The 57,287-nt window shown below is 57.1% G+C and carries 52 protein-coding genes (1 of these 52 only partly in view); 41 read left to right on the top strand and 11 right to left on the bottom strand.

Features of this window, described 5'->3' with window-relative positions:
* A protein-coding gene (locus tag AC07R1_RS29600; protein WP_011062598.1) for a class II fumarate hydratase crosses the window boundary here: on the bottom strand, positions 1-467 show its 5' portion. The gene continues 928 nt to the left of window position 1, outside the view; the window shows 467 of its 1,395 coding nt (coding positions 1-467); the start codon lies at positions 465-467; its stop codon lies beyond the left edge, outside the window.
* Between the two features lie 193 nt (positions 468-660).
* Here AC07R1_RS29600 and AC07R1_RS29595 point away from each other — a divergent pair, with 193 nt between their 5' ends.
* The 7 genes from AC07R1_RS29595 (at position 661) to AC07R1_RS29565 (ending at position 8,482) form a co-directional block, all read left to right on the top strand.
* Positions 661-1,176 (top strand): DUF2059 domain-containing protein, encoded by a 516-nt coding sequence (locus AC07R1_RS29595; RefSeq protein ID WP_015636579.1) that lies wholly within the window; start codon positions 661-663, stop codon positions 1,174-1,176.
* 12 nt (positions 1,177-1,188) lie between these two features.
* Positions 1,189-1,488 (top strand): BolA family protein, encoded by a 300-nt coding sequence (locus AC07R1_RS29590; RefSeq protein WP_011062596.1) that lies wholly within the window; start codon positions 1,189-1,191, stop codon positions 1,486-1,488.
* A gap of 102 nt (positions 1,489-1,590) precedes the next feature.
* A complete protein-coding gene (gene trhO, locus AC07R1_RS29585) occupies positions 1,591-2,532 on the top strand; it encodes an oxygen-dependent tRNA uridine(34) hydroxylase TrhO (RefSeq protein ID WP_011062595.1) in 942 nt (313 codons plus the stop codon).
* Between the two features lie 36 nt (positions 2,533-2,568).
* A complete protein-coding gene (locus tag AC07R1_RS29580; RefSeq protein ID WP_495111224.1) occupies positions 2,569-3,171 on the top strand; it encodes a DsbA family protein in 603 nt (200 codons plus the stop codon).
* A 31-nt stretch (positions 3,172-3,202) separates the two neighbouring features.
* Entirely contained in the window at positions 3,203-4,984 is a 1,782-nt protein-coding gene (locus AC07R1_RS29575) for an ABC transporter ATP-binding protein (RefSeq protein ID WP_495111223.1), read from the top strand.
* A 208-nt stretch (positions 4,985-5,192) separates the two neighbouring features.
* Complete coding sequence (locus tag AC07R1_RS29570; protein ID WP_011062592.1) at positions 5,193-7,652, top strand: EAL domain-containing protein; 2,460 nt, start codon at positions 5,193-5,195, stop codon at positions 7,650-7,652.
* A gap of 77 nt (positions 7,653-7,729) precedes the next feature.
* Entirely contained in the window at positions 7,730-8,482 is a 753-nt protein-coding gene (locus tag AC07R1_RS29565) for an iron-containing redox enzyme family protein (RefSeq protein WP_220802812.1), read from the top strand.
* A 96-nt stretch (positions 8,483-8,578) separates the two neighbouring features.
* Here the strand turns inward: AC07R1_RS29565 and AC07R1_RS29560 are convergent, their stop codons facing one another.
* The 5 genes from AC07R1_RS29560 to AC07R1_RS29540 all read right to left on the bottom strand — a co-directional run bounded on the left by AC07R1_RS29560 (position 8,579) and on the right by AC07R1_RS29540 (position 13,440).
* Positions 8,579-9,505 carry a GGDEF domain-containing protein gene (locus AC07R1_RS29560; protein WP_011062590.1) on the bottom strand — a complete coding sequence of 309 codons (927 nt, stop codon included), beginning with the start codon at positions 9,503-9,505 and terminating at the stop codon, positions 8,579-8,581.
* 370 nt (positions 9,506-9,875) lie between these two features.
* On the bottom strand, positions 9,876-10,616 hold the full coding sequence (locus tag AC07R1_RS29555) for a YciK family oxidoreductase (protein ID WP_015636577.1): 741 nt from the start codon (positions 10,614-10,616) through the stop codon (positions 9,876-9,878).
* A gap of 56 nt (positions 10,617-10,672) precedes the next feature.
* Positions 10,673-11,344 carry an N-acetylmuramic acid 6-phosphate phosphatase MupP gene (gene mupP / locus AC07R1_RS29550; RefSeq protein ID WP_123431301.1) on the bottom strand — a complete coding sequence of 224 codons (672 nt, stop codon included), beginning with the start codon at positions 11,342-11,344 and terminating at the stop codon, positions 10,673-10,675.
* A gap of 3 nt (positions 11,345-11,347) precedes the next feature.
* Complete coding sequence (ubiG, locus tag AC07R1_RS29545; protein WP_495111213.1) at positions 11,348-12,046, bottom strand: bifunctional 2-polyprenyl-6-hydroxyphenol methylase/3-demethylubiquinol 3-O-methyltransferase UbiG; 699 nt, start codon at positions 12,044-12,046, stop codon at positions 11,348-11,350.
* A 62-nt stretch (positions 12,047-12,108) separates the two neighbouring features.
* Positions 12,109-13,440 (bottom strand): TRZ/ATZ family hydrolase, encoded by a 1,332-nt coding sequence (locus tag AC07R1_RS29540; RefSeq protein WP_065365452.1) that lies wholly within the window; start codon positions 13,438-13,440, stop codon positions 12,109-12,111.
* A gap of 109 nt (positions 13,441-13,549) precedes the next feature.
* Between AC07R1_RS29540 and mtnA the strand changes: the two genes are divergently transcribed.
* The 23 genes from mtnA (at position 13,550) to AC07R1_RS29425 (ending at position 41,127) form a co-directional block, all read left to right on the top strand.
* On the top strand, positions 13,550-14,626 hold the full coding sequence (gene mtnA, locus AC07R1_RS29535) for an S-methyl-5-thioribose-1-phosphate isomerase (protein ID WP_053153156.1): 1,077 nt from the start codon (positions 13,550-13,552) through the stop codon (positions 14,624-14,626).
* A gap of 354 nt (positions 14,627-14,980) precedes the next feature.
* Entirely contained in the window at positions 14,981-17,650 is a 2,670-nt protein-coding gene (gyrA, locus tag AC07R1_RS29530; protein ID WP_011062585.1) for a DNA gyrase subunit A, read from the top strand.
* A gap of 64 nt (positions 17,651-17,714) precedes the next feature.
* Complete coding sequence (gene serC, locus AC07R1_RS29525) at positions 17,715-18,800, top strand: 3-phosphoserine/phosphohydroxythreonine transaminase (RefSeq protein WP_342400476.1); 1,086 nt, start codon at positions 17,715-17,717, stop codon at positions 18,798-18,800.
* On the top strand, positions 18,800-19,894 hold the full coding sequence (gene pheA / locus AC07R1_RS29520) for a prephenate dehydratase (RefSeq protein WP_011062583.1): 1,095 nt from the start codon (positions 18,800-18,802) through the stop codon (positions 19,892-19,894). Before serC ends, pheA begins: the two co-directional genes overlap by 1 nt.
* Before the next feature lie 10 nt (positions 19,895-19,904).
* Entirely contained in the window at positions 19,905-21,017 is a 1,113-nt protein-coding gene (gene hisC / locus AC07R1_RS29515) for a histidinol-phosphate transaminase (RefSeq protein WP_495111212.1), read from the top strand.
* Positions 21,018-21,045: 28 nt separating this feature from the next.
* Positions 21,046-23,253: a bifunctional prephenate dehydrogenase/3-phosphoshikimate 1-carboxyvinyltransferase gene (locus AC07R1_RS29510; protein ID WP_077934602.1), complete on the top strand. Its 2,208-nt coding sequence runs from the start codon at positions 21,046-21,048 to the stop codon at positions 23,251-23,253.
* Positions 23,250-23,939, top strand: coding sequence for a (d)CMP kinase (gene cmk / locus AC07R1_RS29505; RefSeq protein ID WP_495111211.1), 690 nt, complete (start codon positions 23,250-23,252; stop codon positions 23,937-23,939). Before AC07R1_RS29510 ends, cmk begins: the two co-directional genes overlap by 4 nt.
* Before the next feature lie 121 nt (positions 23,940-24,060).
* The gene (gene rpsA, locus AC07R1_RS29500; protein ID WP_007931318.1) at positions 24,061-25,755 is read left to right on the top strand and encodes a 30S ribosomal protein S1; all 1,695 of its coding nucleotides are present in this window, start codon (positions 24,061-24,063) and stop codon (positions 25,753-25,755) included.
* Between the two features lie 199 nt (positions 25,756-25,954).
* On the top strand, positions 25,955-26,236 hold the full coding sequence (locus AC07R1_RS29495) for a hypothetical protein (RefSeq protein ID WP_495111210.1): 282 nt from the start codon (positions 25,955-25,957) through the stop codon (positions 26,234-26,236).
* Between the two features lie 140 nt (positions 26,237-26,376).
* Positions 26,377-26,667, top strand: coding sequence for an integration host factor subunit beta (gene ihfB, locus AC07R1_RS29490; RefSeq protein WP_495111209.1), 291 nt, complete (start codon positions 26,377-26,379; stop codon positions 26,665-26,667).
* Positions 26,668-27,083: 416 nt separating this feature from the next.
* Positions 27,084-28,208, top strand: a complete 1,125-nt coding sequence (gene gmd / locus AC07R1_RS29485) for a GDP-mannose 4,6-dehydratase (protein ID WP_495111208.1) — start codon at positions 27,084-27,086, stop codon at positions 28,206-28,208.
* A gap of 1 nt (position 28,209) precedes the next feature.
* Entirely contained in the window at positions 28,210-29,187 is a 978-nt protein-coding gene (gene fcl / locus AC07R1_RS29480; protein ID WP_495111207.1) for a GDP-L-fucose synthase, read from the top strand.
* Positions 29,188-29,489: 302 nt separating this feature from the next.
* Positions 29,490-29,807 carry a DapH/DapD/GlmU-related protein gene (locus AC07R1_RS29475; RefSeq protein WP_495111206.1) on the top strand — a complete coding sequence of 106 codons (318 nt, stop codon included), beginning with the start codon at positions 29,490-29,492 and terminating at the stop codon, positions 29,805-29,807.
* Positions 29,804-30,991: a glycosyltransferase gene (locus tag AC07R1_RS29470; RefSeq protein ID WP_495111205.1), complete on the top strand. Its 1,188-nt coding sequence runs from the start codon at positions 29,804-29,806 to the stop codon at positions 30,989-30,991. The genes AC07R1_RS29475 and AC07R1_RS29470 overlap by 4 nt, the downstream gene beginning before the upstream one ends.
* The gene (locus AC07R1_RS29465; protein ID WP_495111204.1) at positions 30,988-32,142 is read left to right on the top strand and encodes a glycosyltransferase family 4 protein; all 1,155 of its coding nucleotides are present in this window, start codon (positions 30,988-30,990) and stop codon (positions 32,140-32,142) included. Before AC07R1_RS29470 ends, AC07R1_RS29465 begins: the two co-directional genes overlap by 4 nt.
* 9 nt (positions 32,143-32,151) lie before the next feature.
* Complete coding sequence (locus AC07R1_RS29460) at positions 32,152-33,237, top strand: glycosyltransferase (RefSeq protein ID WP_495111203.1); 1,086 nt, start codon at positions 32,152-32,154, stop codon at positions 33,235-33,237.
* 39 nt (positions 33,238-33,276) lie between these two features.
* Positions 33,277-34,686: a mannose-1-phosphate guanylyltransferase/mannose-6-phosphate isomerase gene (locus tag AC07R1_RS29455; protein WP_495111202.1), complete on the top strand. Its 1,410-nt coding sequence runs from the start codon at positions 33,277-33,279 to the stop codon at positions 34,684-34,686.
* Positions 34,687-34,695: 9 nt separating this feature from the next.
* Positions 34,696-35,466 carry a glycosyltransferase family 2 protein gene (locus tag AC07R1_RS29450; RefSeq protein ID WP_495111201.1) on the top strand — a complete coding sequence of 257 codons (771 nt, stop codon included), beginning with the start codon at positions 34,696-34,698 and terminating at the stop codon, positions 35,464-35,466.
* Complete coding sequence (locus AC07R1_RS29445) at positions 35,463-36,407, top strand: UDP-glucose 4-epimerase family protein (protein WP_495111200.1); 945 nt, start codon at positions 35,463-35,465, stop codon at positions 36,405-36,407. Before AC07R1_RS29450 ends, AC07R1_RS29445 begins: the two co-directional genes overlap by 4 nt.
* A gap of 188 nt (positions 36,408-36,595) precedes the next feature.
* Entirely contained in the window at positions 36,596-37,612 is a 1,017-nt protein-coding gene (locus tag AC07R1_RS29440; protein WP_495111199.1) for an MraY family glycosyltransferase, read from the top strand.
* An 83-nt stretch (positions 37,613-37,695) separates the two neighbouring features.
* Positions 37,696-39,690, top strand: coding sequence for a polysaccharide biosynthesis protein (locus AC07R1_RS29435; protein ID WP_495111198.1), 1,995 nt, complete (start codon positions 37,696-37,698; stop codon positions 39,688-39,690).
* Positions 39,691-39,801: 111 nt separating this feature from the next.
* On the top strand, positions 39,802-40,131 hold the full coding sequence (locus AC07R1_RS29430) for a ComEA family DNA-binding protein (RefSeq protein ID WP_125063004.1): 330 nt from the start codon (positions 39,802-39,804) through the stop codon (positions 40,129-40,131).
* Positions 40,132-40,332: 201 nt separating this feature from the next.
* Complete coding sequence (locus AC07R1_RS29425; protein WP_103289558.1) at positions 40,333-41,127, top strand: SDR family NAD(P)-dependent oxidoreductase; 795 nt, start codon at positions 40,333-40,335, stop codon at positions 41,125-41,127.
* 25 nt (positions 41,128-41,152) lie between these two features.
* On the opposite strand, the gene AC07R1_RS29420 is transcribed toward AC07R1_RS29425, so the two are convergent.
* On the bottom strand, positions 41,153-41,713 hold the full coding sequence (locus tag AC07R1_RS29420) for a TetR/AcrR family transcriptional regulator (RefSeq protein ID WP_072442838.1): 561 nt from the start codon (positions 41,711-41,713) through the stop codon (positions 41,153-41,155).
* Positions 41,714-41,906: 193 nt separating this feature from the next.
* Between AC07R1_RS29420 and AC07R1_RS29415 the strand changes: the two genes are divergently transcribed.
* Both AC07R1_RS29415 and AC07R1_RS29410 read left to right on the top strand, forming a co-directional pair.
* Positions 41,907-42,560, top strand: a complete 654-nt coding sequence (locus AC07R1_RS29415; RefSeq protein ID WP_041119412.1) for a GntR family transcriptional regulator — start codon at positions 41,907-41,909, stop codon at positions 42,558-42,560.
* Between the two features lie 15 nt (positions 42,561-42,575).
* Positions 42,576-43,427 (top strand): urea carboxylase-associated family protein, encoded by an 852-nt coding sequence (locus AC07R1_RS29410; RefSeq protein ID WP_011062572.1) that lies wholly within the window; start codon positions 42,576-42,578, stop codon positions 43,425-43,427.
* A gap of 44 nt (positions 43,428-43,471) precedes the next feature.
* Here the strand turns inward: AC07R1_RS29410 and AC07R1_RS29405 are convergent, their stop codons facing one another.
* Both AC07R1_RS29405 and eat read right to left on the bottom strand, forming a co-directional pair.
* Positions 43,472-43,639 carry a DUF2897 family protein gene (locus AC07R1_RS29405; RefSeq protein WP_011062571.1) on the bottom strand — a complete coding sequence of 56 codons (168 nt, stop codon included), beginning with the start codon at positions 43,637-43,639 and terminating at the stop codon, positions 43,472-43,474.
* A 132-nt stretch (positions 43,640-43,771) separates the two neighbouring features.
* Positions 43,772-45,136 (bottom strand): ethanolamine permease, encoded by a 1,365-nt coding sequence (gene eat, locus AC07R1_RS29400; RefSeq protein WP_011062570.1) that lies wholly within the window; start codon positions 45,134-45,136, stop codon positions 43,772-43,774.
* A 342-nt stretch (positions 45,137-45,478) separates the two neighbouring features.
* Here eat and kdpF point away from each other — a divergent pair, with 342 nt between their 5' ends.
* From kdpF to AC07R1_RS29370, 6 genes are all read left to right on the top strand, one after another.
* Entirely contained in the window at positions 45,479-45,568 is a 90-nt protein-coding gene (kdpF, locus tag AC07R1_RS29395; RefSeq protein ID WP_019092894.1) for a K(+)-transporting ATPase subunit F, read from the top strand.
* An 11-nt stretch (positions 45,569-45,579) separates the two neighbouring features.
* A complete protein-coding gene (gene kdpA, locus AC07R1_RS29390) occupies positions 45,580-47,274 on the top strand; it encodes a potassium-transporting ATPase subunit KdpA (protein ID WP_495111197.1) in 1,695 nt (564 codons plus the stop codon).
* Positions 47,275-47,284: 10 nt separating this feature from the next.
* Positions 47,285-49,369, top strand: coding sequence for a potassium-transporting ATPase subunit KdpB (gene kdpB / locus AC07R1_RS29385; RefSeq protein WP_065365464.1), 2,085 nt, complete (start codon positions 47,285-47,287; stop codon positions 49,367-49,369).
* A gap of 36 nt (positions 49,370-49,405) precedes the next feature.
* Positions 49,406-49,951, top strand: a complete 546-nt coding sequence (kdpC, locus tag AC07R1_RS29380; protein ID WP_011062567.1) for a potassium-transporting ATPase subunit KdpC — start codon at positions 49,406-49,408, stop codon at positions 49,949-49,951.
* A gap of 124 nt (positions 49,952-50,075) precedes the next feature.
* Complete coding sequence (locus AC07R1_RS29375) at positions 50,076-52,727, top strand: DUF4118 domain-containing protein (protein ID WP_065365466.1); 2,652 nt, start codon at positions 50,076-50,078, stop codon at positions 52,725-52,727.
* Between the two features lie 101 nt (positions 52,728-52,828).
* The gene (locus AC07R1_RS29370; RefSeq protein ID WP_011062565.1) at positions 52,829-53,524 is read left to right on the top strand and encodes a response regulator; all 696 of its coding nucleotides are present in this window, start codon (positions 52,829-52,831) and stop codon (positions 53,522-53,524) included.
* Positions 53,525-53,539: 15 nt separating this feature from the next.
* Here AC07R1_RS29370 and AC07R1_RS29365 read toward each other — a convergent pair whose 3' ends face one another.
* Positions 53,540-54,574, bottom strand: coding sequence for a patatin-like phospholipase family protein (locus AC07R1_RS29365; protein WP_011062564.1), 1,035 nt, complete (start codon positions 54,572-54,574; stop codon positions 53,540-53,542).
* A 219-nt stretch (positions 54,575-54,793) separates the two neighbouring features.
* On the opposite strand from AC07R1_RS29365, the gene AC07R1_RS29360 reads away from it, so the two are divergent.
* The 3 genes from AC07R1_RS29360 to AC07R1_RS29350 all read left to right on the top strand — a co-directional run bounded on the left by AC07R1_RS29360 (position 54,794) and on the right by AC07R1_RS29350 (position 56,890).
* Positions 54,794-55,072, top strand: coding sequence for a hypothetical protein (locus tag AC07R1_RS29360; protein WP_011062563.1), 279 nt, complete (start codon positions 54,794-54,796; stop codon positions 55,070-55,072).
* A 143-nt stretch (positions 55,073-55,215) separates the two neighbouring features.
* Positions 55,216-55,983, top strand: a complete 768-nt coding sequence (locus AC07R1_RS29355) for a CHAD domain-containing protein (RefSeq protein WP_011062562.1) — start codon at positions 55,216-55,218, stop codon at positions 55,981-55,983.
* Positions 55,984-56,092: 109 nt separating this feature from the next.
* Positions 56,093-56,890 (top strand): acyl-CoA thioesterase, encoded by a 798-nt coding sequence (locus tag AC07R1_RS29350; RefSeq protein ID WP_011062561.1) that lies wholly within the window; start codon positions 56,093-56,095, stop codon positions 56,888-56,890.
* Positions 56,891-56,894: 4 nt separating this feature from the next.
* On the opposite strand, the gene AC07R1_RS29345 is transcribed toward AC07R1_RS29350, so the two are convergent.
* Positions 56,895-57,257, bottom strand: a complete 363-nt coding sequence (locus tag AC07R1_RS29345; protein ID WP_026019949.1) for a terminase — start codon at positions 57,255-57,257, stop codon at positions 56,895-56,897.
* Positions 57,258-57,287: the final 30 nt, after the last annotated feature.

Here is a 57,287-nt window from a genome sequence, read left to right as displayed (position 1 = left end):
AACTGCACCGCCTGGGCCGCCGCAATGTGCATGGCAGTGGGGAAGCAGTCGTTGGAGCTCTGCGAGCGATTGACGTGGTCATTGGGGTGCACCGGCGTCTTGCCGCCCCGAGGGTTGCCCGCCAGCTCGTTAGCCCGTCCAGCCAGCACTTCGTTGACGTTCATGTTGCTTTGGGTACCGCTGCCGGTCTGCCACACCACCAGAGGGAACTGGTCGTCATGCTCGCCCGCGAGCACTTCGTCGGCGGCCTGTTCGATCAGGCGGGCGATATCGGCAGGGATGTCGCCGTTGCGGTCGTTGACCCGCGCCGCGGCTTTCTTGATCAGGGCCAGGGCATGCAGCACCGCCAAGGGCATGCGTTCGTTGCCGATGGCGAAGTTGACCAGCGAACGTTGGGTCTGCGCGCCCCAGTAGGCTTCTTGCGGGACTTCAACCTGGCCCAGGCTGTCGGTTTCGATTCGGTTCATCGTGGCAATCCTCCTAGTCTGACAGGCCAGTTTAGGCCGTGATCCGCGGCTCGGGTTCCATGCCGGGGGTTTTTCCCCGCCATGGCCGAGCAAAACCGGGGGCCGGTCGGCGTGGGGTTGAGGGACGCGGATTAATAGGCGCAGAATGGGCGCCCTTGGGGTTCTACCTCGCCTGCTAGATAAAGGAAACTCGATGACCCGTTTTCGTGCCATCTGTACCGCGGTTGTTCTGGTGTGTGCCAGCGGCCAGGTTCTTGCCGATACCGCCAGCCACAACGCCAGTGCCGAGGCCTTCCTGACCCTGGCCCATGCGGACAAGCTCGGTACCCCGGTGTACATGCAAGTTCAGCAAATGTTCGCCCAGCGCTTCGAGCAGACCAAAGCCCCGGAATCCAAGCGTGCCCTGCTGGAAACCTACCAGGCCAAGGCCAATGCCGCCCTGGACCAGGCCATTGGCTGGAACAAGCTGAAGCCGGACATGGTCAAGCTCTACACCAGCAATTTCAGCGAATCGGAGCTCAAGGAACTGGTGGCTTTCTATCAGTCGCCACTGGGCAAGAAAGTCCTGGAAAAAATGCCCCAGCTGACCCAGCAATCGGCGCAGATGACCCAGGCCAAGCTGGAAAGCGCGGTACCGGTGGTGAACAAGCTGCTGGCCGACATGACCGCCGAGCTCGAGCCCAAGGCTGCCCCGGCGAAGAAGAAGTAAGCGGAGCCCGCAATGACCATGCAACAACGTATCGAAGCGGCGCTCGGGGCATTGCAGCCCGAGCACCTGCAAGTGCTGGATGAAAGCCACATGCACAGCCGTGGCCTGGAAACCCACTTCAAGGCGGTACTGGTCAGCGAGCAGTTCGCCGGCCTCAACAGCGTCAAGCGCCATCAGAAGGTCTACGCCACCCTGGGTGAGCTGATGGGCCAGTTCCATGCGTTGGCGCTGCACACTTATACGCCTGAGGAATGGTCGAAGATCGGTGTGGCTCCGGCTTCGCCGACCTGTGCCGGTGGCAGTCAGCATTAACCGCGGTTTTTTTGTTAGAATCCGCAACGCGCCGCTTATGCCGGCGCGTTTTTTTTTGCATCCGGTTCACCCTTTACGAGGGTAGCCACCTGGAGATTACCCATGGCACAACCTATTGTCGTGGCGGCACTGTACAAGTTCGTCACCCTCGAAGATTACGTCAACCTGCGTGAGCCCCTGTTGCAGGCAATGCTCGACAACGGCATCAAGGGCACCTTGCTGATTGCCGAAGAAGGCATCAACGGCACGGTTTCCGGCAGCCGCGAAGGCATCGACGGGCTGCTGGCCTGGCTGAAGAACGACCCGCGCATGGTGGATATCGATCACAAGGAATCCTACTGCGACGAGCAGCCGTTCTACCGCACCAAGGTCAAGCTCAAGAAAGAGATCGTTACCCTGGGCGTGCCCGGCGTCGATCCCAACAAGAAGGTCGGGACCTACGTCGAGCCACAGGACTGGAACGCCCTGATCAGCGATCCGGAAGTGCTGCTGATCGATACCCGCAACGACTATGAAGTGTCCATTGGCACCTTCGAAGGCGCCATCGACCCCAAGACCACCAGCTTCCGCGAATTCCCGGACTACATCAAAGCCCACTTCGACCCGAGCAAGCACAAGAAGGTGGCGATGTTCTGCACCGGCGGCATCCGTTGCGAGAAGGCCTCGAGCTACATGCTCAGCGAAGGCTTCGACGAGGTGTTCCACCTCAAGGGCGGGATCCTCAAGTACCTCGAAGAGGTACCGCAGCAAGAGAGCAAATGGCAGGGCGACTGCTTCGTGTTCGATAACCGGGTCACCGTGCGCCACGACCTGAGCGAAGGCGACTACGATCAATGTCATGCCTGCCGTACTCCAGTGAGCGTCGAGGATCGTGCATCCGAGCACTATGTGCCTGGTATCAGCTGCCCGCACTGCTGGGACAAGCTGAGCGAGAAGACCCGCCGCAGTGCCATCGACCGGCAGAAGCAGATCGAATTGGCCAAGGCTCGCAACATGCCGCACCCGATTGGTTACAACTACAAGCAATCTTCTTCCGAGGCTTGAGCCATGTCTGCCCGCCTGCTCTATGTGATGGACCCGATGTGTTCATGGTGCTGGGGCTTTGCGCCCGTGGCCCAGGCCCTGGCGGAGCAGGCCCGGGCCGCCGGGGTCGAGGTGCACCTGGTGGTGGGGGGCTTGCGTACCGGTAGCGGTGCGGCCCTGGAACCCAATACCCGGTGCTACATCCTCGAGCACTGGCAGGCGGTGCACCAGGCCACCGGCCAACCGTTCGGCTTCGAGGGCGCCTTGCCCGATGGCTTTGTCTATGACACCGAACCGGCCTGTCGCGCCATCGTCACCGCACGTGGCCTGGCGGCGGACTGCGCCTGGACCCTGCTGGGGCTGATCCAGCAGGCGTTCTATGTCGAAGGCCGGGATGTCACCCTGGCCAGTGTGCTGGTGGAGCTGGCGGAGCGGGCAGGGGTGCCGCGCATCGAATTCGCCGAGGCCTTCGACCGGGCCGAGCAGCATGTGGCTACCGCGGCGGACTTCACCTGGGTCCAGGACCTGGGAATCGCCGGCTTTCCTACCTTGCTGGCCGAGCGTAATGGCCAGTTGGCGTTGCTGACCAACGGCTATCAGCCGCTGAGCGAGCTGTCTCCTCTGTTGGGGCGCTGGCTGGAGCGCGCCGCCTGTGCCTGAACCGGTGGATTCAAGCGTCAGCGGTAAGCCGATCGATCGCCTGAGCTGGGCGCATATCCGTCGCCTGGCTCTTGAGCACAAGAAATCTCTGTGGATCGCCAACGGCGTCGCCGTGCTGGCGACCCTGTGCAGTGTGCCGATCCCGCTGCTGCTGCCCTTGCTGGTGGATGAGGTGCTGTTGGGGCACGGCGATACCGCTCTGCAGGTGATGAACCGCTTCCTGCCCCAGGGATGGCAGAGTGCCGCTGGCTATATCGGCCTGATGCTCATGGTGACGCTGATCCTGCGCTGCTCGGCGCTGGTGTTCAACGTGATTCAGGCGCGGCTGTTTGCCGGGCTGGCCAAGGACATCGTCTACCGCATCCGCGTGCGGCTGATCGAGCGGCTCAAGCGCATTTCCCTGGGGGAATACGAAAGCCTGGGGGGCGGTACGGTCACCACTCACCTGGTCACCGACCTGGACACTGTGGACAAGTTCGTCGGTGAGACCCTCAGCCGCTTCCTGGTGGCCATGCTGACCCTGGTGGGCACGGCGGGCATCCTGATGTGGATGCACTGGAAACTGGCCTTGCTGATCCTGCTGTTCAACCCGCTGGTGATCTTCGCCACGGTGCAGTTGGGCAAGCGGGTCAAGCACCTGAAGAAGCTGGAAAACGACAGCACTTCGCGCTTTACCCAGGCCCTGACCGAGACCCTGGAGGCTATCCAGGAAATTCGCGCGAGCAATCGCCAGGGCTACTTTCTCGGGCGCCTGGGGCGGCGTGCCGAGGAAGTGCGGGACTACGCTGTGGCCTCGCAATGGAAAAGCGATGCCTCGGGCCGCGCCAGCGGGCTGCTGTTCCAGTTCGGCATCGATATCTTCCGCGCGGCGGCGATGCTGACCGTGTTGTTCTCCGACCTGTCCATCGGCCAGATGCTGGCGGTATTCAGTTACCTGTGGTTCATGATCGGGCCGGTGGAACAGTTGCTGAACCTGCAATACGCCTACTACGCCGCGGGCGGCGCACTGACCCGGATCAACGAGCTGCTGGCGCGGGCCGACGAACCGCAGTACGGCCCGGGTGCGGACCCGTTCGTGGGGCGCGAGACCGTCGGCATCGAGGTCCGCGGCTTGAGCTTCGGCTACGGTGACGAGCGGGTGCTGGACAATATGGACCTGTCCATCGCTCCCGGTGAAAAGGTAGCCATTGTCGGTGCCAGCGGTGGCGGCAAGAGCACCCTGGTGCAGTTGCTGCTGGGGCTGTACACACCGCAGACCGGGGTGATCCGCTTTGGTGGTTCGACCCAGCAGGAAATCGGCCTGGAGACGGTGCGGGAGAACGTGGCGGTGGTGTTGCAGCATCCCGCGCTGTTCAACGACACGATCCGCGCCAACCTGGCCATGGGGCGCGAGCGCAGTGACGAAGCCTGCTGGCAGGCCCTGGAAATTGCTCAGTTGGACGCTACCGTCAGGGCCTTGCCGCAGGGGCTGGACAGCGTGGTGGGGCGTTCCGGCGTGCGTTTGTCCGGGGGCCAGCGCCAGCGCCTGGCGATTGCGCGGATGGTTCTGGCCGAGCCCAAGGTGGTGATTCTCGATGAGGCCACTTCCGCCCTGGATGCCGCCACCGAGTACAACCTGCATCAGGCCTTGACGCGTTTTCTGCGTGGGCGGACTACGCTGATCATTGCCCATCGCTTGTCAGCGGTAAAACAGGCGGACCGGGTTTTGGTGTTCGATGGCGGGCAGATTGCCGAAGATGGCGACCATCAGCAGCTGATTGCCGATGGCGGCCTTTACGCCAAGCTGTACGGGCATTTGCAGCAGGTTCGATAGCCTTGAGTTTTATCCGTCTTTCTGTGCTTAGTGCTTGAATTTCCTGGTGGAACAACCGTTTCAGCTTTAGTGCGGCGGCCCGTTTCCCCGGCCAGTCTGCGTCAGCGGCAGCCTGCCCTGCGCCAGTTCTGTGGAAATTGGCCTAACCTGTGCTGTCTGAGGCGCAACTACTGGGTGTTCATTTGGCTGTGCGCAAGCAAGGACCCTCATGAAGCAAAAGCGGACTTTCGCAACGCCGCGCTTGTTGGGCATCGTCTGGCCCTTCATCGCCGTGGTGTTATTTCAAGCGCTGTTGGGCGGCCTCAGCCTGTACGTACTGTCGGCGGTACGGGGCTATGTGGCTGGTGAAAGCCTGTGGTCCAAGGGCCAGAAAGACGCCATCTACTACCTCAATCTGTATGCCGACAGCCGCGACGAAGGCACTTTCCTCAAGTACCAGAACGCAATTGCCGTGCCCCAGGGCGGGCATGAGTTGCGGGTTGCCCTGGATCACCAGCCACCGGATCTGGAGGCCGCACGCCTGGGCATCCTCAAGGGCGGCAATCACCCGGACGATGTCTCCAGCCTGATCTGGCTGTACCTCAACTTCCGTCATTTCAGCTACCTGGAAAAGGCCATCGATCTGTGGACCGTGGGGGACGGATACCTGTTGCAACTGGACACCGTGGCCCGGGAGATGCACCAGAGGATCGGCAGCAACAGCGCCAGCGAAGGCGACGTGCAGCGCTGGAAGAGTCAGATTTTCGCCATCAATGACGGCGTCACTCCCGCTGCCAAGGCCTTCAGCGATGCCTTGGGCGAGGGTTCGCGGGTGATCTTGCGGCTGTTGCTGGTGACCAACCTGGCAACCGCGCTGGTGCTGATTGCCCTGGCCCTGCTGCGCACGCACAAGCTGCTGGCCCAGCGCCATGCCTTTGCCGACGCCCTGCAACTGGAAAAGGAGCGGGCGCAGATCACCCTGCAGTCCATCGGCGACGGGGTGATCACCACCGACGTCGAAGGTGCCATCGCCTACATGAACCCGGCGGCAGAGGACCTGACTCGCTGGAAGGCCGAGCAGGCAGTGGGATTGCCCCTGGCAGCCTTGTTCAACCTGCTGGATGAAAATGCCCAGGCTGACGGTTTCACCCTCATCGAACACATCCTCAGCGGTCAGCTCAGCGGCGGCAGCGAGCATTCCAAACTGATCCAGCGTCTGGACGGCAGCACGGTCTCGGTGACCCTGGTGGGGGCGCCGATCCGCAATGCCGGCAAGGTCAGCGGCACGGTGCTGGTGCTGCACGACATGACCCAGGAGCGGCAATACATCGCCAACCTCTCCTGGCAGGCGACCCATGACGCCCTGACCGGCCTGGCCAATCGCCGGGAGTTCGAGTTCCGCCTGGAGCAGGCCCTGCACAGCCTGATTCGCCAGCCGGCACGGCATGCGCTGATGTTCCTCGATCTGGATCAGTTCAAGCTGGTCAATGACACCTGTGGCCATGCTGCCGGGGACGAGTTGCTGCGGCATATCTGCGCGCTGCTGCAGTCGGGCCTGCGCGAAGGCGACACCCTGGCACGGCTGGGTGGGGACGAGTTCGGCATCCTCCTGGAGAATTGCTCGCCAGAGGCCGCGGAGAAGATTGCCGAGGGGCTGCGCCAGACCGTGCAAAATCTGCATTTCGTCTGGAAAGGCCGGCCCTTCGTGACCACCGTGAGTATCGGCCTGGTGCACATCGCCCAGACCCCGACCACCCTCGAAGCCTCGCTGAGAGCGGCGGACATGGCCTGCTACATGGCCAAGGAAAAGGGGCGTAACCGTGTGCAGGTCTACCATGCCGACGATTCCGAGCTGTCGCTGCGCTTTGGCGAGATGGCCTGGGTCCAGCGTCTGCACATGGCGCTGGAGGAAAACCGCTTCTGCCTCTATTCGCAGGAGATCACCGCCCTGGGGCATGTCGAGCGTGGCGGCGGGCATGTGGAGATTCTGTTGCGCCTGCATGACGAGGCGGGTCGGATGATTCTGCCGGACAGCTTCATTCCGGCGGCGGAGCGCTACGGCCTGATGACCTCTCTGGACCGTTGGGTGGTACAGAACGTATTCAAGATCATTGCCCAATGCATTGCCGAAGGCCGTGAAGGGCCAATGGCAATGTGCGCCATCAACCTGTCGGGTATCACCATCGGCGATGATGCGTTTCTCGACTTCTTGCGCGAGCAGTTTGTCGTCTATGGCGTACCGCCAAAGTTGATCTGTTTTGAAATTACTGAAACCAGTGCGATTGCAAATTTGGGCAGTGCCATTCGTTTCATAAATGAACTCAAGGGCTTAGGCTGCCATTTTTCCCTGGATGATTTTTGTGCGGGAATGTCGTCGTTCGCTTATCTCAAACATTTGCCTGTAGACTTCCTCAAGATCGATGGAAGTTTCGTAAAGGATATGCTGGACGACCCGATTAACCGCGCCATGGTCGAAGTGATCAACCACATCGGGCATGTCATGGGTAAGCGCACGATTGCCGAGTTTGTTGAAACACCGCAGATCGAGCAGGCATTGCTTGAGATCGGCGTGGATTATGCTCAAGGCTACATTATTGAACGCCCGCAATTGTTCACCTGTGACAGCCTGCAGTGTCGACCCGTGAGACCACAGCCACTGTTGTTCAAGGCGCCCGGTACGTTCCGTTGAAACCTCTTTTGGATCCGTACATCACAATCAAAAGGAGCCCGACAGTGATCGACACATTCAGCCGAACCGGCCCGCTCATGGAAGCTGCCAGTTACCCCGCCTGGACCCAGCAATTGATCCAGGACTGCAGCGAGAGCAAGCGCCGCGTCGTGGAGCATGAGCTGTACCAGCGCATGCGCGATAACAAACTCAGTGCCAAAGTCATGCGTCAGTATCTGATTGGCGGCTGGCCGGTGGTTGAACAGTTCGCCCTGTACATGGCGCAAAACCTGACCAAGACCCGTTTTGCCCGCCATCCCGGCGAAGACATGGCGCGTCGCTGGCTAATGCGCAATATCCGGGTCGAGCTCAATCATGCCGATTACTGGGTGCACTGGAGCCGGGCCCATGGCGTGACCCTGGAAGACCTGCAGGCCCAGCAAGTACCGCCAGAGCTGCATGCCTTGAGCCATTGGTGCTGGCATACCAGTTCTGCCGATTCCCTGATCGTGGCCATTGCCGCCACCAACTACGCCATTGAAGGGGCTACGGGCGAGTGGTCGGCGCTGGTGTGTTCCAACGGCATCTATGCCGCGGCGTTCCCGGAAGAGGATCGCAAACGTGCCATGAAGTGGCTGAAGATGCATGCCCAGTACGACGACGCCCATCCCTGGGAAGCGCTGGAAATCATCGTCACCCTGGCAGGGCTGAACCCGAGCAAGGCCCTGCAGGTCGAGCTGCGTCAGGCCATCTGCAAGAGCTATGACTATATGTACCTGTTCCTGGAACGCTGCATGCAGCAGGAAAAGACTGCGGTGACCCGCGAGCGCCTGGCACTGGCCGAAGGCTGAGTCAGGGAATGTCGGGCGCTTCGATTGCCGCGCACGCTGGACGTGTGGGGTGATGAAGTTGCCCGTGCATCAACGGGGCAGGGCGCTACCTTGTGCTCAGCCCGCCATTGCCAGGCGGTTGCGCCCTTCGCGCTTGGCCACGTACAGCGCGCTGTCGGCGCGTCGCAACAGGCTTTCTGCGGATTCTCCCGGTAGCAGAGTCGAACACCCCAGGCTTACGGTAAGTTCGATCGGCTGACCATCGGCCCGGTAGTCCTGGGCCTGGGCGGCATGGCGCAGACGCTCGCCCACCATCGCCGCGGCTTCGCGCCCGGTGTTGGACAGCAGGATCAAGAACTCTTCCCCGCCAAAGCGAAACACCATGTCGACATTGCGCAATTGCCCCTTGATTGCCGCGGCAACGGCCTTGAGCACTTGATCGCCGGCGCTGTGGCCGTGGTTGTCGTTGATGCGCTTGAAGTGATCGATGTCCAGCATCAGCAGCGACAGTGGAAGCAGGTGACGACGGGCCATTTCGATTTCCCGTTGCAGGGTCTGGTCCATGGCGATGCGATTGCCGGTATCGGTCAGCGGATCCCGCAGGGCGCTGCGAGTGGCGGCGCGATACAGCAGGGCATTGCGCATCGGGTACAGCAGGGTCGAGAGCAGCGATTCCAGGGAGCCCTGTTCTGATTCGCTGAAGCGCTGGTTGCGGCGAAAGACCAGCTCGCCCATCGGTTCGCCTTCGTGGCTCAGGCTGTAGCTGATGGAGTGATGGCCGCGCTGGCCGAACTCCAGGCGCAGGTCGCTCGGAGTGTGCTGGTACTGCAGGGCATCCAGGGGGACCAGGCGCTGAACCTCACGAAAGAACAGGCCCAGGATGCGTTGCGGTTCAAGGCTGGTCTGCAGCTGCAGGCCCAGTTGCTGGCGCAACTGGGCGAGGCTGATGGGCTGCTTGATCAGTGGCGACTGCTGGCCAAAGCCCAGGCGTTGCAATTTGGCGCTATCGAAGTCAATTGCGTTGGTCTGGGTCGGTGTTTTCATCTGAGCTTGAGCCCCCTGAGCACTGTGTACGGTCTAACTGCCTGGGTGAGAGCGGCTCAGAGCTGCGCGTCATACTGTTCCATCAGTCCCGTAGGACAACGCGCATATTTTAGGCCGTCTCGCCTGTGGCTATAAAGCCCTCAGCGCAAGCCGTTTTCCACAGCGTCAATGCACTGTGTATTGAGTGTCGTTAGAGCGAAACTCGTGCCATTCGGTTCATATTGGGAAAACTTGTTTGGATTCAGCAGGTTGGGTTTCGGCGTAAAAAGGCTGTCGTCAAAAATGACATTTGTTTGGCTTGAAACCTACGCGGGGTAGGCATTGCCGAGGCGTCGCGACGGTATTCCGTCGCGACGAACGGGAGGGGGTATTACTGCGCGTCGAAGGCTTGACCGTTGATCCCGGTGCTGTCCGGCCCCATCAGGTACAGATAGACCGGCATGATTTCTTCCGGGGTCGGATTGTTGCTGGGGTTTTCTCCCGGGTAGGCCTGGGCCCGCATGCTGGTGCGAGTGGCGCCTGGGTTGATGCTGTTGGCACGCACCGGAGCCACGGTGTCCAGCTCGTCGGCCAGGGTCTGCATCAAGCCTTCGGTGGCGAACTTCGATACGCCGTAGGCGCCCCAGTAAGCCCGGCCCTTGCGGCCAACGCTGCTGGAGGTGAAGACCACCGAAGCATCCTGGGACAGCTTGAGCAGGGGCAGCAGGGTGCTGGTAAGCATGAACATGGCGTTGACGTTGACCTGCATCACACGCATGAAGTTCTCCCCGGAGAGCTGCTCCAGAGGCGTGCGCGGGCCGATGATCGAGGCGTTGTGCAACAGGCCGTCGAGGTGGCCGAACTCGGTTTCGATCATGGCCGCCAGTTCGTCGTACTGGTGCGGCAGGGCGGTTTCCAGGTTGAACGGGATTACCGCCGGCTGCGGATGGCCGGCCGCCTCGATGGCGTCGTAGACCTCGGTCAGGTTGGCTTCGGTCTTGCCCAGCAGCAGCACGGTGGCGCCATGAGCGGCAAAGGTCTTGGCGGCGGCGGCGCCGATGCCACGACCGGCGCCAGTGACCAGAATGACCCGGTCCTTGAGCAGTTCTGGGCGAGCGGAATAATCAAACATAAAAGGCCTCAACAGAAATTGGATCGTCCCCGGCGCTTAGCCGGGCATGCCGCTGCTCAGCAGCCGCACAGCGCGTTGTCCAGAACCTGGCGCAGTTCCAGCGGGTGACTGACCACCACGTCGGCGCCCCAGTGCCGTGGGTTGTCGTCCGGATGGATATAGCCATAGGTCACCGCAGCGGTCCTGGTGCCCGCATCGCGGCCGGATTCGATATCGCGCAGATCGTCGCCGACAAACAGCACGCTGGACGGGGCCAGGTCGAGCATCTTGCACGCCAGGATCAGCGGTTCGGGGTCGGGCTTGCTGTTCTTCACGTGGTCAGGGCAGATCAGCAGTGCCGAGCGCTCGGCCAGCCCCAGTTGCTGCATGATCGGCTCGGCGAAGCGCAGCGGCTTGTTGGTGACCACGCCCCAGACCAGGTGGGCCTTTTCGATATCTGCCAGCAGCTCGGCCATGCCGTCGAAGAGCTTGCTGTGCACGGCGCAATGCTTGAGGTAGCGCTCGAGAAACTCCAGGCGCAGTTCCTCGAAGCCCGGGGATTCGGGGTCCATGGAGAAGGTCACCGCCACCATGGCGCGGGCGCCGCCGGAGATCTCGTCGCGAATGTGCTGGTCGGCGATGGGTGGCAGGCCGCGATCACGGCGCATGCCCTGGCACACCGCGATGAAGTCCGGAGCGGTATCGAGCAGGGTGCCATCCATGTCGAAGAGAACGGCTCTGATAGCCATGTCTTACTCCTCTCGCAGGGTCTGGATCATGTAGTTGACGTCCACGTCCGGGGCCAGCTTGTAGTGCTTGGTCAGCGGGTTGTAGGTCAGGCCGATGATGTCCTTGACGGTCAGGCCGGCAGAGCGGCTCCAGGCACCGAGCTCGGATGGGCGGATGAACTTCTTGAAGTCGTGGGTGCCGCGCGGCAGCAGCTTCATGATGTATTCAGCGCCGATGATGGCGAACAGGTAGGCCTTGGGGTTGCGGTTGATGGTGGAGAAGAACACCTGGCCACCGGGCTTGACCATGCGGAAGCAGGCGCGAATCACCGACGAAGGGTCCGGCACGTGCTCGAGCATTTCCAGGCAGGTGACCACGTCGAATTGCTCGGGCATTTCCTCGGCCAGGGCCTCGGCAGTGATCTGCCGGTACTCGACGTTGACGCCGGATTCCAGCTGGTGCAATTGCGCCACGGCCAGCGGGGCCTCGCCCATGTCGATGCCGGTCACGGTAGCGCCGCGCTGGGCCATGGCTTCGCTGAGGATGCCGCCGCCGCAACCGACGTCGAGGACTTTCTTGCCCGCCAGGCCGATCCGTTCGTCGATCCAGTTTACCCGCAGGGGGTTGATGTCGTGCAGGGGCTTGAACTCGCTTTCACGGTCCCACCAGCGATGGGCCAGGGCTTCGAATTTGGCGATTTCAGCGTGGTCGACGTTGCTCATGGGTAGTGCTCCAAAGCTAGAAAATTCTCTGTCGGGCCTCGAGCCTGTGCTCAAGGCCCGGGTTATGGGTGGTGGCCGCTGATGCGCCGGGCCCAGTCGCGGGCGGTAGCGCCCAGCTGATGCTCGTCCAGGCGGGTCAGGCGTCGGTCATCCAGCAGTTGCTTGCCGGCGACCCATACATGTTTCACGCAGTCTCGGCCGGTGGCGTAGATCAGTTGCGACACCGGGTCGTAGATCGGCTGCTGGGCCAGGCCGGACAGGTCGAAGGCTGTCAGGTCTGCGGCCTTGCCGATTTCCAGGGAGCCCACTTGGCTTTCCAGGCCCATGGCCCTGGCGCCGTTGAGGGTAGCCATGCGCAGTGCGCGATGGGCATCCAGGGCGGTAGCCGACCCGGCCACGGCCTTGGCCAGCAGCGCGGCGGTACGGGTTTCCCCCAGCAGGTCCAGGTCGTTGTTGCTGGCGGCGCCATCGGTGCCTACCGCCACGTTGACTCCGGCCTGCCACAGACGTTCTACAGGGCAGAAGCCGCTGGCCAGTTTCAGGTTGGATTCCGGGCAGTGAATGACGCTGGTGTTGGTTTCTACCAGTAAAGCCAGGTCGTCATCGCTGATTTGGGTCATATGAACGGCCTGGAAGCGTGGTCCCAGCAGGCCCAGGCGAGCCAGGCGCGCCAGCGGTCGCTCACCGTGCTGTTCCACGGATTGCTGCACCTCGTGGGCGGTCTCATGCACATGCATGTGGATCGCAGCGTCGAGTTCTTCGGCAATGATCCGGATTTTTTCCAGGTTCTCGTCGCCAACGGTGTAGGGTGCATGAGGGCCGAAGGTGATGTTGATCCGCGGATGATGCTTGAGATCGCCGAACAGCTCTACGCCCTGGCGGATGGCTTCGTCGGCATTCTGGGCACCGGGAATCGGGAAGTCGAGAATGGGGATGGCGACCTGTGCTCGCATGCCGCTGTTGTGCACCCGCTCACTGGCAACCTTCGGGAAGAAGTACATGTCCGAGAAACAGGTGATCCCACCCTTGATCTGCTCGGCGATGGCCAGGTCGGTGCCGTCGCGGACGAAGGCTTCATCCACCCACTTGGCTTCGGCGGGCCAGATGTGCTTTTCCAGCCAGGTCATCAGCGGCAGGTCATCGGCCAGGCCGCGAAACAGGGTCATGGCGGCGTGCCCGTGGGCGTTGATCAGGCCCGGGGTGAGCAGCGTGTCGGGCAGTTCGCGGATTTCCGTGGCGCGATACTTCAAGGCCTCGGCGCGTGGGCCGATGAACACGATGTGCCCGTCGCGGATGCCCAGGCCGTGTTCCCTGAGGACGACGCCGGCCGGCTCCACCGGCACCAGCCAGGTCGGGAGCAGCAGCAGGTCGAGCGCAATGTCGCGGTTCGGCATCGAGTATCGGTCCAGGGCTTTATATAAAAGGATGGCGAAGTATACCCGAGCGTCCTGGCAGGGGGATCGCTATAATCGGCGGCTTTTGTTCATGAGTGCGGGGTGAGGGATGCGCGATCGTCTGTTGGCTGCGGAGAAAGTCAGGGCCATTGAATGGCGGGATAGCACTCTGTACCTGCTCGATCAGCGGGCCTTGCCTTTCGAGGAGTCCTGGATTGCCTATGACAGCGCCGCTGGAGTGGCCGAGGCGATTCGCTCGATGGTGGTCTGTGGGGCGCCGGCCATTGGCATCAGTGCTGCCTACGGCCTGGTTCTGGCAGCACGTGGACGATTTGTCGCAGGTGGCGACTGGTTTGCGGCGCTGGAAGAGGATTTCACCTTGCTGGTGGATGCCGCTCCTGCGGCGGTGAATCTGTCCTGGGCGCTCAATCGCATGCGCGAGCGCCTGGAGCGGGTCAGGGAACATGCTGATCCGTTGGCAGCGCTGGAAGCTGAAGCCCTGGCCATTCATGAGAGCGATCGCGAAGCCAACCTGACCATGGCTCAGCTGGGTGTGGACCTGATCCGGCGGCATCAGGGCAACCCCCAGGCCCTGTTGACTCACAGCAATACCGGCGCCCTGGCCACCGGTGGTTTCGGCACGGCCCTGGGGGTGATTCGCGCGGCCTGGCTGGAAGGTATGGTGGAGCGGGTCTACGCCGATGAAACCCGGCCCTGGCTGCAGGGTTCGCGCCTGACGGCCTGGGAGCTGGCCAGCGAAGGCATTCCGGTAACGGTAAATGTCGATGCAGCCGCCGCGCACATCATGAAGACCAAGGGCGTGACCTGGGTCGTGGTGGGGGCGGACCGCATCACTGCCAATGGCGATGTAGCGAACCAGATTGGCACTTACCAGCTGGCGGTCAATGCCATGCACCACGGTGTTCGCTTCATGGTGGTGGCGCCCAGTTCGAGCATCGACATGAGCCTTGCCAGCGGTGATGACATTCCCTTGGCAGAGCGGGCGGGCGAGGAGTTGCTGGAGATCGCGGGCAAGCGCATGGGGGAGGGGGTAGAAGGCTTCAATCCGCTGTTCGATGTCACGCCAGCGGACCTGATCGATGCCATCGTCACCGAGAAGGGCGTTGTCGAGCGGCCGGACACGGCCAAGATGGCGCAATTGATGTGCCGCAAGCGCTTGCACTGACGAGTGTCCGGGCAAGTCGTTGGTGGCGGCTTCCCGGGAAAGCTGTCAGCTCAGTAAAAAGCGCTTAATTATGTGCGAATTTGGCCTCTGAGCCCCTCTCGTCTCTTATCAGGCTGTCACCGGTCAACTAACTATGCTCCATGCGCGTCAGGGGGATAGGTGCGTGGCGGCGATTGTGATAACATCCGGCGGTTTCCAAGGTGGTCCGACGCGGCTGCCTTCACTGCGCAAATCCATGGCATAACTTGTTGATTTGTCGTAAGTCGGTGCATGGCACTAGGCCTGCAGCGGCGAGCTTCGTTCGTCCCATATGGATGTGACGAAGTTTCACCAGAAAAAGGAATCAGGCTTCTCATGGGCGAACTGGCCAAAGAAATCCTCCCGGTCAATATCGAAGACGAGCTGAAACAGTCCTACCTCGACTACGCGATGAGCGTAATCGTCGGGCGGGCACTGCCTGATGCGCGCGATGGCTTGAAGCCCGTGCACCGGCGTGTGCTGTACGCGATGAGCGAGCTCGGTAACGACTGGAACAAGCCGTACAAGAAATCTGCCCGTGTTGTCGGTGACGTGATCGGTAAGTATCACCCGCACGGTGATACCGCGGTGTACGACACCATCGTTCGTATGGCCCAGCCATTCTCCCTGCGCTACCTGCTGGTAGACGGCCAGGGTAACTTCGGTTCGGTCGACGGCGACAACGCGGCTGCCATGCGATACACCGAAGTTCGCATGACCAAGCTGGCGCACGAGCTGCTGGCCGACCTGCACAAGGAAACCGTGGACTGGGTGCCGAACTACGACGGTACCGAGATGATCCCGGCGGTCATGCCGACCAAGATCCCCAACCTGCTGGTCAACGGTTCCAGCGGTATCGCCGTGGGCATGGCGACCAACATTCCGCCGCACAACCTCGGTGAAGTCATCGATGGTTGCCTGGCGCTGATCGACAATCCCGAGCTGACTGTCGACGAGCTGATGCAGTACATCCCCGGCCCGGATTTCCCGACCGCGGCGATCATCAACGGTCGCGAAGGCATCATCGAGGCCTATCGCACCGGCCGTGGCCGCATTTATATGCGTGCCCGCTCGATCATCGAAGACATCGACAAGGTTGGCGGCCGCCAACAGATCGTCATCACCGAGCTGCCTTACCAACTGAACAAGGCGCGGTTGATCGAGAAGATCGCCGAGCTGGTGAAAGAGAAGAAACTCGAAGGCATCACTGAACTGCGCGATGAGTCCGACAAGGACGGTATGCGCGTCGTGATCGAGCTGCGTCGTGGCGAAGTGCCTGAGGTGATCCTCAATAACCTCTACGCCCAGACCCAGCTGCAAGCAGTGTTCGGCATCAACATCGTGGCGCTGATCGACGGCCGTCCGCGGATCCTCAATCTCAAGGATCTGCTGGAAGCCTTCGTTCGTCACCGTCGTGAAGTCGTTACCCGGCGTACCGTGTTCGAGCTGCGCAAGGCTCGTGAGCGTGGCCACATCCTTGAAGGCCAGGCCGTTGCCCTGTCCAACATCGATCCGGTGATCGCCCTGATCAAGGCCTCGCCGACGCCGTCGGAAGCCAAGGAAGCGCTGATCAGCACCCCTTGGGAGTCCAGCGCGGTCATGACCATGGTCGAGCGTGCCGGTGCGGATTCCTGCCGTCCGGAAAACCTTGATCCGCAATACGGTCTGCGCGACGGCAAGTACTTCCTGTCCCCGGAACAGGCACAAGCCATTCTGGAGTTGCGCCTGCACCGCCTGACTGGCCTGGAGCACGAAAAGCTGCTGGCCGAGTACCAGGAGATCCTCAACCAGATCGGCGAGCTGATCCGCATCCTCAATAGCGCCACGCGCCTGATGGAAGTGATCCGCGAAGAGCTGGAAGTGATCCGCGCTGAATACGGCGACGTGCGCCGCACCGAGATTCTCGATGCCCGCCTCGACCTGACCCTGGGTGACATGATCCCGGAAGAAGAGCGTGTGGTGACCATTTCCCACGGCGGCTACGCCAAGACCCAGCCGCTGGCTGCCTATCAGGCCCAGCGTCGTGGCGGTAAAGGCAAGTCGGCCACAGGCGTCAAGGATGAGGACTACATCGCTCACCTGCTGGTTGCCAACAGCCACACCACGCTGCTGCTGTTCTCCAGCAAGGGCAAGGTGTACTGGCTGAAGACTTATGAAATTCCTGAAGCATCCCGTGCCGCACGCGGTCGTCCGCTGGTCAACCTGCTACCGCTGGATGAGGGTGAATACATCACCACCATGCTGCCGGTAGAGGAGTACACCGAAGGTCACTACATCTTCATGGCGACCGCCAACGGCACCGTGAAGAAGACCCCGCTGGAGTCCTTCAGCCGCCAGCGCAGCGTGGGCCTGATCGCCCTGGAGCTGGACGAAGGCGACGTGCTGATCAGTGCCGCCATCACCGATGGCGAGCGTGAAGTCATGCTGTTCTCCGACGGAGGCAAGGTCACTCGCTTCAAGGAGTCCGACGTGCGCGCCATGGGCCGTACCGCTCGCGGTGTGCGCGGCATGCGCCTGGCGGAAGGCCAGAAGCTGATTTCCATGCTGATTCCGGAAGAAGGCAGCCAGATCCTCACCGCCTCCGAGCGTGGTTTCGGCAAGCGTACCGCCATTGGCGAGTTCCCCGAGTACAAGCGTGGCGGCCAGGGCGTTATCGCCATGGTCAGCAACGAGCGTAACGGTCGCCTGGTTGGCGCGGTGCAGGTGCTGGATGGTGAGGAGATCATGCTGATTTCCGATCAGGGCACCCTGGTGCGTACTCGTGTCGACGAAGTGTCGAGCCTGGGCCGTAACACTCAAGGCGTGACCCTGATCAAGCTGGCCAGCGATGAAACCCTGGTGGGCCTGGAGCGGGTGCAGGAGCCATCGGAAATCGAGGGCGAAGAGTTCGAAGGTGAAGAGGGTGCTGAATTCGAGGGAGCCGTGCTGGATGCGGTTGCCGATACCGATGAGGCAGCCGAAGGCCAACAGGCAGACGCCGCAGGCGAAGAAGAGTCGCAAGACTAAATAAATCGTAGCAGGGCAGAGTGTTTGCTCTGTCCGCTACCGTGAATGCATAGCGAGAGTGGATGTGAGCAAACGAGCCTATAACTTCTGCGCAGGTCCCGCTGCGCTACCTGAAGCTGTCCTGTTGCGTGCCCAGGCCGAATTGCTGGATTGGCATGGCAAGGGCCTGTCGGTCATGGAAATGAGCCATCGCAGCGATGAGTTCGTTTCCATTGCCACCAAGGCCGAGCAGGATCTGCGTGATCTGCTGAATATCCCCTCGAACTATAAAGTGCTGTTTCTGCAAGGCGGCGCCAGCCAGCAATTTGCCCAGATCCCACTGAACCTGCTGCCCGAGGGTGGCAAGGCCGACTATGTCGACACCGGTATCTGGTCGCAGAAAGCCATTGAAGAAGCCTCCCGCTACGGGCAGGTGAATGTGGCGGCCACTGCCAAGCCTTACGACTATTTCGCAATTCCCGGCCAGAACGAATGGCAGCTGTCGCCAGATGCGGCCTACGTGCACTACGCGCCGAACGAAACCATTGGCGGCCTGGAATTCAACTGGATCCCGGAAACCGGCGACGTTCCCCTGGTGGCCGACATGTCGTCCGACATCCTCTCGCGCCCTGTGGATATCTCCCGTTTCGGCATGATCTACGCTGGCGCGCAGAAGAATATCGGCCCCAGCGGCATCCTGGTGAACATCATTCGCGAAGACCTGCTGGGGCGTGCCCGTTCGCTGTGCCCGACCATGCTCGACTACAAGGTCGCGGCGGACAACGGCTCGATGTACAACACGCCGCCGACCCTGGCCTGGTATCTGTCCGGCCTGGTGTTCGAATGGCTCAAGGAGCAGGGCGGGGTTGAAGCCATCGCCAGGCTCAATGAGGCCAAGCAGCGCACCCTGTACGATTTCATCGACGCCAGCGGCCTGTACAGCAACCCGATCAACAAGACCGACCGCTCCTGGATGAACGTACCGTTCCGTCTGGCCGACGATCGCCTGGACAAACCGTTCCTGGTGGGCGCCGAGGCTCGCGGCCTGTTGAACCTCAAGGGCCACCGCTCGGTGGGTGGCATGCGCGCTTCCATCTACAACGCCGTGGACATCAACGCAGTCAATGCGCTGGTGGCCTACATGGCGGAGTTCGAGAAGGAACACGGCTGATGTCTGAGCAAGAACTCAAGGCTCTGCGCCTGCGTATTGACGCCCTGGACGAGAAGGTCCTGGAGCTGATCAGTGAGCGCGCGCGCTGTGCCCAGGAAGTGGCGCGGGTCAAGATGGGCTCCCTCGCCGAGGGCGAAGTGCCGGTGTTCTATCGTCCCGAGCGTGAAGCCCAGGTGCTCAAGCGGGTGATGGAGCGCAACCAGGGGCCGCTGGGCAATGAAGAGATGGCGCGTTTGTTCCGCGAAATCATGTCTTCGTGCCTGGCCCTGGAGCAGCCATTGAAAGTGGCCTACCTCGGTCCTGAAGGTACCTTCACCCAAGCCGCGGCCATGAAGCACTTCGGTCATGCGGTGATCAGCAAGCCGATGGCAGCGATCGATGAGGTGTTCCGTGAAGTGGCGGCCGGCGCCGTGAACTTCGGCGTGGTGCCGGTGGAAAACTCCACCGAGGGTGCGGTGAACCACACTCTCGACAGCTTCCTCGAGCACGACATGGTGATCTGCGGTGAAGTCGAACTGCGCATTCACCATCATCTGCTGGTGGGTGAGAACACCAAGACCGACAGCATCAGTCGCATTTATTCCCATGCCCAGTCCCTGGCCCAGTGCCGCAAGTGGCTGGACGCCCATTACCCGAATGTCGAGCGCGTGGCGGTGTCCAGCAACGCCGAGGCGGCCAAGCGGGTAAAGGGCGAGTGGAATTCGGCGGCGATCGCCGGCGACATGGCGGCAGGCCTGTATGGCCTGACGCGCCTGGCAGAGAAAATCGAGGATCGTCCGGACAACTCCACGCGCTTTTTGATGATCGGTAATCAGGAAGTGCCGCCGACCGGCGACGACAAGACCTCGATCATCGTGTCCATGAGCAACAAGCCCGGTGCCTTGCACGAGCTGTTGGTGCCATTCCACGACAATGGCATCGACCTGACGCGAATCGAGACCCGACCGTCGCGCAGTGGCAAATGGACCTATGTGTTCTTCATCGACTTCGTCGGCCACCACCGTGATCCGTTGGTCAAGGGTGTGCTGGAAAAGATCAGTCAGGAAGCAGTAGCACTCAAGGTGCTGGGTTCCTACCCGAAAGCGGTTCTCTGAGGCTTTAACAATGAGTGGCGACTTCCTCGCACTGGCACAACCAGGCGTGCAACAACTTTCGCCTTACGTTCCGGGCAAGCCCGTGGACGAACTGGCCCGTGAGCTGGACATCGATCCGGCCACCATCGTCAAGCTGGCGAGCAATGAAAACCCGCTGGGCGCCAGCCCCAAGGCCCTGGCGGCGATTCGTGACGAGCTTGCCGAGCTGACCCGTTATCCGGATGGCAACGGTTTTGCCCTCAAGTCCCTGCTGGCCGAGCGCTGCGGTGTGGAAATCGACCAGGTGACCCTGGGCAACGGTTCCAACGACATTCTGGAGCTGGTGGCTCGTGCCTACCTGGCGCCCGGCTTGAATGCGGTGTTCAGCGAGCACGCATTTGCCGTCTACCCCATCGTTACCCAGGCTGTCGGAGCCCAGGCTCGCGTGGTTCCGGCCAAGAGCTGGGGGCATGACCTGCCAGCCATGCTCAAGGCGATCGATGATCGGACCCGTGTAGTGTTCATCGCCAACCCGAACAACCCGACCGGTACCTGGTTCGGTGCCGAGGAACTGGACGAGTTTTTGCAGGATGTACCGGCCCACGCGCTGGTGGTGCTGGACGAGGCCTATATCGAGTACGCCGAAGGCAGTGACCTGCCGGATGGCCTGGACTTCCTGGCGGCCTACCCGAACCTGCTGGTTTCGCGAACCTTCTCCAAGGCCTATGGCCTGGCAGCCCTGCGGGTCGGTTATGGGCTGTCGACCCCGGTGGTGGCGGATGTGCTGAACCGTGTGCGCCAGCCTTTCAACGTCAACAGCCTGGCCTTGGCTGCGGCTTGCGCCGCACTTGAGGATGTGGGCTACCTGGCCGAGAGTCGTCGTCTGAACGAGGCCGGCATGCAGCAGTTGGAGGCGGGGTTCCGTGATCTGGGCCTGAGATGGATTCCTTCCAAGGGCAATTTCATTGCCGTGGACCTGGGGCGTGAGGCTGCGCCGATCTTCCAGGGGTTGTTGCGCGAGGGGGTGATCGTGCGTCCGGTGGCCAACTACGGCATGCCAAATCATTTGCGCATCACCATCGGCCTGCCGGCGGAAAACACTCGTTTCCTTGAGGCTTTGGCCAAGGTTCTGGCCCGTGCTTGATGTCATTCCAATGCAATCTGCTGTGCCTATGATCGGTCGCCTGGTGGTGATCGGCCTGGGGTTGATTGGCGGTTCCTTTGCCAAGGGTTTGCGTGAAAGTGGCCTGTGTCGTGAGGTAGTCGGTGTCGATCTGGATCCGCAGTCTCGCCAGTTGGCGGTCGAACTGGGGGTGGTGGATCGCTGTGAAGAGGATCTGGTCCTGGCTTGCCAGGGCGCCGATGTGATTCAACTGGCGGTGCCGATCCTGGCCATGGAAAAGCTGCTGGCTCTGCTTGCCGGCATGGATCTGGGCCAAGCGGTGCTGACCGATGTCGGCAGCGCCAAAGGCAATGTGGTGCGCGCTGCACAAGAAGCTTTTGGCGGCATGCCTGCACGCTTTGTCCCGGGGCACCCCATTGCGGGCTCCGAGCAGAGTGGTGTGGAGGCCTCCAACGCGCAGCTGTTTCGTCGGCACAAGGTGATCCTGACGCCTCTGGAGCAGACTGATACCGCGGCGCTGGACCTGGTCGACAGGCTTTGGCGTGAGCTGGGGGCGGATGTCGAGCACATGCAGGTCGAGCGTCACGATGAAGTCCTGGCGGCGACCAGCCATTTGCCGCACCTGCTGGCGTTCGGTCTGGTCGATTCCCTGGCCAAGCGCAGTGAAAATCTCGATATCTTCCGTTACGCTGCGGGCGGGTTCCGCGATTTCACGAGAATCGCCGGCAGCGACCCGGTCATGTGGCACGACATCTTCCTTGCCAATCGCGAGGCGGTACTGCGCACACTCGATACATTTCGCAACGACCTCGACGCTCTGCGTGATGCGGTCGATGCAGGGGACGGGCATCAATTGTTGGGCGTATTCACTCGCGCCCGGGTTGCCCGCGAGCATTTCGGTAAAATCCTGGCCCGCCGGGCCTATGTGGACGCTATGAACTCCAACGATCTGATTTTCCTGGCAAATCCTGGTGGCCGCCTGTCTGGGCGGATTCGTGTACCGGGCGACAAGTCGATTTCTCACCGCTCGATCATGCTTGGCTCGCTGGCTGAGGGCACCACTGAAGTGGAAGGTTTCCTCGAGGGCGAAGATGCTCTGGCGACCTTGCAGGCTTTCCGCGACATGGGCGTGGTCATCGAAGGGCCGCATCATGGTCGTGTGACCATTCATGGTGTTGGCTTGCACGGCTTGAAGCCGGCTCCAGGGCCGATCTACCTGGGGAACTCCGGTACCTCGATGCGCCTGCTGTCGGGCTTGCTGGCTGCACAAAGCTTCGACAGCACGTTGACTGGCGATCCGTCCCTGTCCAAGCGTCCGATGAATCGTGTGGCGAACCCGCTGCGGGAAATGGGCGCGGTCATTGAGACGGCTGCCGAGGGTCGCCCGCCGATGGTGATTCGTGGCGGTCACAAGCTCAAGGGGCTCACCTACACCTTGCCGATGGCCAGTGCGCAGGTTAAGTCCTGCCTGTTGTTGGCGGGTTTATATGCCGAAGGGAAAACCACGGTCACCGAGCCGGCTCCGACCCGTGACCATACCGAGCGCATGCTGCGTGGCTTCGGCTACTCGGTGAGTGTCGACGGCGCCACGGCCTCGGTCGAATCCGGCGGCAAGCTCAAGGCAACCCATATTGAGGTGCCTGCGGACATTTCTTCCGCGGCGTTCTTCCTGGTGGCTGCATCCATTGCCGAAGGTTCCGAGCTGGTGCTGGAGCACGTGGGGATCAACCCGACCCGTACAGGTGTGATCGATATCCTGCGGTTGATGGGCGCTGACATTCGCCTGGAAAACCAGCGCGAAGTGGGTGGCGAGCCGGTTGCCGATCTGCATGTGCGCGCCGCCAAGCTCAAGGGGATCGAGATTCCCGAAGAGTTGGTACCGCTGGCAATCGATGAGTTCCCTGTGTTGTTCGTCGCGGCCGCTTGCGCCGAAGGACGCACGGTGCTGCGTGGCGCTGAAGAGCTGCGGGTCAAGGAGTCTGACCGTATCCAGGTGATGGCTGATGGCCTGCTGACCCTGGGGGTCAAGTGCGAACCGACCCCGGACGGCATCATCATCGAGGGTGGCCAGATCGGCGGCGGGGAGGTTCATGGGCATGGTGACCACCGTATCGCCATGGCTTTCAGTGTCGCCTCGCTGCGCGCCAACGCGCCGATCCGCATTCATGACTGCGCCAACGTTGCGACCTCGTTCCCGAACTTCCTTGCGCTGTGCGCGCAGGTGGGGATCCGTGTCGCGCAAGAGGCTCAGTCGTGAATATCAAGTCGCCGGTGATCACCATCGATGGGCCGAGTGGTTCGGGTAAGGGCACCATTGCCGGGAAGCTGGCCAAGCATCTGGGCTGGTGTCTGCTGGACTCCGGAGCGCTGTACCGGCTTCTGGCGTTCGCCGCGCGCAATCATGGCGTCGATCTGACCAACGAAGAGTCGCTGAAATTGTTGGCGGCTCACCTGGATGTGCAGTTTCTCGGAGCTACCGAGAACCATCCGCAGCGGATCATTCTTGAGGGTGATGACGTGACGGATGACCTGCGCAACGAGCAGGTCGGGGCCTGGGCTTCTCAGGTTGCGGCGTTGCCTGCTGTGCGAGACGCCCTGCTGCAGCGTCAGCGTGCCTTTCAGGAGCCGCCGGGGTTGGTTGCCGATGGCCGCGACATGGGAACCGTGGTGTTTCCCGACGCTCCGTTGAAGATTTTCCTGACTGCCAGTGCCGAGGAGCGTGCTCGTCGCCGTTACTTGCAGTTGAAGGGAAAGGTCGATGGTGTTAGTCTGTCGAGTCTGCTAGATGAGATACGTGCGCGTGATGAGCGCGATACCCAGCGAGCGGTGGCCCCGCTCAAGCCGGCGGCTGACGCCATACAGCTGGATTCCACGGAGTTGTCCATCGATCAGGTGTTGCAACGCATCTTGAGTGAAATCGCCATTCGCGATATCGCCGGGTGAACAAGAAGGATTGCAGGGGACCAGTCATAGTCCTGCGATCGTTCTTTTATATGAACGTAACCCACATCGTCTGGGATGTGGCAGATGGGCGGATTCTTCGCCCTTATCAACAGGAATTAAAATGAGCGAAAGCTTTGCGGAACTCTTTGAAGAAAGCCTAAAAACCCTGAACCTTCAGGCAGGCTCCATCATCACCGGTGTTATCGTCGACATCGACTACCAAGCGCGTTGGGTAACCGTTCACGCTGGTCTGAAGTCTGAAGCGCTGATCCCGCTTGAGCAGTTCTACAACGATGCTGGCGAACTGTCCATCAATGTTGGTGATGAAGTTCACGTTGCTCTGGATTCGGTTGAAGACGGCTTTGGTGAAACCAAGCTCTCCCGTGAAAAAGCCAAGCGCGCTGAATGCTGGATCGTTCTGGAAGCAGCCTTCGCAGCCGAAGAAGTGGTCAAGGGCGTTATCAACGGTAAGGTTAAAGGCGGCTTCACTGTCGACGTTAACGGCATCCGTGCGTTCCTGCCAGGTTCTCTGGTTGACGTCCGTCCAGTGCGCGACACCACGCACCTGGAAGGCAAAGAGCTCGAGTTTAAAGTCATCAAACTCGACCAGAAGCGCAACAACGTTGTCGTTTCCCGCCGCAGCGTCCTCGAAGCCGAGAACTCCGCTGAGCGTGAAGCTCTGCTGGAATCCCTGCAGGAAGGTCAGCAAGTCAAAGGTATCGTCAAGAACCTCACCGATTACGGCGCATTCGTCGATCTGGGTGGCGTCGATGGCCTGCTGCACATCACCGACATGGCTTGGAAGCGTATCAAGCATCCTTCCGAAATCGTCAACGTTGGCGACGAGATCGATGTCAAGGTTCTGAAGTACGATCGCGAGCGCAATCGTGTTTCCCTGGGCCTGAAGCAACTGGGCGAAGATCCATGGGTTGCTATCAAGGCTCGTTACCCAGAAAGCACCCGCGTTACCGCTCGTGTAACCAACCTGACCGACTACGGCTGCTTCGCTGAGCTGGAAGAAGGCGTGGAAGGCCTGGTACACGTTTCGGAAATGGACTGGACCAACAAGAACATCCACCCTTCGAAAGTCGTACAAGTCGGCGACGAAGTGGAAGTTATGGTTCTGGACATCGACGAAGAGCGTCGTCGTATCTCCCTCGGCATCAAGCAGTGCAAGTCCAACCCATGGGAAGACTTCTCCGGCCAGTTCAACAAGGGCGATAAGATCTCCGGCACCATCAAGTCGATCACCGATTTCGGTATCTTCATTGGTCTGGACGGCGGCATCGACGGTCTGGTTCACCTGTCCGACATCTCCTGGAACGAAGTGGGCGAAGAAGCCGTACGTCGTTTCAAGAAGGGCGACGAGCTGGACACCGTTATCCTGTCGGTTGACCCAGAGCGCGAGCGTATCTCCCTGGGTATCAAGCAACTGGAAAGCGATCCGTTCTCCGAGTACGTCCAAGAGAACGACAAAGGCGCAATCGTTAAGGGTGTTGTAAAAGAAGTTGACGCCAAAGGCGCCATCATCACCCTGGCTAACGATATCGAAGCTACTCTGAAAGCCTCCGAAATCAGCCGTGACCGCATCGAAGATGCGCGTAACGTCCTGAAAGAAGGCGAAGAAGTTGAAGCCAAGATCATCAGCGTTGACCGTAAGAGCCGTGTAATCCAGCTCTCGATCAAGTCGAAAGACGTTGAAGACGAGAAAGAAGCTATCCAGAGCCTGCGCGACAAGCCAGCTGCTTCGGATATCGCTGCTGGTCCTACCACTCTGGGTGACCTGCTGCGTGCACAAATGGAAAAGCAGAACTAAGTTCTGTCAGACCATAAAAAGGGCGACTTCGGTCGCCCTTTTTTATGCCTGAAATTCGAGGAGCTCAGAGCGAAGTACCGGAGAAACCAATCTGTGCAATGAGTTGTCTCTTTCTTAGGTGGGTTGGCTGCCGTGTCAGGGTCTAGGCTTACCCAATGGGTGCATTATTCAAGCAGCATAAGCTGCCTTAAGGAAGAGCATGAGCAGGTTGGGTGTCGTGGTTTTGATTCTTCTTTTGGCTGGGTGTACGACCAATGTAAAGACCCATGCGACACGCGGGGTCAGTGGCATAGAGGTCGACTGTTCGGGGCTGGGGTCGGATTGGGACAAATGCTACAAGCGTGCTGCGCGTGAGTGTAAGGCCAATGGCTACAAGGTCATTACCAAGTCCAGTGATGCCAGGGATGAGGAGGGGGATTATCCCTTCGGTTGGAATCCGGCGGGTTATCTGACCCGAACGATGCTGGTCATGTGTCGATAGGGCGGCTTTGCGTTTTTGTCACTGCATCTTCTACAAGAAAGGAGTTTGTATTGGCGTCGCAGATGGGCTGTTCAAAACCCTCAGAGCATGCTAAAACCTTTGAAGCACTGACCTAGCTGCTTGAAAAAGAAGGGAAAAATATGACGAAGTCGGAGTTGATCGAACGAATTGTCACCCATCAAGGGCTGCTCTCATCCAAGGATGTCGAGTTGGCCATCAAGACGATGCTTGAGCAAATGTCGCAGTGTTTGGCTACCGGTGATCGGATTGAGATACGAGGGTTTGGTAGTTTTTCACTTCACTATCGTGCACCTCGAGTAGGTCGTAACCCAAAAACAGGTCAGTCAGTTAGCTTGGATGGAAAGTTCGTCCCCCACTTTAAGCCGGGTAAAGAGTTGCGAGATCGGGTGAATGAGGATGATGTTGTCTAATGAAAGGCCCTAATTTTCTCTTCTGGCGACAGGCTGCCGTGATTCGATAGGCTTGGAGCGGACCCTAATGTCATCTTAGATAAGGGTTTATAAGCTAACTCATATGGCTTTGCTGGCTGTTGATTGCGAGATATGTCGTTCCATACTCAAATAAGTATGCACTTTCGAGCGTTTCTATTATATTGCAAGAGCGGAAGGGTGGCATCAAGTACATCAATGCTGCGCGATGTATTATGAAATGTTGCTGATCGAATGAGTTCGACGGAGCGCGCCTTTATATCTGTCAAGAGCTTAGGTGCGGCATATCTTTCTTGTTTTTTTGCGATTAAGTGGATTGTTGTTGACATTTTTTGTTAAGTGTGAATCTTTCTATCTTTTGTTTGGCGCTATCAGAAATTTTGATTTAGGAAGTGGAAATGACAGCTAAAAAAGCATTGATTACTGGTATTACGGGGCAGGATGGTTCCTACCTAGCAGAGTTCTTGCTGGAAAAGGGGTATGAGGTCCATGGTATCAAGCGTCGTGCCTCTTCCTTTAACACCCAAAGAGTAGATCATATTTATCAAGATCCACATGTCGATGATCAGCGCTTTATTTTACATTATGGCGACTTAACAGACTCTTCTAATTTGACTAGGATAATTCAAGAGGTGCGGCCTGATGAAATTTACAATTTGGGCGCACAGTCTCATGTCGCTGTTAGCTTTGAGTCACCAGAATATACTGCAGATGTTGATGCGATGGGTACACTACGTATCTTAGAAGCTATCCGTCTACTGGGGTTGGAGAAAAAAACTCGCTTTTATCAAGCTTCAACTTCGGAGCTTTATGGGTTAGTTCAAGAAGTACCGCAGCGCGAAACAACTCCATTTTATCCGCGATCTCCATACGCTGTTGCAAAACTTTATGCCTATTGGATTGTTGTTAACTATCGAGAAGCATATGGAATGCACGCTTGTAATGGAATCCTTTTCAATCACGAGTCACCACGTCGTGGAGAGACATTTGTCACTCGAAAGATTACACGCGGATTAGCCAATATAGCTCAAGGGCTCGAGCAATGTTTGTACATGGGGAATATGGATGCTCTTCGCGACTGGGGGCATGCAAAAGATTATGTTCGTATGCAGTGGATGATGCTTCAACAGGATAAGCCTGAAGACTTTGTAATTGCTACTGGTGTCCAATATTCTGTGCGTGAATTTGTTTTGTGGTCTGCTGCGGAGCTAGGAATTACAATCCGCTTTGAGGGAAATGCCCTTGAGGAGAAAGGCGTTATTGAGTCTATCATTGGCGATAGTGCTCCAGCTCTGAAGCCTGGTGATGTGATTGTGCGTATTGATCCACGCTACTTCCGCCCTGCCGAAGTAGAGACATTATTGGGCGACCCCACCAAAGCGAAAGTAAAATTAGGCTGGACTCCAGAAATTACAGCTCAAGAAATGTGTGCAGAGATGGTCTGTGAAGATCTTGAGGTAGCTAAGCGACATGCGCTTTTGAAGAAGCATGGTTACGATTTACCTGTTTCTCTGGAAAACTGACATGACTAATTATCAAGGGGACTGCATTTTTATTGCTGGCCACAATGGGATGGTCGGCTCAGCTATCGTACGCCGTTTAAAAAGTTTGGATTATAAAAATTTAGTTACGCGAGATAGAGGTGATCTAAACTTACTTGACCAAAAGTCTGTAGAGGATTTTTTTTCAAAAAATAAAATTCAACAAGTATATATGGCTGCGGCGAAAGTTGGAGGTATTTATGCAAATAACACCTTTCCTGCGGAGTTTATATATGAAAACTTGCTAATGCAGGCTAATGTGATTAATTCTGCGCATAAAAACGGTGTGCAGAAGCTGCTTTTTTTGGGATCTTCGTGTATTTATCCTGTAATGGCTGAGCAGCCGATGACCGAAAGTGAACTATTGCGAGGGCGGCTAGAGCAAACTAATGAGCCCTATGCGATCGCAAAAATTGCAGGGATAAAATTGTGTGAAAGCTATAATCGTCAGTATGGCCGCGACTATAGAAGCGTAATGCCCACTAATTTGTATGGCCCTAATGATAACTATCATCCGAATAACTCTCATGTGATTCCCGCCTTGATTCGTCGTTTTCATGAAGCGGTTTTGACTAATCAAGATGAAGTAGTTGTTTGGGGAAGTGGTACACCAAAACGTGAGTTTCTACATGTCGATGATATGGCTAGCGCGTCTGTCCATGTCATGGAATTGTCGCGTGATATTTATGAACAACATACTTCCCCCATGCTATCCCATATTAATGTTGGTACTGGCGAGGATTGTACCATTCGAGAGTTGGCAGAGACTATCGCTCAAATTACTGGGTTTAAAGGGAAGTTAACTTTTGATTCGAGCAAGCCTGATGGAGCTCCGAGAAAGTTAATGGATGTATCTCGTATTGAAGCTTTGGGGTGGAAGTCAAATATAAGTTTGGGCTCAGGGTTGCGTGAGGCTTACAAGTGGTTTTCGGATAATGAGTGTAAATTTCGTTCGAGCTGAATAGCTATTACTCTGTTAGTTTTGCATAAAATTGACCACCTTATATTCTTGCAAGACAAGGGTTTAGGTGGTTAGTTGTTTGTTTTGTTGTGGATTTAAACTATTAGCGTTTTTTTGAGTTGGCTTTTATGTTGAGGCATTTAATAAATTTAGTTCTTTCTGTTCTACCTCCCTCTCGACTTTTTGGGTTGAGGTGTTTTCTGTGGCGTTTCGCCGGAGTAAATATCGCAAAGGGAGTGAAAATTTGTGGCCGTGGATGGATATACGGTCGAGGTCCTTTAAGCATTGCAGAGGGAACTTGGTTGAGCCCAGGTGTTATCTTTCATACGCATATAGAGGCTGAAATAAAATTAGGCATTAACTGTGATATTGGGCCTGGTGTAGAGTTTGTCTTAGGAGGGCATGAGGTTGGTGCTAGAGAGCGGCGGGCTGGTCAAGGTAAGGCTGCTTCGATATCAGTAGGAAGTGGCTGTTGGATTGGTGCCAAAAGTTTAATTCTTGGCGGTGTGAGAATTGGTGACGGAGCTATCATCGCTGCTGGTTCTGTTGTGGTTAAAGATGTTCCTGATAATGCATTAGTGGCGGGTGTTCCTTCCGTTGTTAAAAGGTTCTTACAATGAAAAAGCCAGCTGTGTTCATAATTTGTAATGCTCTGGATGATACAACTCGTACCGAAAGAGGAATTAGTACCGATAGCCCGGCCGCATCCCGGAAAGTATTTATGCTTTGCCAGGCATTACGTAGCGCAGGAGCGAGACCTTATGTCCTGAGTTTAGGGCGGGGTAGTGTTAGCGGGGGGAGTACATATTTTGGTCGTAAAGCCAAGAGGGTGAATGGTATACCAGTTATATATTCTGCCTTTTCACACGTCAGCGGTATTTCACAACTGCTTTCTCTATTTTCTTTAATTGGCATATTATTTCGTTTTTCAAATTATTCTTTAAGGTCGGCTATTTTTTATAATAGAATGAGTGCTTATCTGCCACTTCTTTTTGTCTCTAGTATTATGGGATATAGATGTTTCTTGGATCTAGAAGATGGGGAGACTTTAAAGGTTGGGCAGCCTATAATAAAAGCTAGATGGAATAAATTTTTAGTATGGACTTATGATCGGTATTGCTCGGGGGGGGCACTTCTTGCTTGCAGCGCCTTGGCTGCTAGAACAGCCATTCGCCCTGTTCATTGTTATTATGGCTCGGTGTCGACTCCTAAAGTTAAGAACCTTTCATGGCTAGAGTCTGAGCGTAATATTTTGATGGGGGGGAGTCTTAGTTCAGAAACAGGTGTGGATATATTGATTGATGCTATTCGATTTCTCCGCAAAAACGAGGAGCCTTGGACTAAAAGGCTGTGTATTCATGTAACTGGTAAGGGAGAGGCCTTCAATGCTCTTAAAAAATTAGCATTAGAAGACGGATTTCCTAAAGTCACGATTCATGGACGCACCAGTGATCTTGAATACATTCAAATTCTAGAGCAATGCTGTGCTGGTTTAGCCTTGAAACCGATAGGCGGCGCAATGGCTGAAACTACGTTTCCTTCGAAGGTCATTGAATTTGCTGAGGCAGGATTACTGGTTATAAGCACGGATATTAGTGATGTTCGAAAGGTTTTGGGTGATGGAGCATTATACTTAGAGTCAAACGATCCGATGGAGCTTGCAGAGATATTAAGACTCGTTGTCGAAGAGTCAGAGTTAGGCCGCTGCTATGCAGAGAAGGGCAGTTCAGCTGTGCTTAAATATTGTTCCCCTGCTTCCGCCGGTCAGGCTGTCCTTGATTTTATTGTCAGGGAGGTTCCATGAGTAAGCCTCGTCCCTTCATTACTTGGCAACCAGTGCTGACCGATCATCAGGCTTATACTTATGAGGAGCTTTCCCGGCAAGCTAAGTCTCCCTTGCTTGCTTATGTTCTGACTCTTGAGGATGAAGTTCGTCGTTCTCAAGGTTGGCTTGATACTAAAGTGGAGTCAATAAATAGAACACAAATCCCTGAGAAAAAGTGGATGCGATATTGCTACAAACAAATGCATGAGCATCAAAATGGGATTCATATATTTGGAAGTTCTTTCCAAAGTATCAAGATGATTTATTGTTTGTTGCTGGCGATTTGGTTTAAAGTCGAATTTTATCTTGTATCTGAGCCATACTCTCCTATTTCTCTTGGCTATTTCTCTGAGGAGAAATATGCGCTTGCGCACATAAAGTCTAGAGTTCGACCTTATATTTATAAACTCTATTCTTTAATGCTCAAGCATCGGGTGTCGGGGGTGTTTGCGATATCAAAAACAGCAATTACTCAATACTCTAAAGCCGGCATTCCTGATAATAAATTATTCCCGTTTGGCTATTTCATACCTTCATCGAATTTTAGCAATCTAAAGCCGTTGAAGACGGATTCAAAGAGTGGAGTTCTTCGGGTAGTTTTTGTAGGAGCTCTGATAGCAAGAAAAGGGTTGGATTTGTTAATTCATGCGGTTAACAGCTTGGGTGATGACGTTGTCCTAGATGTTTATGGCTCGGGAAACCCATTGCTTTATAATATGGATGGTGTGAAAGTCAGATATTGTGGAGTAATTCCCTTTGGCTCCTCCCAAGAGATTATCGCTCAATATGATGTTTTAGTATTACCAAGTAGGCATGATGGTTGGGGAGTAGTGGTGAATGAGGCGATATGCGCTGGCGTCCCTGTAATTTGTAGTACTCAGGTGGGAGCAAGTGTTTGTTTGAAGCGTTTTGCAGCGGGTATAATTTTTGATATTCAAGAACCGCATTTACTTAAAAACTCGCTAGAGTTTCTTTTAAAAAATCCACTATCTTTGCAAAAGTTATCCTTAGCTACAAAAACTGCGGCTATTCATATTCAACCAAGTGTCGCTGCCAGTTATATGCTATCCGTAATGCAAAAAGGGGAAGTGAATCGAAAAAAGGTTACTTCACCTTGGTATTCGGAGTAATTGATTTTTATGAATGTAAAGTTTGTTCGTGTGCATCTCACCAATATTGCAGGATTAGGCGCTGTTCAGTTGCTAAAATCGTTGCTGCCTGCACTTTCGCGTTGCGAAAATATTAAACTTAAAGAGCTATATCTTCCAAGCTCTGGAGAGTTTTCCGAATATTTAATTAATGATCCGGAAATAAATAAATCATATTATAAGAGAATTTTGCCTAATTCAATTTCTAGATTTTTTGAATGTATGTTATTCGGTGGATGTTTTTCTGGGGATGCGCCTCTTTTGGTTATGGGGGACTTACCTATCCGTTGTAGTGTAAATCAGACAGTTTTTGTGCAAAATTCGCATCTGATAATTCCTGATAAAATTACTTGGGAAAGATCAAGTTTTAAATACTTTATTTTTAGGTGGGTATTCTCCGTTAATATAAAGTATGCAAAGGCATTCATAGTCCAAACTACACTAATGCGCGATGCTCTTATTAAGTCTTATCCTTCGTTACATTCGCGAATTCATGTTGTAGCTCAACCTGTACCTAGCTGGCTTCTTCAGGCAGGGATAGCGCGGAGTGGACGGGCAGGGGCTATTAATGCCCCATTACGATTAATTTATCCCGCAGTAGATTATCCGCATAAAAACCACAAATTATTGAGTAACTTACAAGCTAGTATTTCATCACAATGGCCAGTCGAAAGCCTTGAATTAACTGTTGATCAAGAAGCTCATCCTGCTAGTGAGATCTCGTGGGTTCATTGCCGTGGGCGTCTATCGCCACAGCAGATGCTAGAATCTTATAATTATGTCGATGCTCTTTTGTTTTTATCTAAAGAAGAGAGTTATGGATTTCCACTTGTTGAGGCGATGTTTGTTGGTATCCCTATAATTTGTCCCGATCTTAAATACGCGAGGGCTTTGTGTGGAGATCAAGCTATATACTTTGTGGTCGATGATATTGAGTCTTTGAGGAGGGCTGTTGAAGAATTGCATAAAAGATTATCACTAGGCTATTGGCCGGATTGGAGTGAGCAGTTGAAGGGGATCCCAAAGAATTGGGAGTCTGTTGGGCGAAAAATCTTAGAGATTGCTGTGCAAGAATAATCTGCTGCAATGAGTTTAATTTAGTTAAAGGGATATTGAATGTTAGTTCCAATAATTATGGCTGGTGGTTCGGGTTCCCGCCTCTGGCCGCTCTCTCGTCAGCTAAAACCTAAGCAATTTCTATGTTTGACAGACGATAATATGTCGATGTTGCAAGCGACCATCACGCGCTTGAATGGCTTGGACGTGACTTTGCCACGGGTGATTTGCAATGAAAGTCACCGATTCCTCGCTGCGGAACAACTAAGGCAGCATGGCTGGGAAAATTTTAATATTCTCTTGGAACCCGTTGGTCGAAATACTGCTCCAGCAGTTGCTTTAGTTGCTCTGCAAGAATGTATAGGTAGCCAAGATCCTATACTACTTGTCTTAGCGGCTGATCATCTGATTAATAATACGGAGGCCTTCCAAACCTGTATTCGCAACGCACGAGCATTAGCTTTAGATGGTAAATTAGTAACATTTGGTGTTGCTCCTACTCATGCTGAGACGGGGTATGGCTATATCCAGAAAGGATCCGACTTAGAGAATGGTAGTTTTGAAGTGGCTCGATTTGTGGAGAAGCCAAATCAAAAACTTGCTAACTCGTATTTGGAAAGTGGTAGCTACTTCTGGAACAGTGGGATTTTTATGTTTCGCGCCAGTCGTTATTTAAGTGAGCTAGAGCGTTTTCGCCCAGATATCTTGAATGCTTGCCGCGAAGCCTTATCTCAGGGAGAGCAGGATATGTATTTCACTAGGATAGGACATGAAGAGTTTGAACGCTGCCCTGATGAATCGATTGATTATGCTGTGATGGAGAATACAACCGATGCTGTCGTTGTGCCTATGGATGCCGGTTGGAGCGATGTTGGTTCATGGGCCGCACTATGGGATGTAGGAGAGAAGGATTCTCAAGGGAATATTTGTCGTGGCGATGTGGTTGTAGAAGGTTCAACTAATAATTATATTTATTCCGGAAGTCGACTGGTTAGTACCGTTGGTGTTGAAAATCTAATTATTGTAGAGACCAAAGATGCGATACTGGTAGCTCATAAAGAACATGTCCAAAATGTAAAGAAAATTGTTGAAGACCTAAAAAGCTCTGGTCGTTCTGAATGTGAAACGCATCGAGAAGTATACCGGCCTTGGGGTATATATGACTCGATAGACAATGGTGCTCGTTACCAAGTTAAGCGTATTACTGTTAATCCAGGGGCTAAGTTATCATTACAGATGCATCACCATCGGGCGGAGCATTGGGTTGTTGTAAGTGGAACTGCAAAAGTTACTAATGGTGATAGAACGTATCTGGTGTCAGAAAATCAATCTACTTATATTCCTATAGGGCAAGTACATAGTCTTGAAAACCCAGGTGTGATTCCTCTAGAGTTAATTGAGGTACAATCTGGTTCCTATCTCGGGGAAGATGATATTGTAAGGTTTGAAGACCTATATGGTCGCGTATAAGAGGTGGGCTTGAAAGTATCTATTATTACGGTTTGTTATAATAGTGCCTCTACTATCAGAGGAACTATTGAGTCTGTTTTATCTCAGAGTTATGCTGATATAGAATATATAGTAATAGACGGTGGCTCTTGTGATGAAACTATTGATATAGCTATGTCATATGCTGAAAAAATAAGCTGTTTTATAACAGAAAAAGATAATGGCATTTACGATGCTATGAATAAAGGGCTTGCGTTAGCTACGGGCGATATTGTAGGTTTTTTGAACTCAGATGATTTCTACGAAAATGCAGATGTTTTATCCTCTGTTGTTGATGTTTTCTGGAGTTCTCCAGCAACTGATATAGTTTTTGGAGACGTTGTTTTTGTTGAACCATCAGAGCTAGAAAAAATTACTCGTTTTTATCGGGCAAATAGGTTCTCTTCATGGAAGTTACGCTTTGGCTGGATGCCTCCCCATCCAGCTACATTTGTTCGTAAAACTGCATATGAAAAGGTTGGTAGCTATTCGCTCAAATATAGAATTGCTGCCGATTACGAAATGTTTGTTCGTTTGCTTTGGGTTTATAGTTTTAGGTATTTATATATAGATAAAGTCCTTGTGCGTATGCGTTCAGGAGGAGTAAGTACTTCTGGTCTAAAGAGTAGTTTAAAGCTGAATCTAGAGATAGTGACTGCTTGTAGAAGTAATGGGTTATACACAAATGCATTTATGATTTTTTTGAAACTACCATTCAAGTTGTATGAGTTGATTCGCAAACCCAAAGGTATAGAAAAATGAAGCGTGTATTTCTAACCGGAGCGAGTGGTTTTGTCGGGTCGGGGATTTTAAAGCGATTAGCTTCATTTGAAGATTTTGAGGTTACTGCAGCTATCCGTAACTCTAGCGCTCCTTTACAGTATGTTATACATGGCGTTGTTAATTTAGATGCTAAAAGTTTTAGTTTGAATAATATTGATGTCGTTATTCATGCCGCTGCTAGAGTCCATATAATGAATGAGCGCTCGCTCAATGCTTTAGCTGACTATCGTAAAGTGAATGTCGAGTGGACATTAAATTTGGCGCAGCAGGCAGCGGCAAGCGGGGTTAAACGATTTATTTTTTTGAGTTCAATTAAGGTTAATGGGGAAAGTACAAGCCTCGGACAGCCATTTCGTGCAGATGATGTACCTTCACCCTCTGATTATTATGGTATTTCGAAGTTTGAGGCGGAGCAGGGCTTGCTCAAGATAGCGGCTAACTCAAAAATGGAAGTTGTAATTATAAGGCCTGTTTTAGTATATGGGGATGGAGTGAAGGCTAATTTTCACAGCTTGATTGATTGGTTGAATAAGGGGATTCCATTACCTTTTGGTAAACTATTGAACAAACGCAGTTTGGTGGCATTGGATAACTTAGTTGATTTAGTTTTTTCTTGTATGAGCCACCCAGAAGCAGCTAACCAAGTATTTCTTGTTAGTGATGATGAGGATTTGACTACAGCTCAACTTTGTCAGCGGGTTGGAAAGGCGTTGGGACGCCATATTTGGCTGTTGCCGGTTCCAGTGTTTTTGCTGCGTGTGGTTTTTCAGGCTTTTGGAAAAAAATCTCAGGGGCAACGCCTTCTTGGCTCTTTACAGGTTGATATAGAGAAAACTAAGAAGCTGCTCGGTTGGCAACCAGTGATTGGGGTTGATAAAGCGTTGAAAATAGCGGTTGATGGTTTCAGGCGTAGAGGATGATTAAGGTAAGCGCATTTTTCTTATTCATTTCTTAACTTTCGTTAGCTGTGTTGTGAGTTCTTTGGCTTGTAGCACTAAATGTGTAGTATTGAGTGTGGCGTAAGATTCATCATTTTTCTTGGTTTTGTGAATTTATAGATTTTATCTATCGTTAGTGTTGTCCTATCGGTAATGGTTCGAGGAAGGTTATGATTGGAGTTTTGTTTACGGCGGTTTTCTTCTGCTCGTTACTTTTTACCGGAGCTTTACGTCGATATGCCATTGCTAGTAGCCTGATTGATATACCTAATGAGCGTAGCTCTCATTTGTTGCCGACACCTCGTGGTGGGGGCTTGGCTATTGTCATAAGCTATCTGATAGCGTTGCCTTTGCTTGCGCTGATGGGGGTTACAACTTGGCCTACGGTAATAAGTTTGCTGGGGGCGGGGGGGATCATTGCCTTGGTTGGATTTCTCGATGATCATGGGCATATCGCTGCTCGGTGGAGATTGCTTGCTCACTTTTCTGGTGCTGGTTGGGCCTTGTATTGGTTAGGAACGGTACCCTCGATTGATGTATTTGGTGTCGTTTTTAGTTTGGATTGGATTGGGTATTTGCTGGGAGCTTTATACCTTGTCTGGTTGATTAATCTTTATAATTTTATGGACGGAATTGATGGAATTGCTAGTGCTGAAGCAATAAGTGTTTGTGGTGGTGCTTGTGTGATTTATTGGTTGAGCGGGGATAGTGGGCTGCTTTCAACTTCTTTTTTATTGGTTGCTGCAGTATCAGGTTTTCTTTATTGGAACTTCCCTCCTGCACGTATCTTCATGGGAGATGCCGGTAGCGGTTTCTTGGGTTTAGTCCTCGGGATCCTGTCTCTTCAGGCTGCATCGTCTTCCCCTCGTTTAATGTGGATTTGGTTGATTTTGCTTGGCGTTTTTGTTGTTGATGCGACTTTTACTTTACTTCGCCGTCTTATTCGTGGGGATAAGGTCTACGAAGCGCACCGTAGTCATGCTTACCAATATGCATCTCGTCAAGTTGGTCGTCATTTACCCGTTACTCTTGCTGTGGTTCTTATCAATGCGCTTTGGTTAATGCCGATTGCTATGTGTGTAAGTATCTTCGGCTTGGATGGTATGCTAGGTCTGTTAATTGCTTATTTTCCTTTATGCCTTCTTGCCATAAAGTTTCACGCAGGGGCTGTAGAAAAACTCGGATGAAATAATACATGCTTTCTAATTTATTGGTTCGTCGTGTATTATGCTTTGGCTGATTTTCGAGGGTATGAGGTTTAATCGGAATTATGGATAAAATTCGGTCGTTTTTATTAAGTCTTTCCCGTAGAAAGAAGCGTGTGCTTCAAGTGGTTGTTGATATTTTCTTGGTGTGGATTGCGTTGTGGGCGGCTTTTGTTGTGAGGTTAGGGTTTGAAGATCTTAATAATCCTTTTTTTCTTCACCTCTGGCTGTTTGTAAGTGCTCCGATAATTGCAATTCCTTTGTTTGTGAGGTTTGGGATGTATCGCGCAGTTATGCGCTACTTTGGTAATGATGCCCTTATCACAATTATAAAAGCCGTAACTTTATCTTCTCTGATTCTCTCGTTGGTTGTGTATCTTTATAGTAATCACCAGGCTGTGGTTCCTCGATCAATTGTATTTAATTACTGGTGGCTGAGCATGGTAATGATTGGTGGTTTACGGTTAGCCATGCGCCAATATTTTCTAGGCGATTGGTTTACAGCTGTTCAGCACGTACCGTTTGCCAATCGAGATGATGGTTTACTCAAGGTAGCTATTTATGGTGCGGGGTCGGCAGGTAATCAGCTAGTCGCGGCACTTAGATTGGGGCGTTTCATGCGACCTGTAGCATTTATCGATGATGATAGCAGTATTGCTGACCGCATGATTGCTGGACTACAGGTATACAAACCCAAGTATTTGCAACAGATGATCGACGAAACGGGAGCGGAAGAAATACTTTTGGCGATTCCCTCATCTACTCGCAGTCGCCGTAGAGAGATTCTTGGTTTTCTTGAAGGCTTTCCTCTTCATGTTCGAAGTGTCCCCGGCTTTATGGATTTGGCCAGTGGCCGGGTGAAGGTAGATGATATTCAAGAGGTAGATATCGCAGATTTGCTAGGGCGCGATTCTGTCCCTGCACAAGAGGATTTACTAGCGCATTGCATTAAAAGAAAAACTGTTCTGGTGACAGGCGCGGGTGGGTCTATTGGGTCTGAACTATGCCGCCAGATTATTACCTTGGGACCTACTTCTCTATTATTGCTCGATCACAGTGAGTTCAATCTTTACAGTATCTTGTCCGAACTTGAGCAGCGTGTATCGAAAGAGTCTCGACTTGTAAAAATATTGCCAATTCTTGGATCCGTACGCAACTACGAAAAGTTGCTGTCAGTCATGAAAACCTGGAGCGTCGATACGGTTTATCACGCCGCTGCATATAAGCATGTTCCGATGGTAGAACATAATATCGCTGAAGGTGTACTTAATAATGTCATGGGGACGCTCAATACCGCGCAGGCTGCCCTGCAATGTGGTGTAGCCAACTTTGTATTGATTTCTACGGATAAGGCGGTTCGCCCAACCAATGTCATGGGTAGCACCAAACGACTGGCGGAGCTTACGTTGCAGGCGTTGAGCAAGGAGCTGGCCCCGGTTCTGTTCGATGATTTGTCAAATGTGTCACGGGTTAATAAAACTCGTTTCACCATGGTCCGTTTCGGGAATGTACTGGGCTCTTCAGGTTCGGTTATTCCGCTATTCCATAAGCAGATCAAGTCTGGTGGCCCGTTGACGGTCACTCATCCAAAGATCACCCGTTATTTCATGACCATCCCAGAGGCTGCCCAATTGGTCATTCAGGCAGGTTCGATGGGGCAGGGCGGGGACGTATTTGTATTGGATATGGGCGAGCCAGTCAGAATTGTCGAGCTGGCAGAAAAAATGATTCATCTTTCCGGGCTGAGTGTTCGCTCGGAGAAAAATCCTCATGGTGATATCGCGATTGAATTTACTGGCTTGCGGCCTGGTGAAAAGCTTTACGAAGAGTTGCTGATTGGAGACAACGTCGCCGCTACTCAGCACCCGATGATCATGAGTGCCAACGAGGATCATCTACCGTGGGAAACACTCAAGCTGAAGCTCGCTGAACTCCTTGCAGCCCTTGAGTTGGACGACTATGCAAGAGTTCGCCAGTTGCTTCGCGAGACCGTAAGTGGCTACACACCGGATGGTGAAATCGTCGACTGGGTCTATCAGCAGCGTCGTCTCAAACCTTGAATCTACATAAGCAGTAACTCTCTGGCTTTTGATTTGCTCGTGGCATCAACCTAGGTTTGGAAGGCAGCTTTGGAAAGCTGCTTTCCTTACTCGATGTCATGGAGCGTCACTATGCGTAACTCTTTTTTCACCTCATTGATCTTTGCTTTTCTCGCCAGCTTTGCACTTGTCACTCAAGCAGCGCCGGGTCCCCAGACCCAGCCCGGTTCTGCGCAAGTGGCGGAGCAGGCGCCGATTCAAGCGAGCAAGGTCAACCTCAATACGGCGGATGAGGCTGTGCTGCAACGCGAGCTTTATGGGGTGGGGGCTGCCAAGGCCAAGGCGATTGTCGCTTATCGGGAAGAAAATGGGCCCTTTGCTTCGGTGGACGAGTTGCTGGAGGTCAAGGGGATTGGCAGGGCAATTCTGGAACGAAATCTGGATAAGCTCGAAGTCAATTGAGTTCTCCCGCATAACGTTTGAAGGCCGGTCTCTGACCGGCCTTTTGTATTTCATGAGTGGGGTAGCTGACAGTGAATCTCTATCGCCTGGATTGATTATTTTCATGATGGCTCGAAAATATTATGGTAATAATATTTTTGGGCGCCAAATGTTTCTGGCCGAAGGCGCTCATTACTTTCATGCATTGTCAGGAGTCCAGCTATGAGTTCGATTCAATCCCAAGGTACAGCATTGGTCACTGGGGCCTCATCCGGTATTGGAGCGGTTTATGCCGAGCGACTGGCGGCGCGAGGTTTTGATTTGTTGCTGGTTGCTCGGGATGAGGGACGTTTGAAGGTGGCAGCCAATGCGTTGAGCGATAAATATAACGTGCAAGTGGAGGTGTTGAAGGCGGATTTGACGCTTAAGAAGGACTTACTGAATGTCGAGCAACGTTTGCGCGACGACTCCCGTATCAGCTTGCTGCTGAACAATGCGGGAGTAGCTGCCAACGGGGCTTTGGCTGGCGCCGACCTGGATCAGATGGAGCACATGATTCAGCTCAATGTAGTGGCACTGACCCGGCTGGCCGGGGTGGCTGCAACGAGTTTCTCTGCGACTGGGCGTGGGGCGATTATCAATATTGCCTCGGTGGTGGCCTTGATTCCTGAGCGTTTCAACGCGACTTATAGTGCAACCAAGGCATATGTACTCAGTTTGACTCAGTCGCTGCAGGCTGAGTTGAAGGGCAGCGGGGTTCGTGTACAGGCTGTCTTGCCGGGTGTCACTCGTACCGAAATCTGGGAGCGTTCAGGGCTCGATGCCAAGGCCATTCCGGCGGAAATGGTGATGGAGGTACAGGAGATGGTCGATGCGGCGTTGAGCGGCTTGGATCAGGGTGAGTTGATTACATTGCCTTCGCTACCCGATCCTGCGGATTGGCAGGCTTTGGTGGCGGCGCGCTTGGCTCTTGGCCCCAATCTGTCCAGGAGCAGTGCGGCCGCTCGCTATAAATAAGAAGAGTAGGTTGGAGCGGATCGCTTCAGCGCCGCTCCTGTTCCTTCAGGCCCTCGCGAACCACCTCCAGTATCCGAGTTCCCAACTCCGGGTTTTCCACGCTACGAGAAAGCATGAGTGCACCGACCAAGGTGGACATGAGCATCAGGCTTCGCTCGGCTTTCTGTTCGCCTTCCAGCACCGATTCTAGTTGTTCCAGCCTGGTGTTGAGCACCTCATCTGTAGTCGCACTGGGTTGCCCGCGCTGGCCGAGTTCCGAGCTCATGGTCGGTAGCGGGCAGCCTTGATGAGGGGACTTCTGGTGCCACTCGCAGAGGTAGTTATCGATAAAGGCTGGCAGTGGATGCTCTTGTGCGAACAGTGCAGCGCAATGGGCGTCCAGCTCTTGGGCGGCGGCGCGCAGGGCTTCTTCTACCAGTTCATCCTTGGACTTGAAGTGGGAATAGAAGCCGCCATGGGTCAACCCCAGGGCTTTCATCAGGGGCTGTAGACCTGTTGCACCTATCCCGTCACGCCGAAAACGTTCTGAAGCTTCCTTGATAATGCGTTGATGAGTCTGGGCTTTATGGTCTGGCGAGTAACGCATTTGAGAAACCTCCGCAACTAGAAGGCCATTTTAACCAAGGATTATCAGATCATGCCCCTACTTCTAGGCAGGGATTGTCAGCGTTGACAGCTTCCCGACAGCTTTTCGTGAGGGCATAAGGGGGTGATTGAAGTTGGCACGATAAGTGATTACCTGCTGTTCATGAATTGTTGAACAATCGTGAGGTGCCCCCATGAGCGACGGACTATCCCTGGCGGACCACATTACTGTGGAACTGCGGGCTGACATCATCGGTGGTCGTTTATTGCCCGGAATGGCGCTGGTGGAAAGCGAGCTGGTCAGTGCCTATAACGCCTCACGCAATACCATCCGTGAAGCCCTGCACCGCCTGGGGCAGGAAGGGCTGACCTGGTACGTGCGGCACAAAGGCGTGGTGGTCCGTCGCCTTGGTGCTGATGACGTGCGGGATCTGTTCCGAGTGCGCCGTACCCTGGAGTTGCAGGCCATCGCCAATGCTCGCCCGCTACGCGAGTACCAGTCCGATCGCATGCTCGATGCCATCGAAGCGGCGGAGCTTGCCCGGGAGCGCGAGGACTGGCGCGCCGTGGGAACCCATGGCCTGCGTTTTCACCAGCATGTGGTGGGGTTGCTGGGCTCGCCACTATTCGATGAGTTCTTCACTAACGTGGTGGCGCAGTTGCGCCTGGTGTTTTGTACGGCGCCGGATGAGGCGCGGTTTCAGGCGCCCTGGCTGGTCCGCGACCGACAGATCCATGAATGGCTTCTGGAGGGTGACAAGGCGGCCGCCATCGAGGCCATGGAGTTGTACCTGGACGACTCGGAGCGCCTGCTGTTGGACATGCTCGACCAATCCCTGTGTCACTGAATGAGGGCGATACCCATGTACAAAGACTATCCAGCGGCTTATCAGGTCAGCAAAGGTTCGGCGCTACAGGTGGACAAGGCGTTTTACGAACGCATTCGGCACAATCAGGGCCAACGCCATCTGATCGAGCAGTTCGAGGTTCCGATCCGTACCGGACGCGCCTGGAAGGTGCCCGCCGGGCACGTATTTCGGGTGACCACCCCGGTAGGGCCGCAGGTGGGCGACTTCAACGTATGGAATGCCAACGATCCGCGTGAGCGCCTCTGGGCTGCGCGCACCCGGCAGTTGCAGGGGGCGCATGTCAGTACCCACGACCGGCTCTGGTCGAACCTGCCTTTTCTGCGGCCGCTGGTGACCATCACCGATGACAGCCTGGCCCATTACGGCATCGACGAGCATGGTGGCCGCCTGCACGATCTACTGGGTACCCGTTGCGACCCCTATGTGAATCGCATGCTTACCGGCGAGGACTTTCACCATCACTGCCATTCCAACCTGACGCGGGCAGTGCTGCCTCATGGCCTGACCGAGTTCGATGTGCATGATGTGTTGAACATCTTCCAGTGCACGGGCCTGAACCATGACGACATGTACTTCATGAAGGCCTGCCCGGCGCAGAAGGGGGATTATCTGGAGTTCTTCGCCGAAATCGACCTGCTCTGTGCATTGTCGACCTGTCCGGGCGGAGATCTGTCCTTGCCGATGTGGGGGCCTGAAGCCCAGGACCCGTTAAGCGTGTGCCGTCCACTGGGAGTGGAAATCTATCGTCTGGACGAATCGCTGCTCGAAGGCTGGAGCCAGCCGCAACGTGCAGCCTATAAGGGCCAGCACGGGTTGCACATTGCCAAGGCCGAATGGGAGCGCTGAGCTTCCAGGCAGCCCCTGCACGTTAGGGTGAAGGGGCTGTAGGCTTAACGATCCTGCGCTTCCTTGGCATCCATTTGTGCGTTGCGCTCGGCCACGCGCTTGCGTTGCTCATCGGTCAGCTCGACCTTGTTGGCGGTGTCGCGCAGCATCATCAAGCCGCCAACGATAGAACCGATAGCAACCACCAGAATCAACCAGGCATACCAGGGCATAGGGCTCTCCTTAATGGGCAGTAGCCCGCAGGCGAAGGTTCGCCTTCGGGCCTGCCTATAACGCTTTGAGTTAAAGCGCTTCGCAGTGGTTCCATTGTATGCCTGATCCGCCTGGTGCGAGCAGAGCGCGGTTCAACGGCCGGTGAGCATGGCGTCCACCGGCGCGTCGGCCCGCAGTTGCCCGGTTAGCAGGAAGTAGATGAAGCCCAGGGCCATGAACACCAGAAATATCAGGCCGATCAGGGCATTGAACCAAGCCATGGCCACCAGGCAGACCGCGGCCAGTGCCAGGGCGATGGCCGGCACCAGCGGGTAGCCCGGGGCGCGGAAGCTGCGTGGCAGATTCGGTTCCGCCCTGCGCAGTTTGAACAGGCTGAGCATGCTCATGATGTACATCACGATGGCACCGAACACCGCCATGGTGATCATGGCGGCAGTGAGGGTCATGCCGCCAAGGTTGATCAGGCCATCGCTGTAGATGGCGGCGATGCCGATCAGGCCGCCGGCGATGATCGCCCGATGTGGCGTCTGAAAGCGCGACAGCCTGGCCAAGGAGGCAGGCAGGTAACCGGCCCGGGCCAGGGCGAAGAACTGGCGCGAATAGCCGAGGATGATCCCGTGGAAACTTGCCACCAGGCCGAACAGGCCGATCCATACCAGCATGTGCAGCCAGCCGGAACTGTCACCCACAACGGTCTTCATCGCCTGGGGCAGCGGGTCGTTGATGTTCGACAAGCTGCGCCAGTCCCCCACGCCGCCGGCGAAGAACATCACCCCCATGGCCAGCAGCACCAGGGTCAGGATGCCGCTGATATAGGCTTTGGGAATGGTGCGCTTGGGGTCCTTGGCTTCTTCGGCAGCCATGGCCGCGCCTTCGATGGCCAGGAAGAACCAGATGGCGAAGGGAATGGCGGCGAACATCCCGGCAATTGCCGGGGCGCCGAAGGCGTCGGCGCCTGCCCAGCCGTTGAGGGCGAAGTTGCTGAAGCTGAAGGCCGGGGCCACCACGCCCATGAACACCAGGAGTTCGGCCACCGCCAGCACGCAGACCACCAGTTCAAAGGTGGCTGCCAGTTTCACCCCGAGAATGTTCAGGCCCATGAATACGATGTAGGCGCCAACCGCCGCATGTTTCGGATCCAAGGCCGGGAATTGCACGTTCAGGTAAGCGCCGATGGCCAGGGCGATGGCGGGAGGGGCGAAGACGAATTCGATCAGGGTGGCCAGCCCCGCGATCAAGCCGCCTTTTTCACCAAAGGCGCGACGGCTGTAGGCAAACGGGCCGCCGGCGTGGGGAATCGCCGTGGTCAGCTCGGTGAAACTGAATATAAAGCAGGTATACATGGTTGCCACCATCAGCGAGGTCACGAGAAACCCCAGGGTTCCTGCCACGCCCCAGCCATAGCTCCAGCCGAAGTACTCCCCGGAAATCACCAGTCCGACTGCGATGCCCCATAAATGCAGCGTGCCCAAGGTGGGCTTGAGTTGTGTGTTCATCGGTTGCTCCCTGAACGATTAGGACGTGCTCGCGGCTGTTCTGTGCAGTGCCCATGCCAGTTCCTGGAGCACCGTCGTAAAGCACGAAAAGCTGTCGTATCGAGGATGTTTCGCCGATTTTTAGCACTATTGACCTTCAGTGCATGGGGGCGTGATGCCTCGCATCGGGGCAGCCGCGCTCCAGAGGCGAGCGATGCGCTTCATCGCCCCTCGTAAAGGCTGGATGACGCCAGTCTTTACGCTTTCTTTATGCGCTGCCCGCCCCGTCGATCTCGTTCCTTTACAGGCACCCTGCGGACAATGTCTGCATTCGCGGCAATCGCCGTACCACGGAGACATTCCATGAACATTCTGGACGCGGTGTCGCTGCTGCTGGCAGTGGGCCTGTTCATTTATCTATTGGTTGCGCTGCTGCGCGCGGATCGGAACTAGGAGCTGCGGTTATGCACAGTTATGACTATTGGCTGATCCTCGCCTTCTTCGCTCTGGTGCTGTTGCCCGCACCTTGGCTGGGGCGCTTCTACTACCGGGTGATGGAGGGCCAGCGCACCTGGCTGACCCCGGTCCTGGGCCCGGTGGAGCGTGTCTGCTATCGAATCTCCGGGGTCGATCCACAGGTTGAGCAGAGCTGGCAGAAATACACCCTGGCTCTGCTGGCCTTCAACCTGGCCGGGTTTGTCCTGCTGTTTGCCATCTTGCTGTTTCAGGATCACCTGCCGCTCAATCCGCAGCATCTTCCGGGGCAGGAATGGACGCTGGCGTTCAACACCGCAGTCAGTTTCATGACCAACACCAACTGGCAGTCCTACAGCGGCGAAGCCTCTCTGAGCTACCTCAGCCAGATGGTCGGCCTTACCGTGCAGAACTTCGTCAGCGCTGCCACCGGGCTGGCGGTGCTGGTTGCCTTGTGCCGCGGCATTGGCCGGCGTTCGGTGCGCACCCTGGGCAACTTCTGGGTCGATATGACCCGCGCCACCCTCTACGGCCTGCTGCCGCTGTGCCTGCTGCTGGCGCTGTTCCTGGTCTGGCAGGGCGTACCCCAGACCTTTGCCCATTACGTGGACGCCCTGACCCTGCAGGGCAATGACCAGGTCATTCCGCTGGGCCCGGCCGCCAGTCAGATTGCCATCAAACAGTTGGGCACCAACGGTGGCGGTTTCTTCGGCGTCAACTCGGCGCACCCGTTCGAGAACCCCACGGCCTGGAGCAATCTGTTCGAACTGGTATCGATCATCCTGATTCCGGTGGCCCTGGTGTTCACCTTCGGCCATTACGTCAAGGACCTGCGTCAGAGCCGGGCGATCATCGCCTGCATGTTCGCCTTGTTCCTGATCGGCGGTGCTACCTCGCTGTGGGCGGAGTATCAACCCAACCCGGCGTTGCAGAACGCAGCGGTAGAGCAGGCTGCGCCCATGGAAGGCAAGGAAGCCCGCTTCGGCACCACTGCCACGGTGCTCTGGTCGGTGACCACCACTGCGGCCTCCAACGGTTCGGTGAATGGCATGCACGACAGCCTCAACCCGCTGAGCGGCATGGTGGCGCTAATCAACATGATGGTCGGCGAAGTGATCTTCGGCGGCGTCGGCGCGGGCCTCTACGGAATGTTGCTGAACGTGTTGATCGCAGTGTTCCTGGCCGGGCTGATGATCGGTCGCACCCCGGAATACCTGGGCAAGAAGCTACAGGCCAAGGAGGTGCAGTTGCTGGTAGTGACCCTGATGGTGATGCCCATCGGCGTCCTGGTGCTGGGCGCCCTGGCCGCCAGCTTGCCGGGGCCGGCAGCAGCCATCAGCAACCCGGGGGCCCATGGCTTCAGTCAACTGCTCTACGCCTACACTTCGGCCAGCGCCAACAACGGCTCGGCGTTCGGTGGCTTCAGCGCCAATACCCCGTTCCATAACCTGATGCTGGGCCTGGGCATGCTGATCGGTCGCTTCGGCTACATCCTGCCGGTGCTGGCCCTGGCCGGCAGCCTGGCGATGAAGAAGACCGCACCCATCGGCCAGAACAGTTTTCCCACCCATGGCCCGCTGTTCGTGGCCTTGCTGACCGTGACCATCTTGCTGGTGGGCGGCCTGACCTTCCTGCCGACCCTGGCGCTGGGCCCAATCGCCGAACATCTGAGCATGGGCTTCTGAGGACCTGATGATGAATATGCATGTTCCTGCCTCGAACAAAGCCGCCGATGCGCTCGCCAAGAGCCAGCCGGCCAAGGCCGAAGTGGCGAGTACCGCAATCTCTGCCCTGTGGCGCCCGGCGCTGATCCAGGCTTTCGTCAAGCTTGACCCGCGCCAGTTGCAGCGCTCGCCAGTGATGCTGGTGGTGGAACTGACAGCGATCCTGACCACCGTGCTGTGTTTCATTCCGGACACCGCAGTGCCGACCTTCGTCGCCGCCCAGATTGCTCTCTGGCTGTGGTTCACGGTGCTCTTTGCCAACTTCGCCGAGGCCCTGGCGGAAGGCCGCGGCAAGGCTCGCGCCGACAGCCTCAAGGCCGGCAGTGAGGGCTTGAGCGCCCGCCGCCGGGCCAGCGACGGCAGCTATCAGCTGGTGCCGGCGGTCAATCTGCGCAAAGGCGACGTGGTGCGGGTCGAAGCCGGCGAAATGATTCCCGGCGATGGCGAGGTGATCGAAGGTATCGCCGCGGTCAACGAAGCGGCAATCACTGGTGAATCGGCTCCGGTGATCCGGGAATCCGGCGGTGATCGTTCGGCGGTGACCGGCAATACCCGGCTGGTCTCCGACTGGCTGCTGGTGCGCATTACCAGCAACCCTGGCGAGTCGACCCTGGACCGCATGATCGCTCTGGTGGAAGGCGCCAAGCGGCAGAAGACACCGAACGAAGTGGCCCTGGATATCCTGCTGATCGGCCTGACCCTGATCTTCCTGCTGGTGGTGGTGACCCTGCAGCCCTTCGCCCACTTTGCCAATGGCAGCCTGCCGCTGGTGTTCCTGGTGGCGCTGCTGGTGACCCTGATCCCCACCACCATCGGCGGCCTGCTCTCGGCCATCGGGATTGCCGGGATGGACCGCCTGGTGCGCTTGAACGTGATCGCCAAGTCCGGGCGTGCGGTGGAGGCGGCGGGGGACGTGCACGTGTTGCTGCTGGACAAGACCGGCACCATCACTTTCGGTAACCGCCGTTGCAGCGCCATCTACCCGGCGCCGGGTGTCAGTGCCCAGGTACTGGCCGAAGCGGCTTTGATGGCCTCCCTGGCGGACGACACCGCCGAAGGCAAGTCCATCGTCGAGTACCTGCGGGAGCTTTATCCACAGCCCGAGCCGGGCAGCGATCTGCTGACGGCAGTGCCTTTCAGCGCTGAAACCCGACTGTCCGGGGTCGATTACCAGGGCCGGGTCTATCGCAAGGGTGCAGTGGATTCGGTGTTGAGTTTCGTCGGCCTCAAACGCAGCGAGCTGGCACCGGCCCTGTCCCGGGAGATCGACAAGATCGCCCAGAGCGGCGGCACCCCGCTGCTGGTCTGTGCCGAGGGCCGGATGCTCGGCGCCATTCACCTCAAGGACGTGGTCAAGCCCGGCATTCGCGAGCGTTTCGCCGAGTTGCGCAAACTGGGTATCCGTACCGTGATGGTGACCGGCGACAACCCGCTGACCGCCGCGGCCATTGCCGCCGAAGCCGGAGTCGACGATGTGCTGGCCGAGGCCACGCCGGAGAAGAAGCTGGCGCGCATTCGCCACGAGCAAAACGACGGGCGTCTGGTGGCCATGTGCGGTGATGGCGCCAACGACGCACCGGCATTGGCCCAGGCCGATGTCGGCATGGCCATGAACGACGGCACCCAGGCGGCGCGCGAGGCGGCCAACATGGTCGACCTGGACAGCGACCCGACCAAGCTGCTGGATGTGGTGCAGATCGGCAAGGAGCTGCTGGTGACCCGGGGTGCCCTGACCACCTTCTCCATCGCCAACGACGTGGCCAAGTACTTCGCCATCCTGCCGGCGCTGTTCGCGGCGATTTATCCACAGCTGGGGGTGCTCAACATCATGGGGCTGGCCAGCCCGCAGAGCGCAATCCTTTCGGCCATCGTGTTCAACGCCCTGATCATCGTGGTGCTGATCCCCCTGGCATTGCGTGGGGTGCGGGTACAGGCGGCCAGTGCCGCGCACCTGCTGCGGCGCAACCTGTTGATCTACGGCGTGGGTGGCATCGTCGTGCCCTTTGTCGGGATCAAGCTGATCGACATGCTGTTGACTGCGCTGCACCTGGTGTAACCGGCCTGCAGATCTGAACGAATCGAGGAGTGAGAAATGACTAGCGTAGTGCGTCCGGCCTTGAGCCTGATTGTGTTGATGACCCTGATCACCGGTGTGGCCTATCCCCTGGTGGTGACCGGCGTGGCCCAGTTGGCCTTCCCGGAACAGGCCAATGGCAGCCTGGTGCGCGATGCCGACGGCAGGGTGCGGGGTTCGGCCCTGATCGCCCAGGATTTCGTCGGTGATGCCTGGTTCCATCCGCGCCCTTCGGCGGGGGCCTTTGCCACGGTATCCAGCTCCGCCAGCAACCTGGCGCCGAGCAACCCGGCCCTGGCCACGAGGGTGATCGAGGATGCCGGCAAGCTCCTGGTACCGGGGCAGGGGCCGGTGCCCCTGGCATTGCTGACCACTTCGGGCAGCGGCCTCGATCCACACTTGCCACCGCAGGCAATTGACTATCAACTGGCGCGGGTCGCGGCGGCGCGCAACCTGTCGCCAGCCAAGTTGCAGGCCCTGGTGGACGCCCATATAGAGCAGCCGCTGGTGGGGCCGCCGGTGGTCAATGTACTGGCCCTGAACCTGGCCCTGGAACAGCTGTAGCCGCTGCCGAACCTGCGAGGCATGCAAAATGCCCCGCGGGGGCTTCCAGCCCCAGGGAGCGCTGGCAAACGCAACTGAAGTGAGCGCAGATTGAACCGAATGTCTTGTCGCAGAGAGATAACCCATGAGTGATTCCGGTCGCGCCGACGCGCTGCTAGCCGAGCTGCCACGGGACGGCCGCGGCCGGCTCAAGGTGTTCCTGGGCGCCGCCCCCGGGGTTGGCAAGACCTACGCCATGCTCCAGGCGGCCCATAGCCAACTGCGCCAAGGGGTCAAGGTGCTTGCCGGGGTGGTGGAGACCCACGGCCGCGCCGAGACCGAAGCCTTGTTGAGCGGGCTGCCCCAGCAGCCCTTGGTGCGTTCGGAATACCGTGGCGTATTGCTGGAGGAAATGGACCTCGACGGCCTGCTCAAGGCCAAGCCCAAGCTGGTACTGGTGGACGAACTGGCCCACAGCAATGCCCCGGGCAGCCGGCACGCCAAGCGCTGGCAGGACATTCAGGAGTTGCTGGCGGCCGGGATCGACGTCTTCACCACGGTCAATGTCCAGCACCTGGAAAGCCTCAATGACCAGGTGCGCGGCATTACCGGGGTCCAGGTGCGCGAAACCCTGCCTGACTGGGTGTTGCAAGAGGCCTATGAGTTGCTGCTGGTGGACTTGCCGCCCCGAGAGCTGCTGGAGCGTCTGCGGGACGGCAAGGTCTACGTGCCGGAGCAGGCGCGGGCGGCCATCGATGCATTTTTCACCCAGACCAACCTCACCGCCCTGCGCGAACTGGCGATGCAGACCGCCGCCGCCCAGGTGGACAACGACCTGGCCCAGGGCTATCGCCAGTTGGGGCAGGCGGCACCGGCGGTGCGCGGGCGGCTGCTGGTGGGTATCGACGGCGATGCCCAGGCCGAGCGGCTGGTACGTCACGCCAGCCGTGTGGCTCAGCGTCGCCACCTGCCCTGGAGCCTGGTGCATGTGGATAACGGCCGGTTGCGCGACGAGCAGGCACGCTTGCGCTTGCAGGCCGCTCAACAACTGGCCGAGCGCCTGGGCGGGGAAGTGGTCCTGTTGCGTGCCGGCGAGGTGGCCAAGACCCTGATCCAGCACGCCGCGGAGCGTCGCGCCAGCCTGCTGCTGGTGGGGCAGTCCAGGCGCCGCTGGCGCCGGCGCTGGTTCGGTGGCGGCCTGGCGGCGCGCTTGCTGCGCAATGCCGATGGCCTGGAGATCAATGTCCTGGACAGCGAGCCCCAGCCCCATCAGCCGGGCCTGCGGGTCAAGCATTCGCTGATCTGGTTCGACTACGTCCTGGCAGTCCTGGCCACCCTCCTGGCCAGCGCCCTGGCCTGGGGGGTGGCCAGTGTCCTGCCGTTGCCGAACATCTCCCTGGTGTTCCTCGCCGCGGTGCTGCTGGTGGCGGTGCGCAGCAGCCTGGGGCCGGCCCTGGCTTGCGCGGCGCTGTCCTTTCTCAGTTATGACTTCCTGTTCATTCCGCCGAACTTCTCCCTGGCCATCCAGCGGGAAGAGGATGTGCTGACCCTGCTGTTCTTCCTGCTCATGGCCGCGCTGACCGGCAATCTGGCGGCCCGCCAGCGCCGGCAGTTGCAGGCGTTGCGCGATACCCAGGAGGAAACCGGCGAGCTCCTGGACCTGTCGCGCAAGTTGACTGCCGCCACTGACCGGCAAGCGGTGATCAGCGCCGCGGCCCAGCATTTGAATGGTCGCGACGAGTTGCGTGTCTGCCTGATCAACCGCGACGGGCAGGGTGGATGGAAAGTCGAGACCGGTGGTTCGCCGCAGTTCTCCGAGGCCGAGCGCGCGGCGGCCGACTGGGCCTGGCAGCATGACCAGCCGGCGGGGCTGGGCACCGGGACCTTGCCCTTTGGTCGATGGTGGTGGTGGCCGCTGTCGGTGGATGACGGGCCCCTGGGGTTGCTCGGTGTCTGCCCCCGTGAGGGTGAAGAGTTCAGCGGCCAGCGCCGACGACTGCTCACTGCGCTCAGCCAGCCACTGGCCCAGGCCCTGGCACGGGCGCGGCTGGCCGAGGACCTGGAAGCGGCGAGGCTGCACGGGGAGACCGAACAGTTGCGCAGCGCCTTGCTGGCTTCGGTATCCCATGACCTGCGCACACCGCTGACCTCAATGCGCGGCAGTATCGACAGCCTGCTGGCCCTGGGGGAAGCGATCCCCCTGGAAGATCGGCGAGAGCTGCTGGAGGGCACGCGGGATGAGGCCGAGCGCCTGGACCGCTATATACAGAACCTGCTGGACATGACCCGGCTCGGCCATGGGGCCCTGAAGCTGGCCCGGGACTGGGTCGCGCCGGGGGATATCGTCGGCAGTGCCCTGAACCGCCTGCGGGCGGTGCTGGCGCCGTTGCAAGTGGCCACCGAACTGCCAGCGGACTTGCCCTTGCTCTACGTTCATGCGGCGCTGATCGAGCAGGCGCTGGTCAATGTGCTGGAGAATGCTGCCCGCTTCTCGCCACCCCATGGCCATCTGCAGTTGAAAGTCGGTGCCAGCGAGCAGGAATTGAGCTTCGCCGTCAGTGATGAGGGCCCGGGGATTCCCGAGGATGAGCGGGCAAAGATCTTCGACATGTTCTACACCGCTGCCCGTGGCGACCGCGGCGGGCAAGGCACCGGCCTGGGCCTGGCGATCTGCCAGGGCATGGTCGGCGCCCATGGCGGGCATATCAGTGTCGCCGAGGGCATTGGCGGCAAGGGGACATGCATCACCTTGCACCTGCCGTTGCAGACCCAGCCGGAGCTTGAGTCCGACCTGTGAATACCTGTAGAACGCGCTGCGGCCTTGCCGCGTCAGCGCCACACGGATGCGGCATGCCTTGCGCTACGCTTTTGCCTCTTAATTTGTCTTGAACTGAAACCATGAGCCAGACCGCGACCATCCTGGTCATCGACGACGAGCCGCAGATTCGCAAGTTCCTGCGCATCAGCCTGGCGTCCCAGGGATACAAAGTGATTGAAGCCGGGACCGGCACCGAAGGCCTGGCCCAGGCCGCCTTGAACAAACCGGACCTGCTGGTACTTGATTTGGGGCTGCCGGACATGGATGGGCAGCAGGTGCTGCGCGAGTTTCGCGAGTGGTCGGCGGTGCCGGTGCTGGTGCTTTCGGTGCGTGCCAGCGAGCTGCAGAAGGTCGAGGCGCTGGATGGTGGTGCCAACGACTATGTGACCAAGCCTTTCGGTATCCAGGAGTTCCTGGCGCGGATTCGCGCCCTGTTGCGCCAGGCGCCGAGCGGGGAAGTGCAGGAGGCGGCGTTGCAAGTGGGGCCGCTGACGGTCGACCTGGCTTATCGGCGGGTGCTGCTGGACGGTGTCGAAGTGGCCCTGACCCGCAAGGAATATGCGGTGCTGGCCCAGCTGGCGCGGCACCCGGGGCGGGTGATTACCCAGCAGCAACTGCTCAAGGACATCTGGGGCCCGACCCACACCGAGGACAGTCATTACCTGCGGATCGTGGTCGGGCACTTGCGCCAGAAGCTGGCGGACGATCCGACCCGGCCACGCTTCATCGTCACCGAGGCGGGGGTCGGCTACCGCTTGCTGGGCGCCGATTCCTGAGTTTGCGGCCTTTCGCTACTGGTCCTGCTCGTAGCGGTCCAGGGTATCGCTGGCAATCTCACGGCCCAGGGCGATCAGCTCCGGCGCCTTGTAGAACTCGAAGAAGCGGCAGACGCGCTTGGGCACGTTGATGAGGATATCCGGCGGGTAACCGGCGATCTTGTACTGCGCCAGGGAGGTCTGCATGACCTCGAAGCTCTGGTTGACCAGGTCCAGCAATGACGCTGGGCCGACGTTGTCGATGATGAAGGAGCCGCTGGCGGATTTCGGCGCGCCGTCGGTTTGCGGCGCGGCGGCCGGTTGCTGGGCTTCCGGTTCGGCGCCCTCGACCCATGGATTGATCTCCGCGGCTTCGCTCTTGAAGGCTTCCTGCTCGAGCAGTAGCAGTTGTTCGGCCTGCTTGCGGCGAAACGGCAGGTGTGAGCCCAGGGAGTTGATCAGGCTGTCAAAGCGGCTCTTGAACGCGGGTGGGCGCTGGATTACCGGTAACTGGTAGTGGCGCTGGTTGGTGGAGTTGAGGTTCACCGCAATGATCAGGTCGCAGTGGCTGGAAACCACCGGAACGATGGGCAGCGGGTTGAGCAGGCCGCCGTCCACCAGCATGCGGTTGCCCTGCATGACCGGGGTGAACAGGCTGGGGATCGCGGCGGAAGCACGCATGGCCTGATGCAGGCAGCCTTCCTGGAACCAGATTTCCTGCTGGTTGGTCAGGTCGGTGGCGACGGCGGTATAGGGGATGCGCAGGTCTTCGATGTTCACTTCGCCGACGATCTTGCGGATCTGGCCGAAGACTTTCTCGCCGCGAATCGCCCCCAGCCGAAAGCTCACGTCCACCAGGCGCAGCACGTCGAGGTAGTCCAGGCTTTCGATCCATTCCCGGTACTCGGCGAGCTTGCCTGCGGCGTAGATGCCGCCGACCACCGCGCCCATCGAGCAGCCGGCAATGCAGGCGATGTCATAACCGCGTTTTTCGATTTCCTCGATGACGCCGATATGGGCGTAACCGCGAGCGCCCCCCGACCCAAGGACCAATGCGACACGTTTGCTCATGATTCGTCCCTTCGACAAACAGGCTGCAACAATGCACCCATAGCGCCTCGTGGTTCAATTGCTGATGCGCTGCGGGGCCTGTGAGTTTTTTTCTAGGGCCGCCGGGGCCGCGAGGCTATGCTCCTGCAGCTATATTTTCCAAGGGGTGGGACTGGCACTTTTTCCTGCGGCCATCGTCTTAACCTGTACGACTGTTTTCCCTATCTTGAGGTGTCATCGATGAAAGCCTGGATCTGCCTGCCCCTGATTGCGTTGGTATTGACCGGTTGTGCAGGCAAGACTGCCTACCGTGACAGTTGCGGCACGCAGCTGGACGCTGCCTGGCACGAGCTGGACCTGGCCAAGGCCGAAGGTTTCGCTGGCACCGTGAGCTACTCCAAGGCGTTGTCGCTGCTGACCGGCGCCAAGACCCAGCAGCAGTTCGAAGCCTTCGAAGGCTGCACCAACAAGGCCGAGAAGGCGCGTTTCTACATTCGTGAGTCCCGGGCCGGGCGCTGAGCCGCGACAGCCGCTAAGCTGGTCCGACAATCATCACCGCGAACCTGAATGATCTGGCGCAATGCCTGTCGCCGGTTCGCGGTGCCATTCTTGGAACTGGATAAGCCGAAGTCAGGCTTTTGACTCGTGTTGGGGAAGCCTTGATGTCTGCCTTGGTTGATCGTTTGGTGGCTCAGGTTCTGGGCCTGGAAGTGAGTTTGCTGGCTTGTCAGGCCCGCTTGTCGGCCGCCACGGATGCCGAGGCCTTGCATGATCTGCGCATCAGCGTGCGACGCTTGCGCAGCCTGTTGCGACCGTTGCGTGGCCTGCCCGGAGTGGAGCAACTGGAAGCCGCGGCCAGCGAAGTGGGGCGGGTGACCACGCCGATTCGTGATCGTGAAGTATTGGCGGCCTATCTGCATCAGCATGGCCAGCATGCTGCTGCCGACCGTCGTACCTCACAACTGTTGCATGAGTACTCGGCAGTGGCCGCGGGGGCGGAATTGGCGCAGTTGTTTCTGGTGCTGGATGCCTTCCCCAGGTTCCTCCGGGCCTCTGAGCGCCAAGGTTTGCTGCGGGGCCTGCGCGGCAGTATCGAAAAACGCCTGGCCAAGCAGTGGAAAGCCTTGGGCCAGGCGCTACTGGACCCTGCCCACGACCGTCATCGCCTGCGTCTGCTGATCAAGCGGGTGCGTTACGCCGCCGATGCCTATCCCGAGTTGGATCGCTTGCCCTCCCAGGCGATGAAGCGCCTCAAGGCGGCTCAGAGCGCCCTGGGCGATTGGCATGATTGCTGGCAATGGCTGGCCCAGGCCGAGCAGCAACTGGATTTGCTGCCCTGTGTGGCGGTCTGGCGCAGAACCATGCTCAAGGCCGAGGCCCGCTCCGATCAGGTGTTGGAGCAACTGCATCGCGATTGCTTCAAGCGGTGAAGGCCAAAGGGCGGCTTATCTGTCCGCTGCTTTGGCCGGAATAATGGCTGTGTGGCTCTGCGACGCTGGTTAAGATCCCTCAGTCTATTTTTTGTCCCCCGAGGTTTTCATGCGTTTCTACGATTTGCTCGAAGCCGTTCGCGGCCAGCCCCAGGCGCTGACCATTCCGGCGGAATGGGCCCAGGGGCGCGCCAGTTTCGGTGGCCTGGTGGTTGCTCTGCAGTATGAAGCGATGCGGGCCAAGGTTGCGGCGGACCGCCCCGTGCGGTCGCTGGCGGTCACCTTTGTCGGCCCGGTGGCGCCAGATGTGCCGGTCAGTTTCGAGGTGGATGTGCTGCGCGAAGGCAAGGCCGTCAGCCAGGTACTGGGGCGGGTCATGCAGGAGGGTCAGGTGGTGACTCTGGTGCAGGGCAGTTTTGGCGCTTCCCGTGAATCGTCCGTCAGTGTGGCCGCCGAGCCAGCGCCCGAAATGAAACACTGGGATGACTGCCAGGAGCTGCCTTATATCCAGGGTGTGACGCCGGAGTTCATGCGTCATCTGGCAATGCGCTGGAGCATCGGTGGCCTGCCATTCACCGGCAATCGCTCCCGCGACATGGGTGGTTGGGTGCGCTTGCGTGGGGATGTGAAGGAAGAGCCGGTCACCGAGGCGCATATCCTGGCGCTGGTGGATGCCTGGCCGCCGGCGCTGTTGCCGCACCTGACCAAGCCCGCCGCCGGCAGCACCCTGACCTGGACCATCGAGTTCGTCCAGCCGTTGCTGGAACTGAGCACTCTGGACTGGTGCAAGTACCGGGTGGAAATCGAACACGCGCGTGACGGCTACGGGCATGCGGCAGCGGCCTTGTGGAATGCTGAGGGCCAGTTGATCGCCCTGAGCCGCCAGACGGTGACCATCTTCGCCTGAGCCATCAGTGCCGGTGGCGCTGCAACCAGGCACGCCACCAGGCACCGCTCAGGACAAAGCGCGGAAAGGTCACGAACTGTTCCACCAGCAGCCGTTGCACGGCATCCTTGCGATCACTGAAGGGCTCGGCGGCCTGGGCCTCCAGGCTGTGTCCGTGGCGCTGCAGGCCCAGGGCTGCGAGGATGCCGACCACACCGATGGCCAGGCTCAGGAAGCTCAAGGAAAACACGCCTGAAACAATCAGCAGAAAGCCGATGATGAATAGCGGTACGGCAATCAGGTGCAATACCAGATTGGCAGGGTGCTGGTGATTCTGCGGGTAGACGCGCCATTGCCAGGCGGGGAGGTTGGGGTGACGTTTGCCCATGATGATCATCCTTAGTGCTTGAAGACTCAT

The sequence above is a fragment of the Pseudomonas sp. GW821-FHT07F01 genome, from assembly GCF_059418825.1.
Note: the sequence above shows the minus strand (reverse complement) of the source record. Positions and strands in the feature narration are given on the sequence as shown.

What these genes read in the sequence shown, in the direction of transcription:
- AC07R1_RS29595 (WP_015636579.1), top strand. Translation starts at nt 661, where the DNA reads ATGACCCGTTTTCGTGCCATCTGTACCGCGGTTGTTCTGGTGTGTGCC.
- AC07R1_RS29590 (WP_011062596.1), top strand. Translation starts at nt 1,189, where the DNA reads ATGACCATGCAACAACGTATCGAAGCGGCGCTCGGGGCATTGCAGCCC.
- trhO (WP_011062595.1), top strand. Translation starts at nt 1,591, where the DNA reads ATGGCACAACCTATTGTCGTGGCGGCACTGTACAAGTTCGTCACCCTC.
- AC07R1_RS29580 (WP_495111224.1), top strand. Translation starts at nt 2,569, where the DNA reads ATGTGTTCATGGTGCTGGGGCTTTGCGCCCGTGGCCCAGGCCCTGGCG.
- AC07R1_RS29570 (WP_011062592.1), top strand. Translation starts at nt 5,193, where the DNA reads ATGAAGCAAAAGCGGACTTTCGCAACGCCGCGCTTGTTGGGCATCGTC.
- AC07R1_RS29565 (WP_220802812.1), top strand. Translation starts at nt 7,730, where the DNA reads ATGGAAGCTGCCAGTTACCCCGCCTGGACCCAGCAATTGATCCAGGAC.
- AC07R1_RS29560 (WP_011062590.1), bottom strand. Translation starts at nt 9,505, where the DNA reads ATGAAAACACCGACCCAGACCAACGCAATTGACTTCGATAGCGCCAAA.
- AC07R1_RS29555 (WP_015636577.1), bottom strand. Translation starts at nt 10,616, where the DNA reads ATGTTTGATTATTCCGCTCGCCCAGAACTGCTCAAGGACCGGGTCATT.
- mupP (WP_123431301.1), bottom strand. Translation starts at nt 11,344, where the DNA reads ATGGCTATCAGAGCCGTTCTCTTCGACATGGATGGCACCCTGCTCGAT.
- ubiG (WP_495111213.1), bottom strand. Translation starts at nt 12,046, where the DNA reads ATGAGCAACGTCGACCACGCTGAAATCGCCAAATTCGAAGCCCTGGCC.
- AC07R1_RS29540 (WP_065365452.1), bottom strand. Translation starts at nt 13,440, where the DNA reads ATGCCGAACCGCGACATTGCGCTCGACCTGCTGCTGCTCCCGACCTGG.
- mtnA (WP_053153156.1), top strand. Translation starts at nt 13,550, where the DNA reads ATGCGCGATCGTCTGTTGGCTGCGGAGAAAGTCAGGGCCATTGAATGG.
- gyrA (WP_011062585.1), top strand. Translation starts at nt 14,981, where the DNA reads ATGGGCGAACTGGCCAAAGAAATCCTCCCGGTCAATATCGAAGACGAG.
- pheA (WP_011062583.1), top strand. Translation starts at nt 18,800, where the DNA reads ATGTCTGAGCAAGAACTCAAGGCTCTGCGCCTGCGTATTGACGCCCTG.
- hisC (WP_495111212.1), top strand. Translation starts at nt 19,905, where the DNA reads ATGAGTGGCGACTTCCTCGCACTGGCACAACCAGGCGTGCAACAACTT.
- AC07R1_RS29510 (WP_077934602.1), top strand. Translation starts at nt 21,046, where the DNA reads ATGATCGGTCGCCTGGTGGTGATCGGCCTGGGGTTGATTGGCGGTTCC.
- rpsA (WP_007931318.1), top strand. Translation starts at nt 24,061, where the DNA reads ATGAGCGAAAGCTTTGCGGAACTCTTTGAAGAAAGCCTAAAAACCCTG.
- AC07R1_RS29495 (WP_495111210.1), top strand. Translation starts at nt 25,955, where the DNA reads ATGAGCAGGTTGGGTGTCGTGGTTTTGATTCTTCTTTTGGCTGGGTGT.
- ihfB (WP_495111209.1), top strand. Translation starts at nt 26,377, where the DNA reads ATGACGAAGTCGGAGTTGATCGAACGAATTGTCACCCATCAAGGGCTG.
- gmd (WP_495111208.1), top strand. Translation starts at nt 27,084, where the DNA reads ATGACAGCTAAAAAAGCATTGATTACTGGTATTACGGGGCAGGATGGT.
- fcl (WP_495111207.1), top strand. Translation starts at nt 28,210, where the DNA reads ATGACTAATTATCAAGGGGACTGCATTTTTATTGCTGGCCACAATGGG.
- AC07R1_RS29470 (WP_495111205.1), top strand. Translation starts at nt 29,804, where the DNA reads ATGAAAAAGCCAGCTGTGTTCATAATTTGTAATGCTCTGGATGATACA.
- AC07R1_RS29465 (WP_495111204.1), top strand. Translation starts at nt 30,988, where the DNA reads ATGAGTAAGCCTCGTCCCTTCATTACTTGGCAACCAGTGCTGACCGAT.
- AC07R1_RS29460 (WP_495111203.1), top strand. Translation starts at nt 32,152, where the DNA reads ATGAATGTAAAGTTTGTTCGTGTGCATCTCACCAATATTGCAGGATTA.
- AC07R1_RS29455 (WP_495111202.1), top strand. Translation starts at nt 33,277, where the DNA reads ATGTTAGTTCCAATAATTATGGCTGGTGGTTCGGGTTCCCGCCTCTGG.
- AC07R1_RS29445 (WP_495111200.1), top strand. Translation starts at nt 35,463, where the DNA reads ATGAAGCGTGTATTTCTAACCGGAGCGAGTGGTTTTGTCGGGTCGGGG.
- AC07R1_RS29440 (WP_495111199.1), top strand. Translation starts at nt 36,596, where the DNA reads ATGATTGGAGTTTTGTTTACGGCGGTTTTCTTCTGCTCGTTACTTTTT.
- AC07R1_RS29435 (WP_495111198.1), top strand. Translation starts at nt 37,696, where the DNA reads ATGGATAAAATTCGGTCGTTTTTATTAAGTCTTTCCCGTAGAAAGAAG.
- AC07R1_RS29430 (WP_125063004.1), top strand. Translation starts at nt 39,802, where the DNA reads ATGCGTAACTCTTTTTTCACCTCATTGATCTTTGCTTTTCTCGCCAGC.
- AC07R1_RS29425 (WP_103289558.1), top strand. Translation starts at nt 40,333, where the DNA reads ATGAGTTCGATTCAATCCCAAGGTACAGCATTGGTCACTGGGGCCTCA.
- AC07R1_RS29420 (WP_072442838.1), bottom strand. Translation starts at nt 41,713, where the DNA reads ATGCGTTACTCGCCAGACCATAAAGCCCAGACTCATCAACGCATTATC.
- AC07R1_RS29415 (WP_041119412.1), top strand. Translation starts at nt 41,907, where the DNA reads ATGAGCGACGGACTATCCCTGGCGGACCACATTACTGTGGAACTGCGG.
- AC07R1_RS29410 (WP_011062572.1), top strand. Translation starts at nt 42,576, where the DNA reads ATGTACAAAGACTATCCAGCGGCTTATCAGGTCAGCAAAGGTTCGGCG.
- AC07R1_RS29405 (WP_011062571.1), bottom strand. Translation starts at nt 43,639, where the DNA reads ATGCCCTGGTATGCCTGGTTGATTCTGGTGGTTGCTATCGGTTCTATC.
- eat (WP_011062570.1), bottom strand. Translation starts at nt 45,136, where the DNA reads ATGAACACACAACTCAAGCCCACCTTGGGCACGCTGCATTTATGGGGC.
- kdpF (WP_019092894.1), top strand. Translation starts at nt 45,479, where the DNA reads ATGAACATTCTGGACGCGGTGTCGCTGCTGCTGGCAGTGGGCCTGTTC.
- kdpA (WP_495111197.1), top strand. Translation starts at nt 45,580, where the DNA reads ATGCACAGTTATGACTATTGGCTGATCCTCGCCTTCTTCGCTCTGGTG.
- kdpB (WP_065365464.1), top strand. Translation starts at nt 47,285, where the DNA reads ATGAATATGCATGTTCCTGCCTCGAACAAAGCCGCCGATGCGCTCGCC.
- kdpC (WP_011062567.1), top strand. Translation starts at nt 49,406, where the DNA reads ATGACTAGCGTAGTGCGTCCGGCCTTGAGCCTGATTGTGTTGATGACC.
- AC07R1_RS29375 (WP_065365466.1), top strand. Translation starts at nt 50,076, where the DNA reads ATGAGTGATTCCGGTCGCGCCGACGCGCTGCTAGCCGAGCTGCCACGG.
- AC07R1_RS29370 (WP_011062565.1), top strand. Translation starts at nt 52,829, where the DNA reads ATGAGCCAGACCGCGACCATCCTGGTCATCGACGACGAGCCGCAGATT.
- AC07R1_RS29365 (WP_011062564.1), bottom strand. Translation starts at nt 54,574, where the DNA reads ATGAGCAAACGTGTCGCATTGGTCCTTGGGTCGGGGGGCGCTCGCGGT.
- AC07R1_RS29360 (WP_011062563.1), top strand. Translation starts at nt 54,794, where the DNA reads ATGAAAGCCTGGATCTGCCTGCCCCTGATTGCGTTGGTATTGACCGGT.
- AC07R1_RS29355 (WP_011062562.1), top strand. Translation starts at nt 55,216, where the DNA reads ATGTCTGCCTTGGTTGATCGTTTGGTGGCTCAGGTTCTGGGCCTGGAA.
- AC07R1_RS29350 (WP_011062561.1), top strand. Translation starts at nt 56,093, where the DNA reads ATGCGTTTCTACGATTTGCTCGAAGCCGTTCGCGGCCAGCCCCAGGCG.
- AC07R1_RS29345 (WP_026019949.1), bottom strand. Translation starts at nt 57,257, where the DNA reads ATGGGCAAACGTCACCCCAACCTCCCCGCCTGGCAATGGCGCGTCTAC.